The organism is Azospirillum sp. VT-I1, from assembly GCF_055698305.1.
In genome coordinates this window covers 2246798-2302558 of sequence record NZ_CP168800.1, presented here as the reverse complement: position 1 = coordinate 2302558, position 55761 = coordinate 2246798, and the positions used below count along the sequence as shown (strand labels likewise).

General features: G+C 68.4%; 50 protein-coding genes, 3 tRNA genes and 2 pseudogenes (2 of these 55 only partly in view). 29 read left to right on the top strand and 26 right to left on the bottom strand.

The window, feature by feature from the left end; translation table 11 throughout:
* Both AB8P05_RS11050 and tsaD read right to left on the bottom strand, forming a co-directional pair.
* A protein-coding gene (locus AB8P05_RS11050) for an NAD(P)H-dependent glycerol-3-phosphate dehydrogenase (RefSeq protein WP_472759339.1) crosses the window boundary here: on the bottom strand, window positions 1–802 show its 5' portion. The gene continues 185 nt to the left of window position 1, outside the view; the window shows 802 of its 987 coding nt (coding positions 1–802); the start codon lies at window positions 800–802; the stop codon falls past the left edge of the window.
* 217 nt (window positions 803–1019) lie between these two features.
* Window positions 1020–2092: pseudogene (gene tsaD / locus AB8P05_RS11045) on the bottom strand (tRNA (adenosine(37)-N6)-threonylcarbamoyltransferase complex transferase subunit TsaD).
* A gap of 158 nt (window positions 2093–2250) precedes the next feature.
* Here tsaD and hemC point away from each other — a divergent pair.
* The 4 genes from hemC to AB8P05_RS11025 all read left to right on the top strand — a co-directional run bounded on the left by hemC (window position 2251) and on the right by AB8P05_RS11025 (window position 7262).
* Window positions 2251–3189, top strand: a complete 939-nt coding sequence (gene hemC, locus AB8P05_RS11040; RefSeq protein WP_472757962.1) for a hydroxymethylbilane synthase — start codon at window positions 2251–2253, stop codon at window positions 3187–3189.
* Between the two features lie 26 nt (window positions 3190–3215).
* Window positions 3216–3986 carry a uroporphyrinogen-III synthase gene (locus AB8P05_RS11035; RefSeq protein WP_472757961.1) on the top strand — a complete coding sequence of 257 codons (771 nt, stop codon included), beginning with the start codon at window positions 3216–3218 and terminating at the stop codon, window positions 3984–3986.
* A 136-nt stretch (window positions 3987–4122) separates the two neighbouring features.
* Window positions 4123–5916 carry a mitofilin family membrane protein gene (locus AB8P05_RS11030; RefSeq protein WP_472757960.1) on the top strand — a complete coding sequence of 598 codons (1794 nt, stop codon included), beginning with the start codon at window positions 4123–4125 and terminating at the stop codon, window positions 5914–5916.
* Window positions 5913–7262: a heme biosynthesis HemY N-terminal domain-containing protein gene (locus tag AB8P05_RS11025; protein ID WP_472757959.1), complete on the top strand. Its 1350-nt coding sequence runs from the start codon at window positions 5913–5915 to the stop codon at window positions 7260–7262. Before AB8P05_RS11030 ends, AB8P05_RS11025 begins: the two co-directional genes overlap by 4 nt.
* A 172-nt stretch (window positions 7263–7434) precedes the next feature.
* Here AB8P05_RS11025 and AB8P05_RS11020 read toward each other — a convergent pair whose 3' ends face one another.
* Window positions 7435–9399, bottom strand: a complete 1965-nt coding sequence (locus AB8P05_RS11020) for a right-handed parallel beta-helix repeat-containing protein (RefSeq protein ID WP_472757958.1) — start codon at window positions 9397–9399, stop codon at window positions 7435–7437.
* 255 nt (window positions 9400–9654) lie between these two features.
* Here AB8P05_RS11020 and AB8P05_RS11015 point away from each other — a divergent pair, with 255 nt between their 5' ends.
* Window positions 9655–11103 carry an O-antigen polymerase gene (locus AB8P05_RS11015; protein ID WP_472757957.1) on the top strand — a complete coding sequence of 483 codons (1449 nt, stop codon included), beginning with the start codon at window positions 9655–9657 and terminating at the stop codon, window positions 11101–11103.
* Complete coding sequence (locus tag AB8P05_RS11010) at window positions 11100–12068, top strand: glycosyltransferase family 2 protein (RefSeq protein WP_472757956.1); 969 nt, start codon at window positions 11100–11102, stop codon at window positions 12066–12068. Before AB8P05_RS11015 ends, AB8P05_RS11010 begins: the two co-directional genes overlap by 4 nt.
* On the opposite strand, the gene AB8P05_RS11005 is transcribed toward AB8P05_RS11010, so the two are convergent.
* Complete coding sequence (locus AB8P05_RS11005; protein WP_455170844.1) at window positions 12004–12576, bottom strand: MAPEG family protein; 573 nt, start codon at window positions 12574–12576, stop codon at window positions 12004–12006. The genes AB8P05_RS11010 and AB8P05_RS11005 overlap by 65 nt on opposite strands.
* Window positions 12577–12843: 267 nt before the next feature.
* Between AB8P05_RS11005 and AB8P05_RS11000 the strand changes: the two genes are divergently transcribed.
* Window positions 12844–12972 carry a hypothetical protein gene (locus AB8P05_RS11000; RefSeq protein WP_256379242.1) on the top strand — a complete coding sequence of 43 codons (129 nt, stop codon included), beginning with the start codon at window positions 12844–12846 and terminating at the stop codon, window positions 12970–12972.
* Between the two features lie 116 nt (window positions 12973–13088).
* Here the strand turns inward: AB8P05_RS11000 and pspC are convergent, their stop codons facing one another.
* The 4 genes from pspC to AB8P05_RS10980 all read right to left on the bottom strand — a co-directional run bounded on the left by pspC (window position 13089) and on the right by AB8P05_RS10980 (window position 14867).
* A complete protein-coding gene (gene pspC / locus AB8P05_RS10995) occupies window positions 13089–13490 on the bottom strand; it encodes an envelope stress response membrane protein PspC (protein ID WP_472757955.1) in 402 nt (133 codons plus the stop codon).
* 209 nt (window positions 13491–13699) lie between these two features.
* Window positions 13700–13927 carry an envelope stress response membrane protein PspB gene (gene pspB, locus AB8P05_RS10990; RefSeq protein WP_455170842.1) on the bottom strand — a complete coding sequence of 76 codons (228 nt, stop codon included), beginning with the start codon at window positions 13925–13927 and terminating at the stop codon, window positions 13700–13702.
* Window positions 13928–14002: 75 nt separating this feature from the next.
* Window positions 14003–14674, bottom strand: a complete 672-nt coding sequence (pspA, locus tag AB8P05_RS10985; protein ID WP_472757954.1) for a phage shock protein PspA — start codon at window positions 14672–14674, stop codon at window positions 14003–14005.
* 28 nt (window positions 14675–14702) lie between these two features.
* Window positions 14703–14867: a hypothetical protein gene (locus AB8P05_RS10980; RefSeq protein ID WP_472757953.1), complete on the bottom strand. Its 165-nt coding sequence runs from the start codon at window positions 14865–14867 to the stop codon at window positions 14703–14705.
* A gap of 179 nt (window positions 14868–15046) precedes the next feature.
* On the opposite strand from AB8P05_RS10980, the gene aceB reads away from it, so the two are divergent.
* Window positions 15047–17809, top strand: coding sequence for a malate synthase A (gene aceB / locus AB8P05_RS10975; protein WP_472757952.1), 2763 nt, complete (start codon window positions 15047–15049; stop codon window positions 17807–17809).
* 49 nt (window positions 17810–17858) lie between these two features.
* Here aceB and AB8P05_RS10970 read toward each other — a convergent pair whose 3' ends face one another.
* Complete coding sequence (locus AB8P05_RS10970; RefSeq protein ID WP_455170837.1) at window positions 17859–18431, bottom strand: demethoxyubiquinone hydroxylase family protein; 573 nt, start codon at window positions 18429–18431, stop codon at window positions 17859–17861.
* Window positions 18428–18946, bottom strand: a complete 519-nt coding sequence (locus tag AB8P05_RS10965; RefSeq protein WP_472757951.1) for a disulfide bond formation protein B — start codon at window positions 18944–18946, stop codon at window positions 18428–18430. Before AB8P05_RS10965 ends, AB8P05_RS10970 begins: the two co-directional genes overlap by 4 nt.
* A gap of 207 nt (window positions 18947–19153) precedes the next feature.
* Here AB8P05_RS10965 and AB8P05_RS10960 point away from each other — a divergent pair.
* A tRNA-Leu gene (locus AB8P05_RS10960) sits at window positions 19154–19238 on the top strand.
* A gap of 2 nt (window positions 19239–19240) precedes the next feature.
* Here the strand turns inward: AB8P05_RS10960 and AB8P05_RS10955 are convergent.
* The gene (locus AB8P05_RS10955) at window positions 19241–19657 is read right to left on the bottom strand and encodes an ArsR/SmtB family transcription factor (protein WP_472757950.1); all 417 of its coding nucleotides are present in this window, start codon (window positions 19655–19657) and stop codon (window positions 19241–19243) included.
* A gap of 101 nt (window positions 19658–19758) precedes the next feature.
* On the opposite strand from AB8P05_RS10955, the gene AB8P05_RS10950 reads away from it, so the two are divergent.
* Window positions 19759–20142, top strand: a complete 384-nt coding sequence (locus AB8P05_RS10950) for a rhodanese-like domain-containing protein (protein WP_472757949.1) — start codon at window positions 19759–19761, stop codon at window positions 20140–20142.
* 20 nt (window positions 20143–20162) lie between these two features.
* Here AB8P05_RS10950 and AB8P05_RS10945 read toward each other — a convergent pair.
* Window positions 20163–20247, bottom strand: a tRNA-Leu gene (locus AB8P05_RS10945).
* A 231-nt stretch (window positions 20248–20478) separates the two neighbouring features.
* Here AB8P05_RS10945 and AB8P05_RS10940 point away from each other — a divergent pair.
* Window positions 20479–20658 carry a hypothetical protein gene (locus AB8P05_RS10940; protein ID WP_455170820.1) on the top strand — a complete coding sequence of 60 codons (180 nt, stop codon included), beginning with the start codon at window positions 20479–20481 and terminating at the stop codon, window positions 20656–20658.
* Between the two features lie 34 nt (window positions 20659–20692).
* On the opposite strand, the gene AB8P05_RS10935 is transcribed toward AB8P05_RS10940, so the two are convergent.
* Together AB8P05_RS10935 and AB8P05_RS10930 are read right to left on the bottom strand one after the other, a co-directional pair.
* Window positions 20693–20938 (bottom strand): hypothetical protein, encoded by a 246-nt coding sequence (locus AB8P05_RS10935; protein ID WP_455170819.1) that lies wholly within the window; start codon window positions 20936–20938, stop codon window positions 20693–20695.
* A 119-nt stretch (window positions 20939–21057) separates the two neighbouring features.
* Window positions 21058–21843: a competence/damage-inducible protein A gene (locus AB8P05_RS10930; RefSeq protein ID WP_472757948.1), complete on the bottom strand. Its 786-nt coding sequence runs from the start codon at window positions 21841–21843 to the stop codon at window positions 21058–21060.
* A gap of 98 nt (window positions 21844–21941) precedes the next feature.
* On the opposite strand from AB8P05_RS10930, the gene sfsA reads away from it, so the two are divergent.
* Window positions 21942–22646, top strand: a complete 705-nt coding sequence (sfsA, locus tag AB8P05_RS10925; RefSeq protein WP_472759338.1) for a DNA/RNA nuclease SfsA — start codon at window positions 21942–21944, stop codon at window positions 22644–22646.
* 56 nt (window positions 22647–22702) lie between these two features.
* A complete protein-coding gene (map, locus tag AB8P05_RS10920) occupies window positions 22703–23512 on the top strand; it encodes a type I methionyl aminopeptidase (protein WP_462620073.1) in 810 nt (269 codons plus the stop codon).
* Window positions 23513–23685: 173 nt separating this feature from the next.
* On the opposite strand, the gene AB8P05_RS10915 is transcribed toward map, so the two are convergent.
* The 6 genes from AB8P05_RS10915 to AB8P05_RS10890 all read right to left on the bottom strand — a co-directional run bounded on the left by AB8P05_RS10915 (window position 23686) and on the right by AB8P05_RS10890 (window position 29691).
* Window positions 23686–23760, bottom strand: a tRNA-Thr gene (locus tag AB8P05_RS10915).
* A 103-nt stretch (window positions 23761–23863) separates the two neighbouring features.
* Window positions 23864–25792 carry a DNA helicase RecQ gene (recQ, locus tag AB8P05_RS10910; protein ID WP_472757947.1) on the bottom strand — a complete coding sequence of 643 codons (1929 nt, stop codon included), beginning with the start codon at window positions 25790–25792 and terminating at the stop codon, window positions 23864–23866.
* Between the two features lie 410 nt (window positions 25793–26202).
* Window positions 26203–26646: a (deoxy)nucleoside triphosphate pyrophosphohydrolase gene (locus AB8P05_RS10905; protein WP_472757946.1), complete on the bottom strand. Its 444-nt coding sequence runs from the start codon at window positions 26644–26646 to the stop codon at window positions 26203–26205.
* On the bottom strand, window positions 26643–27191 hold the full coding sequence (locus AB8P05_RS10900) for a GNAT family N-acetyltransferase (protein ID WP_472757945.1): 549 nt from the start codon (window positions 27189–27191) through the stop codon (window positions 26643–26645). The genes AB8P05_RS10905 and AB8P05_RS10900 overlap by 4 nt, the downstream gene beginning before the upstream one ends.
* Before the next feature lie 43 nt (window positions 27192–27234).
* Window positions 27235–28473, bottom strand: a complete 1239-nt coding sequence (gene argJ, locus AB8P05_RS10895; protein WP_472757944.1) for a bifunctional glutamate N-acetyltransferase/amino-acid acetyltransferase ArgJ — start codon at window positions 28471–28473, stop codon at window positions 27235–27237.
* 249 nt (window positions 28474–28722) lie between these two features.
* Entirely contained in the window at window positions 28723–29691 is a 969-nt protein-coding gene (locus AB8P05_RS10890; protein WP_455170815.1) for a peptidylprolyl isomerase, read from the bottom strand.
* A gap of 435 nt (window positions 29692–30126) precedes the next feature.
* On the opposite strand from AB8P05_RS10890, the gene secA reads away from it, so the two are divergent.
* The 3 genes from secA to AB8P05_RS10875 all read left to right on the top strand — a co-directional run bounded on the left by secA (window position 30127) and on the right by AB8P05_RS10875 (window position 36452).
* Complete coding sequence (gene secA, locus AB8P05_RS10885; protein WP_472757943.1) at window positions 30127–32862, top strand: preprotein translocase subunit SecA; 2736 nt, start codon at window positions 30127–30129, stop codon at window positions 32860–32862.
* A gap of 213 nt (window positions 32863–33075) precedes the next feature.
* Complete coding sequence (gene mscL, locus AB8P05_RS10880; protein ID WP_472757942.1) at window positions 33076–33528, top strand: large conductance mechanosensitive channel protein MscL; 453 nt, start codon at window positions 33076–33078, stop codon at window positions 33526–33528.
* A 218-nt stretch (window positions 33529–33746) separates the two neighbouring features.
* Entirely contained in the window at window positions 33747–36452 is a 2706-nt protein-coding gene (locus AB8P05_RS10875) for an EAL domain-containing protein (protein WP_472757941.1), read from the top strand.
* A gap of 9 nt (window positions 36453–36461) precedes the next feature.
* Here the strand turns inward: AB8P05_RS10875 and AB8P05_RS10870 are convergent, their stop codons facing one another.
* Genes AB8P05_RS10870 through AB8P05_RS10860 form a run of 3 tightly spaced genes read right to left on the bottom strand, consistent with a single transcriptional unit; the run spans window position 36462 to window position 37654 of the window.
* Window positions 36462–36944 (bottom strand): SRPBCC family protein, encoded by a 483-nt coding sequence (locus AB8P05_RS10870; RefSeq protein WP_472757940.1) that lies wholly within the window; start codon window positions 36942–36944, stop codon window positions 36462–36464.
* Complete coding sequence (locus tag AB8P05_RS10865; protein WP_455170810.1) at window positions 36941–37279, bottom strand: ArsR/SmtB family transcription factor; 339 nt, start codon at window positions 37277–37279, stop codon at window positions 36941–36943. Before AB8P05_RS10865 ends, AB8P05_RS10870 begins: the two co-directional genes overlap by 4 nt.
* 51 nt (window positions 37280–37330) lie before the next feature.
* Window positions 37331–37654, bottom strand: a complete 324-nt coding sequence (locus AB8P05_RS10860) for a DMT family transporter (protein WP_472757939.1) — start codon at window positions 37652–37654, stop codon at window positions 37331–37333.
* Window positions 37655–38082: 428 nt separating this feature from the next.
* Here AB8P05_RS10860 and AB8P05_RS10855 point away from each other — a divergent pair, with 428 nt between their 5' ends.
* From AB8P05_RS10855 to AB8P05_RS10840, 4 genes are all read left to right on the top strand, one after another.
* Window positions 38083–39651: a lysine--tRNA ligase gene (locus tag AB8P05_RS10855; protein ID WP_472757938.1), complete on the top strand. Its 1569-nt coding sequence runs from the start codon at window positions 38083–38085 to the stop codon at window positions 39649–39651.
* Between the two features lie 456 nt (window positions 39652–40107).
* Window positions 40108–40362: a type II toxin-antitoxin system CcdA family antitoxin gene (locus AB8P05_RS10850; protein WP_472757937.1), complete on the top strand. Its 255-nt coding sequence runs from the start codon at window positions 40108–40110 to the stop codon at window positions 40360–40362.
* A gap of 103 nt (window positions 40363–40465) precedes the next feature.
* Window positions 40466–40672 (top strand): CcdB family protein, encoded by a 207-nt coding sequence (locus AB8P05_RS10845; RefSeq protein ID WP_472757936.1) that lies wholly within the window; start codon window positions 40466–40468, stop codon window positions 40670–40672.
* A gap of 358 nt (window positions 40673–41030) precedes the next feature.
* Window positions 41031–42077 (top strand): DUF2336 domain-containing protein, encoded by a 1047-nt coding sequence (locus AB8P05_RS10840; protein WP_472757935.1) that lies wholly within the window; start codon window positions 41031–41033, stop codon window positions 42075–42077.
* Window positions 42078–42166: 89 nt separating this feature from the next.
* Here the strand turns inward: AB8P05_RS10840 and AB8P05_RS10835 are convergent, their stop codons facing one another.
* The gene (locus AB8P05_RS10835; RefSeq protein ID WP_472757934.1) at window positions 42167–42661 is read right to left on the bottom strand and encodes a hypothetical protein; all 495 of its coding nucleotides are present in this window, start codon (window positions 42659–42661) and stop codon (window positions 42167–42169) included.
* A gap of 270 nt (window positions 42662–42931) precedes the next feature.
* Between AB8P05_RS10835 and mdh the strand changes: the two genes are divergently transcribed.
* The 8 genes and pseudogenes from mdh (at window position 42932) to frc (ending at window position 54017) form a co-directional block, all read left to right on the top strand.
* A complete protein-coding gene (mdh, locus tag AB8P05_RS10830; RefSeq protein ID WP_111065468.1) occupies window positions 42932–43900 on the top strand; it encodes a malate dehydrogenase in 969 nt (322 codons plus the stop codon).
* Between the two features lie 130 nt (window positions 43901–44030).
* Window positions 44031–45227: an ADP-forming succinate--CoA ligase subunit beta gene (gene sucC / locus AB8P05_RS10825; protein ID WP_472757933.1), complete on the top strand. Its 1197-nt coding sequence runs from the start codon at window positions 44031–44033 to the stop codon at window positions 45225–45227.
* A gap of 1 nt (window position 45228) precedes the next feature.
* The gene (sucD, locus tag AB8P05_RS10820) at window positions 45229–46104 is read left to right on the top strand and encodes a succinate--CoA ligase subunit alpha (protein ID WP_014246680.1); all 876 of its coding nucleotides are present in this window, start codon (window positions 45229–45231) and stop codon (window positions 46102–46104) included.
* 293 nt (window positions 46105–46397) lie between these two features.
* Window positions 46398–49348 (top strand): annotated as a pseudogene (locus tag AB8P05_RS10815) (2-oxoglutarate dehydrogenase E1 component).
* A 40-nt stretch (window positions 49349–49388) separates the two neighbouring features.
* Window positions 49389–50651: a 2-oxoglutarate dehydrogenase complex dihydrolipoyllysine-residue succinyltransferase gene (odhB, locus tag AB8P05_RS10810; RefSeq protein ID WP_472757932.1), complete on the top strand. Its 1263-nt coding sequence runs from the start codon at window positions 49389–49391 to the stop codon at window positions 50649–50651.
* Window positions 50652–50882: 231 nt separating this feature from the next.
* Window positions 50883–51608 (top strand): Tle-like phospholipase domain-containing protein, encoded by a 726-nt coding sequence (locus AB8P05_RS10805; protein ID WP_472757931.1) that lies wholly within the window; start codon window positions 50883–50885, stop codon window positions 51606–51608.
* Between the two features lie 254 nt (window positions 51609–51862).
* Window positions 51863–52570 carry a PAS domain-containing protein gene (locus tag AB8P05_RS10800; RefSeq protein ID WP_472757930.1) on the top strand — a complete coding sequence of 236 codons (708 nt, stop codon included), beginning with the start codon at window positions 51863–51865 and terminating at the stop codon, window positions 52568–52570.
* Between the two features lie 196 nt (window positions 52571–52766).
* Window positions 52767–54017, top strand: a complete 1251-nt coding sequence (gene frc, locus AB8P05_RS10795; protein WP_472757929.1) for a formyl-CoA transferase — start codon at window positions 52767–52769, stop codon at window positions 54015–54017.
* 167 nt (window positions 54018–54184) lie between these two features.
* Here frc and AB8P05_RS10790 read toward each other — a convergent pair whose 3' ends face one another.
* Together AB8P05_RS10790 and AB8P05_RS10785 are read right to left on the bottom strand one after the other, a co-directional pair.
* Entirely contained in the window at window positions 54185–54331 is a 147-nt protein-coding gene (locus tag AB8P05_RS10790; RefSeq protein WP_455170797.1) for a hypothetical protein, read from the bottom strand.
* A 221-nt stretch (window positions 54332–54552) separates the two neighbouring features.
* Window positions 54553–54972, bottom strand: a complete 420-nt coding sequence (locus AB8P05_RS10785) for an HRDC domain-containing protein (protein WP_455170796.1) — start codon at window positions 54970–54972, stop codon at window positions 54553–54555.
* Between the two features lie 329 nt (window positions 54973–55301).
* Here AB8P05_RS10785 and AB8P05_RS10780 point away from each other — a divergent pair, with 329 nt between their 5' ends.
* Window positions 55302–55761 carry the beginning of a hypothetical protein gene (locus AB8P05_RS10780; protein ID WP_472757928.1) on the top strand. 533 nt of this gene lie beyond the right edge of the window, so 460 of the gene's 993 nt are visible here — the first part of the coding sequence; its start codon is at window positions 55302–55304; its stop codon lies beyond the right edge, outside the window.

Genomic DNA, 55761 nt, shown 5'->3' with positions numbered 1-55761 from the left:
GGATCTCGGCCAGCGACTTGCCCTCGCCCAGCGCCGCGCCCAGCGACATGTTGCGCGACTGCAGGCTGGAGCAGGTCAGCGTCAGGTCGCCAAGGCCCGACAGCCCCATCAGCGTCTCCGCCCGGCCGCCGAGCGCCAGTGCCAGCCGGGTGATCTCCGCCAGCCCGCGGGTGATGAGCGCGGCCCGCGCATTGTCGCCCAGCCGCCGCCCCTCGACCACGCCGCAGGCGATGGCCAGCACATTCTTCACCGCCCCGCCGACCTGCGAGCCGATCACGTCGTCCGAGCGGTAGGGCCGGAAGGTGCGGCTGCCCAGGGCCCCGACCAGCGCCGTCCCCAGCGCCTCGTCGGCGCAGGCCAGCGTCACCGCCGTCGGCAGCCCGCGCGCCACCTCCGCCGCGAAGGTCGGGCCGGACAGGATCGCCACCGGATTGCCGCCCGGCAGGGAGGCCGCGACCGCCTCGCTCATCAGCGCGTGGCTGTCCAGCTCGATCCCCTTGGCGCAGACGACCACCGGCGCGCCCGGTTTCAGCAGCGGCGCCATCCGCGCGGTGACGCTGCGCGCATGCTGGGCCGGCGACACCAGCAGCACCGCGTCGCAATCGCCGAGGTCGGCCAGATCGCCGGTGACCCGCAGCGCGTCGGGCAGCGGCACGCCGGGCAGATAGTCGCGGTTCTCGCGGCGGATGCTCATCGCCTCCACCACCGCCGGCTCGCGCGCCCACAGCAGCGTCTCGCGCCCGGCCCGCAACGCCGCCAGCGCCAGCGCCGTACCCCAGGCGCCGCCGCCGACGACGCCGATGCGGTTGAGGGGGAGGTGGGCATCGAATTCATCTCACCACGTATCCATTCCGGTCAAAGCCCTCTCCCGCCCCGGGAGAGGGAGGGGACCCGCCGCAAAGCGGTGGGGAGGGTGAGGGGTGTTTCAAGAATCCAGAAGCGAATGGCTTCGTGCTTAACCCCTCACCCTTCCCGCTTCGCGGGCCCCTTCCCTCTCCCGGGGCGGGAGAGGGAGATTTTCACGCCTTCACCCCCGCGCCCACCCCCGCGCGCCCGATCACCGGCGCGGCGGTAGGATCCAGCGGCCAGCGCGGACGGGGGCGAAGTTCAGCGGGTCGCTCTCGCCCAGGCGGAAGCGCTCGATCCCGGCCCAAGCGATCATCGCCGCGTTGTCGGTGCACAGGCGTAGCGGCGGGGCGACGAATTGCATGCGCTGCTTCTCCGCCAGGGTCGACAGCCGGCTGCGGATCGCCTTGTTGGCGGCGACGCCGCCGGCCACCACCAGAGCGCCGCCCTGCGGATGGTCCTCCTTGAAGCGGCGGATGGCGCGGGCGCAGCGGTCGGCCAGCACCTCCGCCACCGTCGCTTGGAAGGCGGCGGCGAGGTCGTCGCGGTCGGCGTCCGACAGCACCCCGCCCAACTCCTCCACATGCCGCCGCACCGCGGTCTTCAGCCCGGAGAAGGAGAAATCGCAACCCGGACGCCCGATCATCGGCCGCGGCAGCTCGAAGCGCGCCGGGTTGGTGGCGCGCGCCGCCGCCTTCTCCACCAGCGGCCCGCCGGGATAGCCCAGCCCCAGCAGCTTGGCGGTCTTGTCGAACGCCTCGCCCACCGCGTCGTCGATGGTGGTGCCGAGCCGGCGGTAACGCCCCACCCCCTCCACCGCCAGCAGCTGGCAATGGCCGCCCGACACCAGCAGCAGCAGATAAGGAAAAGCGACGTCGTCGGTCAGCCGCGCGGTCAGCGCGTGGCCTTCCAGATGGTTGACGGCGACGAAGGGCAGCCCGCGCGCCGCGGCGATGGCCTTGGCGGTCATCACGCCGACGATCACACCGCCGATCAGACCCGGCCCGCCGGTGGCCGCCACCGCGTCGAGGTCGCCGAAGCCGACCCCGGCCTCCGCCATGGCGCGGCGGATCAGCCCGTCGAGATGTTCCAGATGGGCGCGGGCGGCGATTTCCGGGACGACGCCGCCATAGGGCGTGTGGTCGTCCAGCTGCGACAGCACGACGTCGGCGCGGATCTCGCGCGCGTCGGTGACGATTGCGGCGGCCGTCTCGTCGCAGCTCGTTTCGATTCCAAGAACGATCATGGCGCCAAACTAGCCGCCTTGGCCGTCCGGGTACAGGATGGAGTTGCGCGCAAGCGGGTGCGGGAATGCGGGGGCATGAAATTTGATCAGCCTCAATCTTATGTATGAGGGACCGACGAATCCTTGCAAAGCTGCGCGGATCCCCTAGAACACGCCCTATGACGACCCACCCGCTCCGTATCGGGACGCGCGGCAGCCCGCTGGCGCTGGCGCAGGCCCATGAAACCCGCGACCGCCTGATCGCCGCCCACCCGCATCTGGCCGCCCCCGGCGCCATCGAGATCGTCGTCTTCAAGACCACCGGCGACCGTATCCTCGACCGCACCCTGGCGGAAGCGGGCGGCAAGGGCCTGTTCACCAAGGAGCTGGAGGAGGCGCTGTTCGACGGCCGCGCCGACCTTGCCGTCCATTCGATGAAGGACGTGCCGACCCAGCTTCCCGACGGGCTGGAGATCGCCACCCTGCTGCCGCGCGAGGATCCGCGCGACGCCTTCTTCTCCCGCTCCGGCGGCGGTCTGGCCGATCTGCCGGCCGGGTCGGTGGTCGGCACCGCCGGCCTGCGCCGTCAGGCCCAGGTTCTGGAACTGCGCCCCGACCTGAAGATTTTCCCGCTGCGCGGCAACGTGCAGACCCGCCTGTCCAAGCTGGACGCCGGCGAGGTGGACGCCACCCTGCTGGCGCTGGCCGGCCTGCGCCGCCTTGGCCTGACCGACCGCATCACCGCGGTGCTGGAACCGGAAACCATGCTGCCGGCGGTCGCCCAGGGCGCCATCGGCATCGAGATCCGCAGCGACGACGACGCCACCCGCGCCCTGCTGGCCCCGCTGAACTGCGCCGAGACCATGGTCCGCGTCACCGCGGAACGCGCGCTGCTGGCCGCGCTCGACGGCTCCTGCCGCACCCCCATCGCGGCGCTGGCGCTGCTGGACGGCGAGGATCTGCATCTGCGGGCCAAGGTGCTGTCCCATGACGGCCGGACCATCTTCCGGGCCGAGCGCCGTGGCAAGGCGGTCGACGCCGAGTCGCTGGGCGCCGACGCCGGGGCCGAGATCCGGGCGCAGCTGCCGCCCGATTTCTTCGCCGCCGCGCCGCACTGATCCCTCCCTTCGGCCGAGTTTTCCGCATGACGGGAAAACAGCCCGACCCCACTTCCCCGCCCCGCCGTACGCGTCTTCTCGTGACGCGTCCGGCGGAGGATGCCGAGCCGCTGGTCCGCCGGCTGGAGGCGCTCGGCTTCGACACCGCGGTGGAGCCGATGCTGTCGATGGTCTGGCTCGACGGACCGGAACCCGACCTGTCCGACGTACAGGCCCTGCTGTTCACCAGCGCGAACGGCGTACGCGCCTATGCCAAACGTACGAGCCGGCGCGACCGTCCGGTGCACGCCGTCGGCGACGCCACCGCGCGGGCGGCGCGGGCGGCCGGCTTCGAAGAGGTCGACAGCGCCTCGGGCGACGTGTACACGCTGGCCGAGCGGGTCCGCGCTTTGCGTGATCCGTCCGCCGGTACGCTCCTTCATGTGGCGGGAAGCAAGGTGGCCGGCGACCTTTCCGGCATGCTGGCAAGCTCGGGATTCACGCTGCGGCGCAGCGTGATGTACGACGCCGTACCCGCGCTAACCCTGTCGGACGATACCGCGACATTTTTGCGTACGTCGGCGCTCGACGGCGTGTTGTTTTTCTCTCCCCGGACCGCGGTTTCCTTTGTTAGGCTGCTGGCCGAGGCGGGGCTGGTCGACTGTTGTCGTACGGTCGATGCGTTCTGCCTCAGCCCCGCGGTCGCGGAGGCTGCCCGTGCGTACGGCGACGAGGGAGTGACGCCGTGGCGAAGCGTACGGGTGGCGGCCAGACCGGAGCAGGACGCCCTGCTCGATCTGTTGCCGGTCGCCGGGTAACCCCGGCGCGGTCCGGCCGTACGGCTTACACCCCGGGGTGCTTCCGGGTGGGTACGTCAGCCGTACGGGGGACGAGGGGGACCGGTCAGGGGGCTGTGACGTTAAGACGAACAACAGCGAACCGAAGGTACAGCCCATGACCTCTCGTCCAGGCTCCGAACGCCCCGGCACCGACCGTGACGGCGACGGCGCCAGCACCGGCAATGCGGCGGTCGACCGCATCGTCGAACGTTTCGGCGGCATCCGCCCCATGGCCCACAAGCTGGACACCCCGGTGACGACGGTGCAGGGCTGGAAGAAGCGCGGCGCGATCCCGCTGGCCCGCCATGCCGACCTGCGCACCGCCGCCGCCAAGCACCGCATCAAGCTGGACGACGCCGACCTGGACGCCGCCACCCCCAGCGAAGACCGGCCGACCGACGCGGCAGCCGCCGTCATCGTTCCTTCCGCCCCGGCCGATACGGTTCCGGCGGTGGAGCCGGTGATTGATCCGGTGCCGACCGCCTCCCCCGCCGACACCATCCCCGGCGCCGACACGCCGTCTGCCGGGACCATTGCCGGCCCGGTGAGCGAGCTGCAGTCCTCCGACGCCCTGATCCCGCCGGCCACGCCGGTCGGCGCCACGGACAGCCTGTCCGACACGCCGAAGACCGAGGCGGAGAAGGCCGAAGACGCGAAGTCCGATCCGTTCAAGACGGATACGGCCAAGTCTGACACCGCCAAGCCGGACACCGTCACCGCCTCCGACGAGCCGAAGACGACGGCCTCCTCCTGGACGCCGTCCGGCACCAGCGGCAGCGCCGGCTACGGCCGCGCCGACTCCGAGCCGGCCCGGCCTACCATCGCCCCGACGCCGTCCTATATCGACGAGCCGCGCTCCGGCAGCGGCTTCGCCACCGCCCTGTCGGTGGTCGCCCTGCTGGTCGGCGCCGCCGCCCTGTCAGCGCCCTGGTGGGGTCCGGCCCTGCCCGGCTGGCCGTCGCCGGCCGCCCCCGCTCCCACCGCTTCTTCCGCCGCTGCCCCGGCCGATCCGGCGCTCCGCGCCCAGATCCAGCAGCTCGTCGACCGCGTGGGCAAGCTGGAGCAACGCCCGGCCGCAGCCCCCGCCAACGGCGGCAACGGCGACGCCGCCGCCGGCCTTGCCGCGCTGACCCAGCGGATCGACGCGCTGGAGAAGCGCCCGGCCGCCGCAGCGCCCGACACCGGCGTCGCCGACGCCCAGAAGGCGCTGGCCGACCGGCTGGCCGCGCTGGAGCAGAAGGTCACCGCTGCCGCCGGCAACGCCCAGGCTGCGCAGGAGCTGCGCGGCGAGGTCGACTCGCTGAAGCAGCAGGTCACCAGCGTCAACCAGACGGTGGCGCAGCGCCAGGACGCCGCCACCGCCGCCCAGGCGCTGGTGCTCGCCGCCGGCCAGCTGCGCTCCTCGCTGTCGGGCGGCCAGCCGTTCCAGCAAGACCTGCAGGCGGTCCGCGCGCTCAACATCGCCGATGCCGGCGTGACCCAGCCGCTCGATGCCGTGGCGCCCTATGCCGCCAAGGGCATTCCGACCCGCGCCCAGCTGACCGACCGGTTCGAGCCGCTGGCCGGCGAGATCGTCCGCGCCGACATCCGCGGCGAGGGCAACAGCTGGATCGATTCGGCGGTGGGCAAGCTGTCCACCCTGGTCACCGTGCGCCGTGAGGGCGGCGGGGTCGTCGGCACCACCGCCGACGCCGTCGTCGCCCGCGCCGAAGCCGCGCTGGGCGCCGGCAACCTCGCCAAGGCGGTGGAGGAGCTGTCGACCCTGCAGGGTCCGGCCGCGCAGACCGCCGGCCCGTGGCTGACCGACGCCAAGGCACGTCTGGCCGCCGATCAGGCCGCCCGCCAGCTGAACGACCGCGCCATCGCCCTGATGACCACCGCCGCCGGCGGTAAGGGGACGGCCCAATGATCCGCGCCCTCTGGTTCCTTCTGAAGGTCGCGGTCGTCATCGCGATTGCGATCTGGCTCGCCGACCGTCCCGGCACCGTCAGCGTCCATTGGCTGGGCTACGCCGTCGAGGCGCCCTTCTGGGTCGCCCTGCTGGTCACGCTGGCGGCGCTGGGCATCGCGGCGCTGGGCTACCGCCTGATCCGCGGGCTGATCCGCACGCCGCAGCGCATCCGCCGCCACAGCCGTGCCCGCCGCCGCGAACGCGGCTATCGCGCCCTGACCCAGGGCATGGTGGCCATCGCCGCCGGCGACGCGCCGACCGCGCGCAAGATGGCGCGCAAGGCCGACGGGCTGCTGAACGAGCCGCCGCTGACCATGCTGCTGTCGGCCCAGGCCGCCCAGCTGCAGGGCGACGAGCGCGCCGCCCGCCAGTATTTCGAAGCGATGCTGGAGCGGCCGGAGACCGCCTTCCTCGGCATGCGCGGGCTGCTGACCCAGGCGATCAAGTCGGGCGACCGGGTGGAGGCGCTGAACCTCGCCCGCAAGGCGCGCGGGCTGCAGCCCAACACGCCCTGGCTGCTCGGCACGCTCTATGACCTGGAGGCGCGGGCCGGTGACTGGGCCGCCGCCGAAGGCACGCTTCAGCAGGCGATCCAGGCCGGGGCCATCCCGACCGAGGAGGGCCGCCGCCACCGCGCCGTCCTGCTGCTGGAGCGCAGCTTCGAGGCGGAGCGCCGCGGCCGTGCCGACGCCGCCCTGTCGCACGCCCAGGCGGCGCACGACATGATGCCGGGCTTCGTCCCCGCCGCGGTGCGTCTCGCCCGCCTGCAGCTCGCCGCCGACCGTCCGAAGCCGGCCGCCAAGGTGGTGGAGCGGGCGTGGCGCCAGTCGCCGCATCCGGAACTGGCGGAGATCTACCGCGGTCTGGTTTCCGGCTACGACCCGCTGGCCCGCGTCCGCCTGTTCCAGAAGCTGGTGCGTCAGGCCCCGGATTCGGCCGAATCGCATCTCGTCGTCGCCCAGGCCGCCATCGAGGCCCAGCTGTGGGGCGAGGCGCGCCAGCACCTGAACCGCGCCATGGAGATCGGCCCGACCCGCCGCACCTACCGCCTGATGGCCGAGCTGGACCGCGGCGAGCGCCATGACGAGGAGGCGGCGAAGGACTGGCTGGCCAAGGCCGCCGACGCGCCGGAGGATCCGGTGTGGACCTGCAATTCCTGCGGGGCGGTCAGCCACAACTGGGGCGGGCTGTGCGGCCATTGCGGCGCCTTCGACAGCCTGACCTGGAAGACCCCGACGGTCGCCGTCCCGGTGATGGAACCGACCGACATCCCCCCGGCGCTGGCCCGTCCGGCCACGGCGTAGGGAAGAAGCGCTCAAGATCCCCTCTCCCGCCCCGGGAGAGGGAGGGGCCCGCCGAAGGCGGGAGGGTGAGGGGCAATGCGGACATGGATTTCCGATCCTTGTCCCACCCCTCACCCCTCCCAAGCTACGCTTGGGTCCCTCCCCTCTCCCGGGGCGGGAGAGGGTGTTTTTACTACCGCATTCCCTCCGGCCCGACGCGGTCCAGCGGCAGTTCCTTCATCGCCACCAACCGGTCCAGCAGGCGCCCGCCGGCCGGCGGAGCCGCCGCCCTGGCCGCACTGGCGATACCCGCAACCTCCGCGACGGGGGCCGCATTCTCCAGCTGCGTGTTCGCGATGCGGTATTCGCCGCCGGTCAGGCTGACGACGACCTGATCCTTCGGCGACGGGCCGGCCACCACGTTGCCGTCGGCGACGTTGCCGTGCATCAGGCCGTTCCTGCCGGCGCTGGGCACCCATTCCAGCCGCAGGAAGCGATCCTTCATGTCGTTCATCACCGTGATGTTGTCGGACACCCGGTTGTTGTCGCCGCCATGCAGGAAGATCGCCGCGGCGCCGGTGTTCTCCAGCAGGTTGCCCTGCACCGTCACGCCGCTGGTCATGTCGTCCAGATAGATGCCGAAACCCTTGTAGCGGACCAGCCAGCGCCCCTGCGCGTCGGTGGCGAGGCCGCCGGTGTCGCGGATGTCGTTGAAGCGAATGGTGCTGCGGGTGTCGTTGCCGCTGCGGCCCAGCATCTCGATAGCGCCGGCGTCGGCGGTCTGGCGGGCGGTGTCGCGGATGCGGTTGAACTCGATGACGTTGTCGCTGTTCACCGTCTGCGGGTTCCAGTTCTTCACCGAGATGCCGTAGCGCGCCGCCCGCCGGATGTCGTTGTGGGCGATCAGCGTGTTGCGGATGCCCGCCGCCATCACCCCGCCGCCGAAGAAGCGCACCTCGCCCACGTCGCTGATGCGGTTGGCGAGGACGCGGTTGTCGCTGCTGCCCGGCGCCAGGAAGATGCCGGAGCGGCCGAGATGCTCCATCCGGTTGCGCGACACCTCGCTGCGCGCAGCACCATCCAGCGTCACCGCGGTGCCGACCAGGGCGAAGCGGTTGCCGGCGATGCGCAGGCCGCTGCCGCCCTTCGCCAGAACGGCGCTGCCGTCCCACGGCACGTCGGTGAAGGTCAGCCCCTCCACCGTCACGTTGCGGGCGTTGTCCAGCCGCAGCAGAGTGGCGGTCCTCGCCACCACCAGCTCCGCCCGCCCGCCGTCGAGCCCGGTCGGCGGCTTCACCAGCAGCCGCTTCGCCCTGGCGTCCCAGGCGAACTCGCCCGGCCGCGTCAGGAAATCGGGATGGCCGAGCAGCCGCACGGTGGAACCGTCGCGGTACGGATACTGCCCGTCGGCGCCGAAGCTCAGCAGCCCGTTCGGGTCGGCGGAGACGACGCCCAGCAGATCGTCGGACAGGCGCTCGCGGTCGAATGCCTGCGCCCGCACCCCCGCCCCGGCCCAGCCGGCCTTCAGCACGCCCGGCGGCAACTGCATCTGCCGCTTGCTCCCCGGGCTCTTGGAGTTGGAGTTCTTCGCGTTGGACTGCACCGCCTTGGCCGGGAACCAGCCGCTGCGCGGGTCGCCGGGGATGAAATCGCCGCTGCGCGCGGCGTCCAGGCGCTGCCCGCCGCCGGAGTCGCCGCCGGAACCGACAATGGAGACGTCCAATCCGGGATCGCGCGCCAGCGGCGCCGACAGCACGCCGTTCGCCATCTGCGCGCCGCCCACGACCTCGCCGCCCGACAGCACCGGCTGTTCGCCCTCCACCGCCGTCAGCCGCAGCCCGGACAGCGAGCCGTCCACCACCAGCGGCGCCGTCAACCGATAGGTGCCGCCATGCAGCCGCACCGTCGCCGGGCCGCTTCCCTTGGCGGCGGCCAGTGCGCGGGCCGGGGTGGCGAAGGGGCCGTCGCGCCCGTCCGCCGACGGCTGGGGCAGGCGGCCGGACCAGCGGTCGTTGCCGGCGGGCGACACGTAGAAGGTCGTCTCCGCGGCGGCAGCCGGTCCCGCCGCCGGTCCCCATGCGGCGGCGGGCAGCAGACATGCGCACAGTGCCAGGATGCGGGCCGCGCGGCTCCAGGGGCCGGGGTGGGAACGGGGCATGATGAAAGCTCCTCCGTTGCGACAGACCTTCCGCCGAAGGGGGAGACTGACCCAGGCCCGCCGGACCGGCAAAAGCGCGAAGGGGGTGTGCGGGTGCGAAGGGGCCACGCCCTCTGCACCCCTGCCGGGACGGGACGGGGCGTATAGGCTGGCTTTTCATCCTAGCCCGGCCGGCCGGTCGTACCCGCTTGCCCGCGCAAGCCCCCGGCCAGGCAGGGACTGGAAGCGAAGCCTACAACCGGGGACTGTTTGCCGATGATCGAAATGGCGCTGATCGCGCAGGTCCTGGTGCTGGTGCTGGTGACCGTGGTGTTCCTCAGCACCGGCAGCGCATCCATGTTCCATCCGCTGACGCTGTACCTGATCTTCCATGGCCTGGTCTTCGTCATGCGGCCGATCCTGGTCCACACGCAGAATTTCGACGATGTCTGGCTGTTCATGGGCTTCTGGCCCAGCGAGCAGCAGTTCGTCATGACGCTGGTGGTCAGTTCGCTCGGGCTGGTCGCCTTCGCCGCAGCCTGCGGCTGGGCCGGGATGATCCGTCCCGACTGGACCCCGAACGGGGAGCCGGCGCCGTCCTTCGCCTTCGACCGCGTCGACGTGGTGGCCTTCCTGACCACCGCGGCGCTGCTGGGCCCGCTCGCCATCTATTCGGCGATCCAGCGCCAGGGCGGCGCCAGCTTCGACGGCACCGGCGACGTGCAGATGGAGCGCGATCCGCTGACCGGACAGCCGATCTACACCAACACCACCGGCTACATCGCCGAAGCCCATTCGATGGGCCTGCCGCTGACCTTGGGGTTGATCTGGATCTGCCGCTTCCACCCGCTGTCCTTCATCCCCTTCGGCGCCTTCGTCGCCTACCGCGCCTATCTGGGCTGGGGGCGCTGGGCGATCATCATGGGCATCCTCGGTCTGGTGCTGCTGCTGCTGTACCACACGCGCACCCGGTGGTTCCGGCTGTGGCATGTGCTGGCCGCGGTCCCGGTGATGGGGCTGTTCACGCTGCTGGGCAACAACCGCGCAGCCTTCCGCGACGTGCTGGCCGGCGACGCGCCGGCGTCGGTCCTGCTGCGCTTCAACGGCGGCAGCGGCGGCGGCCGGGCCATCGACGCGCTGGCCGGCCAGGATCTGGCCAATTTCGACTTCCTCGCCTATATCCTGTGGGTGGTGCCGAAACAGTCCGCCACCTACACCTGGTTCACCCAGTATCTGCAGCTGTTCACCGAGCCGATCCCGCGCCTGATATGGCCGGGCAAGCCGGTCGGTGCGCCGGTGAAGTGGGTGGACCTGAACGACTACGGCGTCTTCTACAACCTGACCACCTCGCTGCCGGGCGACGGCTGGATGAGCGCCGGATGGATCGGCATGATCGTCACCATGGTGGTGGTCGGCCTGATCCTGGGGCGGCTGCACCGCTGGTTCTGGACCGACGGGTTCCGCAACCGCTACGCCGTGCTGTTCTATTGCGCCTTCCTGCCGTTGTGCCTGCAATGGTTCCGCGACGGCAACATCACCATCGTGAAGTTCGGCTTCTTCTCGCTGCTGCCGATCCTGCTGTGGATCGGGTTGACCCGCGCGCTGCGCGCCTGGGGGATCCTGGAGGACGACCCGCTGCGCCCGGTGGTGGCGCAGCCCAATCTCGGAACACGCTTTGCCGGCGGCCTGCAGCGGCCGCCCTTGGCCGGAAGGGAGCCGTCATGACGCTGACCGTCAGCGCCGTCATCGCCACCTACAACCGCGGGCCGGAGCTGCGCATCGCGCTGACCCGGCTGATGACCCAGACCACCCCGCCGATGGAGATCATCGTCATCGACGACGGCTCCACCGACGGCACCGGCGCCATGATGCGGGCGGAGTTTCCCACCGTCCGCTACGTCCGCCAGCCGCACAATGCCGGGCTGATCCTGGCCCGCAACTTCGGCTTCGTGAACACCAGCGGCGATTGCATCCTGTCGGTGGACGACGACAGCTGGTTCGAGGAGCCGGACGGGCTGGCCCGCTGCGTCGCCTATCTCCAGGAGAATCCGGAGGTCGCCGCCGTCGCCTGCAACATCGAGACACGCGACGGGCTGGTCTATTTCCCCAAGGGCGCCGCGCCCTTCGATGTGCCCTGGTATGTCGGCTGCGGCCATCTGCTGAGGCGCAGCGCGGTCGAGCGGGTCGGCCTCTACATGCCCGAACTCTACCGCCAGGGGGAGGAGAAGGACCGCTGCCTGCGGCTGGTCGGCGCCGGCTATCGCGTGGTGGCCCTGCCCGAGGTCATGGTCTACCACGACAAGAGCGAGAAGGGCCGCAAGCCGGGGATGGAGCGCTTCTACAACCACCGCAACGACCTGATCCGCGAGGTGGCGCGCTGCCCGTCCCCGCTGATGGCGTGGCGGCTGGCGCGGTCCTGGGCCGGCAACAGCTGGAAGAACCTGCGCAACGGCCCGCGCCTGACCGACCTGAAGGTGCTGATGGCGCTGCCGGAGATCGTCCGCATCGGGCTGAAGCACCGCGCCCCGGTGAGCGTGGAGGCATACCGCCGCTGGCTGCATCTGGCGAAGACGGCGGCCCCGGCCAGCGCGCCCCCGCCTGAAAGAAGGCCGCCCGAGAAAACCGTCAGCCGCCCGGCTGCACCCCGCCCAGTTGCAACAGAACAGCCCAGCCCAGCACGATCAGATTGACGGTCAGCGTCATCGCCATGCCCGGCGCCCGCGCGAAGGGATGCACCAGATAGCCCGCCCAGAACAGCAGCCGCCCCAGCACGAACAGCCCGGTCGCCACGACCGCCGCCCCCAGCGAGGGCTGCGGCAGGGTGGCGACCAGGGCGGCCAACGCCGGCACGAAGATGGCGGACTGCTCCACGCTGTTGGCAAGCACCCGCTGGGCGACGCGCTGGCCGCGCGATTCGGGATCCTCAATGGGATTGAAGGCCTGGGTGCGCCCGCGCATCGCCATCACCCCGACGACCATGCCGAACAGCAGCAGCGCCGGCCATACGGCCAGCCGCGCCCACAGCGCCATCCGCGCGCCGGGCGCATTGATGCCCATCGGCGGCGCCACCAGCGACAGCAGCAGGACGAACAGCAGCACCGTCACCACCATCGACGCCCCGTTCAGCAGCATGGCGCCGCGGATCAGGGATTTGCGCCGGCGGGGGTGGTTATCCTGGCGAAGGGTGCTGTCGGACATCTGGGCGGGGCTCCGTCGAAGGGCGGGGATCGACAAAGGTCCGGCCCTATCCCATCTGGAAAGGAGCGGACCCTGTTCCTTGGTCCAATAACGGCCCAGCCCGTGATTTGGATCAAGGCCCGGCGGGCGCGGCGGGTGTCCCATGTCGATATGTACTGGGGTCTTCCCCAATGGGAGAGATGTTGTCAGCCTCTCTTTTCGCTACCATGTTCTAACCATCTGCTTCACCATGTGGGTGAATGCGGGGATCTCGATGGTGGAGGGCCTATGATGGATCTCGTTCTGCTCGGTGGTGCGGTGGCGACGGCTGCGGCGTTGGCCGGTCTGATCGCCACGATGCCCACCCCCAAACCGATTCCGATCCGCGTCCGCGACCGGCGCCGTCAGCGTCGCTGACGTCACGCTGACGTCATCGCGTCGGCGTCACCGGTTCAGGCAATTTCCGAACGGGCCGTTTCCCGATGGGATGTTTCCTATCGGGAAGACAGCACCGGAATCGAGCGATTCAGAATTCAGCGATCCAGGTCGCGGATCGCGCGGTTCAGTTCGAACTCCTTGGAGGCGACGTAGGCCTCCATCCCGACGATCCGCTTGTCCATGTCGCGGAAGCGCTGGGTCAGGCCGGCGAGCGTCCGGTCGGGCTTGGTCGACACCGTCCGCCAGAATGCTTCCTCCTCGGCATCGCGATAGATCTGCGCCGGACGCACCGGCAGGACGATCAGCGCGATCACATAGGCGATCACCAACGGCACCGAAAAGAAGAACAGGGCGAACAGCATCGCCAACCGGACGACCATCGGCTGCACGCCGAAATAATCGGCGACGCCCGTGCACACCCCGCCCAGCACCCCGCGCTGCGGATCGCGATACAGCCGATGCGGATTCGGCGAGTCGTAGAAGGACTTGCGGTCCATGGCGGCCTCGTTCCTTTCGTTGAGTTTCGGGTTGGGAAGTGTCGGCTGGCGATTGCCCCCTCCCCATCCCTCCCCGCTTCGCGGTGGAGGGGGTAGGATGCTTGGCGGCGGACCGTAGCTGCCGAAGCGGCGGCAGTCCCCTCTCCCTCGAAGAGGGGGAGGGTTAGGGAGGGGGCAATCGCCAGCCGACACCTAACCCACTCACCTCCTCACACCTTGTTGCGCCAGTTCGGCGCCTCGGCATCCAGCACGCGTTCCAGCGTGTGGACGCGGGCCTCCAGCCGGTTGGAGATCTCCCACAGCTCGGCCAGCAGCCGTTCGTCCTGCGCGGAGAGCCCGCGCTGCGCCCGCCATTTGGTGATGTAGTGGAAGACGATCCAGACCGGCGCCACCACCACCATGAACAGCACCGCAAGGACGAAACCCAGGAACCCCATGGTCGTCAGGCCTTCTTATTGTCGTGGGGGGAGTGGGTGGGGCGTCACCGCCCCACCCCCGGCACCAAGGCGGGATCAGTCGTTGCGCCGCGCCGCGATGCGGGCCTTCAGCGCGGCCAGATCCTCTTCGACCTTGTGGGCGGCCTCGAGTTCCGCGATCTCCTCGGTCAGGCTCTTGGTGCGGCCGACGTCGTAGGCCTCGACCCGGCCTTCCATCTCGTCCAGGTTGCGCTCGACCTGCTCGAAGCGCGACAGGGCGTCGTTGATGCGCTCGTCATGCAGGGCGCCGCGGACCTTCACGCGGTTGGCCGCGGTCTGGGTGCGGGCGACCAGCGCCTTCTCGCGGGTCTTGGCGTCGGTCAGCTTGGCCTGCAGGCGGGCGATGTCCTCGTTGGCCTTGGACAGCGCGGCTTCGACCTGCACCAGCTGTTCGGCCAGCGCGTCGGCCTGCTCGGCGACCTTGGCCTTGGCCAGCAGGGCGCCCTTGGCCAGATCCTCGCGGTCGCGGGTCAGCGCCACCTCGGCCTTGCGGTCCCACTCGTCGCGCTCGCGGTGGAGGTCGGCGACGCGGCGTTCGATCTCCTTCTTCTCCGCGATGATCTTGACGGTGGAGGAGCGCACCTCGACCAGCGTGTCTTCCATTTCCTGGATGATGAGGCGGATCAGCTTCTCCGGCTCCTCGGCGCGGTCGAGCAGGGAATTCAGGTTCGACTGCACGATGTCGGTCAGGCGCGAAAAGATGCTCATGGTCGGTGTCCCGTTTATCTGACGTGTATCAGCCGAGGATGGCGCCGGCGACGATGCCGGCGAAGAAGAACAGCCAGCTTTCGACCGGCCGGGTGGCGAGATAGCTGCGCACGCGCCGCAGCGTCGGGCGGCTCTGCGTGGTGTTGAAGCGGTCACCGCCATAGCGGCGGCGGAAATCGCTGAAGTCGCTCATGCTTGACCTCCTTGCCATGCCGTCACTATCGCAACCGGCGTGCCAATTCGGCCGAGAGGCTCTTAAACCATTGCACCGATTTGGTTTTCTGCCCTACGCAGGCTGACGCCGCCCGGCTTGCCGCGTCGTCTATCCAGCGATATCATCGCCATTTAAGCGAATGTATGAAGAAAGACGCGATGCAAGCCGCTCCCCCGTCCCTGCTTGGCGAATCGCCGGTCTTCCTGGCGACGCTGACCCATGTCTCGCGGGTGGCGCCGCTGGAGCGGCCGGTGCTGGTGATCGGGGAGCGCGGGACCGGCAAGGAGCTGATCGCCGCCCGCCTGCATTACCTGTCGCAGCGGTGGGACCGCCCCTTCGTCAAGGTGAACTGCGCGGCCCTGCCCGAATCGCTGCTCGATTCGGAGCTGTTCGGGCATGAGGCCGGGGCCTTCACCGGTGCCACCCGCCGGCAGATCGGCCGGATCGAGCAGGCCGACGGCGGCACCCTGTTCCTGGACGAGATCGCCACCGCCTCCCCCGCCGTTCAGGAGAAGCTTCTGCGCGCCGTCGAGTATGGCGAGATCGAGCGGGTCGGCGGCCGCACCGCCACCGTCGACGTGCGGGTGGTGGGCGCCACCAACGCCGACCTGCCGGCGCTGGCCGCGGCCGGCCGCTTCCGCGCCGACCTGCTCGACCGGCTGGCCTTCGACGTGGTGACCCTGCCGCCCTTGCGCGCCCGGCCCGACGACATCCCGCCACTGGCAGAGCATTTCGCCCTAGGCATGGTGCGCGAGCTGCAGCGCCCGCTGTTCCCCGGCTTCACCGCGGCGGCGCTCGACCAACTGCGCGCCCATGACTGGCCCGGCAACGTGCGCGAGCTGCGCAACGCGGTGGAGCGCTCGGTGGCCGCCGCCGACCCCGACGAGTTGCTCGACCACATCATCCTCGACCCCTTCGACTCGCCCTGGCGCCCGGCCGCGGCGCCGACCGCCCGCACCGGTCACGCACCGGCCCCGGCGCCCGTTCCGAACAAGCCCCCGCCAGTCATGCCCACGCCAGTCATGCCCACGCCGGCCATGCCCAGCTTCGACGGCGGCATCCTCGATCAGGTCCGCGCCTTCGAGGCGGCGAAGCTGCGCGAGGCGCTGGAGCGGAACCGCTTCAACCAGCGCCAGACCGCCGAGGCGCTGGGGCTGGGCTACCACCAGCTTCGCGGCATGCTGAAGAAGCACGGGCTGCTGCCGTCCCCCCTCTGCGACCATAGGCCGTCCCCGGCTTGCGCCCTTACCGTGCTATACCGGTCGCTCAACCGTCGAGAGAGCGGTTCGTCACGATACGGGAAGGGGAGCAGCACGATGGCCACCAGCATGCCCAGCCTTGAAATTCGCGGTCCGATGAAGCCCGGTTTCGAGGAGATCCTGACGCCGGAGGCGATGGCCTTCCTGGCGGAGCTGGAGGGTCGCTTCGGGCCGGAACGGCTGCGGCTGCTGGACGTGCGGACCAAGCGGCAGGCGCTGCTCGACCAGGGCCACAAGCCCGACTTCCTGCCGGAAACCCGCGCCATCCGCGAGGCCGACTGGACCATCAGCCCGCTGCCCGTCGACCTGCTCGACCGCCGGGTGGAGATCACCGGGCCGGTCGACCGCAAGATGGTCATCAACGCGCTGAACAGCGGCGCCAAGGTCTTCATGGCCGATTACGAGGATGCGACCTGCCCGACCTGGACCAATCTGGTCGAGGGGCAGATCAACATCCGCGACGCCGTGCGCCGGACCATCGCCCACGAGGACCCGGCCAGCGGCAAGAAATACCGCCTGAGCGACAAGACCGCGGTGCTGAAGGTCCGTCCGCGCGGCTGGCACCTGGACGAGAGCCATGTGCTGATGGAAGGAGAGCCGATGTCGGGCGCGCTGTTCGACTTCGGCCTGCATGTCTTCCACAACGCCAAGGAGCTGCTGGCCCGCGGCAGCGGCCCCTATTTCTACCTGCCCAAGCTGGAAAGCCATTTCGAGGCGCGGCTGTGGCGCGAGGTCTTCCTGGTGGCGGAGGAGTATCTCCACCTGCCCCACGGCTCGATCAAGGCGACGGTGCTGATCGAGACCATCCTCGCCGCCTTCGAGATGGACGAGATCCTCTATGAGCTGCGCGAGCATTCCGCCGGCCTCAACTGCGGGCGCTGGGACTACATTTTCAGCTTCATCAAGAAGTTCCGGAAGGACCCCGCCGCCGTCATGCCCGACCGGGCGGAGGTGACGATGGCCACCCCCTTCCTGTCCGCCTACAGCCAGTTGGCGATCAAGACCTGCCACCGCCGCGGCGCCCCGGCCATCGGCGGCATGGCCGCCTTCATCCCGGTCAAGGACAACCATGAGGCCAACGAGGTCGCCTTCTCCCGCGTGCGCGCCGACAAGGAGCGCGAGGCGTCCAACGGCCATGACGGCACCTGGGTCGCCCATCCCGGTCTGGTGCCGGTGGCGCGCGAAGTGTTCGACGCCTACATGACCACGCCGAACCAGATCGCCCGCAAGCGCGCCGACGTGACCGTCACCGCGGCCGACCTGCTGGCGGTACCCGCCGGGCCGAAGACCGAGGCTGGCCTTCGCAACAACGTTGCGGTCGGCATCGGCTATATCGAGGCGTGGCTGCGCGGCCAGGGCTGCGTCCCGCTGTTCAACCTGATGGAGGACGCCGCCACCGCGGAGATCAGCCGCACCCAGGTCTGGCAGTGGGTCCACACCGGCACGGCGCTGGACGACGGCCAGCCCGTCACTCTCGACCTCGTCGACCGCATCATCGCGGAGGAGCTGTCCGCCTGGAAGGAGCGCGTTGGCGCCGAGGCCTACGCCGGGGGCCGTTATGCCGACGCCGCCGCCCTGTTCCGCGATCTGGTCGCGCGCGAGGATTTCACGGAGTTCCTGACCCTGCCGGCCTATGCGCGGGTGGTGGCGGAAGGGGCGTAAACCCCATATGACGGCGGGGGCGCAAAGCCCCCGCCCCCGGATCCGCTCCTCAGACCCGTTCCGCCACCCAGATCACCGCGCGGGTGCCGGCCTTGATCGCCGCCGTCAGCACCGGATAGCCGGCCGCAAGCTCCGCCTCGTTGACGAGGCCGATGTCGCGGTGCTCGACCTCTTCCGCCTGGAACTTGCGGATGCTGTCGGCAAGCTCCTGCTCGTCGGGGCCGAGGTGCTTCAGCTGCGCCTCGTAATGCTCCTCGATCACCTCTTCGACGGCAACGGTGCAGGCCATCGCCGCGCGTTCGCCGAGGATCGCGGTGCCGGCGCCCAGCAGGAAGCCGGTGACGTGCCACAGCGGCTGCAGCAGGGTCGGCCGCACGCGGCGCCGGTTCAGCTGCTTTTCGAAATAGCGCAGATGGACCAGCTCCTGCTCCGCCATGTGGCGCAGGGTCTTGCCGTGCCGGCCCTTGCCGATGACGGCGATCTGGCCCTCATAGATGCGCTTGGCGCCATATTCGCCGGCATGGTCGACGCGGACGATGCGGGCCAGCCGCTCGCGCCGCGGCAGGTCGCCGGGCAGCGCGCCGCGGCGCGGAATGGCGGTCGGAGTGGTGGTTTCGCTCACAGTGCAGTCCTCGACACCGGGGTGCGGATGTAGGCGGCGCGCGCCGCGACGAAGGCGTAGGCCGCCAGCGCCAGCGAGATCGCCACGTTGTAGCCCGCCATGGAAATGCCGAACAGCGACCAGGCCACTTCGTCACAGCGGGTGACGGGCGCCCCCATCACCTGGGCCCGCAGCGCCTCCAGCGAATTGGCCGGGGCCGAACCGCCGCAGGACGAGGTGCCGGCCCACCAATGCTGCTCCACCCCGACATGATAGGCGGCGATGCCGGCGCCGGCCAGCAGGGCCAGCCCGCTCGCCACCAGCAGCGCGTCGCCCATCCCCTTCCAGCGGCGGAACAGCCAGGTCACCAGCCCGAACACCATCACCGCCACATAGGGCCAGCGCTGCATGATGCAGAGGACGCAGGGTTGGTAATCCAGCACGAACTGGAAGAACAGGGCCGACAGCAGCACGCCGGCGCTGGCCAGCGCCAGCAGCAGCGCGGCGATGCGGGGATCGTCGAAGATGCGGGACATGAGGGGCTTGGTCGTCATGGCCGACAAGGTAGCGCGTGCGCGACCGTTCGACCAGCCGTCCGCGACGCCCGCACCGCCCCTGCGACGGCATGGCAGGGACGGCGGCACCGCCGGGGAATAAGCGCAGCCGCGGCGGCGTCGCCGGAGGGAAAGGCCGTTCTTTTGCACTTTCCGTTTCCGGACTGTTGCGTTAGAAGAGGCGTCGCTGCGGGCGTGGTGAAATTGGTAGACGCGCCGGACTCAAAATCCGGTTCCGCAAGGAGTGTCGGTTCGAGTCCGACCGCCCGCACCACCTTACTCCGACCGGCTTCCCGGTCCCGACCGGCAGGTCCCGGTCCCCTCTTCCGACATCGAATCCGGCATCGAATCTGTCACGGCCGCGCCGCAGGACGGGGGTCGCCCGCCGGGTGTTTCCGGCGCATGGCAGAACAGGTCGGCCAGCACCTCGATGACGGCCGTCACCTCCCGGCTGGCCAGCGAATAGAAGATCGTCTGCGACCGCCGCCGCGTGCGGACCAGCCCGTCGGCGCGCAGGCGCGCCAGATGCTGCGACAGGGCCGACTGGCTGAGCCCGACGATTTCGCCCAGCTGGCCGACGCTGCGCTCCCCCTGCCCCAGCTCGCACAGGATCAGCAGGCGCGCCTCGTTGGACAGCGCCTTCATCAGCTTGGCGGCGGGCCGCAGCCCGGGGGTGAGGATCGAAGCGCTCATTGACACTAAATTAGAAATTACTAATTTTACGGTCAAGGGCTTTCCCGGCCTCCGCGCCGCCCTGTCCTGCCGTCCGTCATTTTCTCCGAGGCATTTCGACCATGTCCCTGTGCACGCTTCTCCGCCGCCTGATCCCGGCCGCGCCGTCGGACGACCGCAGCGGCACCGGCCCCATCCGCCAGATCGACCCTGCGACCGCCATCGGGTGGCAGGCCGCGGGCACGGCGGTGATCGTCGACGTCCGCGAACCGCATGAACATGCCGCCGGCCATATTCCCGGCGCCATCCTGAACCCGCTGTCCTCCTTCGACCCGTCACGGGTGCCGGCCGACCCGGCCAGACATCTGGTGTTCCATTGCCAGGGCGGCATGCGTTGCGGCCCTGCCGCCGAACGCATGATGGCCGCCGGCCACACCGGCACCATCAACCGCCTGCGCGGCGGCTTCGCCGCCTGGGTCAATGCCGGCGGCCCGGTGGAGCGCTGATCGTCAGAATGAAAGAGAGATGGTGCGGGCGGCGGGACTCGAACCCGCATACCTTAGGGTGAGGGATTTTAAGTCCCTTGCGTCTACCGGTTTCGCCACGCCCGCGCCCCCGAACTCCGCCATCATAAGCCGGTCAGGCGACCGGATCGTGACGGCAAAGCTCATGTCGACGAAGCGGTGCCGCGCTGCGCGGGAAAATTGCATACCGCGATATGCTTCGCACCGTTCCGTCGTCATGACTTAGACAATCGGAGGGCTGTGGGTCAAGGGGGCTTCGCAAAGCCGCAGGCGTTCCCATATCGAAGGGAACGCAACCCCAGGGTCGGAGAATGCGGCGTGAGCGAGACGAACTGGCTGTCGCTGGTGGCTCTACTGATGGTGGCAGTTCTGGTGGTCCCGGCGGCCCTGCGCCGAAACCGCGGGGTCGCGCTGCGCAACGCCGCCATCTGGCTGGCCGTGATCGTCGCGCTGGTGTGGATCTACGACTGGTTCGGACCGTTCGGAAACCGCTTCTGAACGCCTATCCCGACAGGCCCGTCCCCTTCGGAATTCAGGGACGGGTGTCCTCGTTCAGCGTCATGATGCCGATCCCCATCGACACGCTGCCGAAGGTCAGCATCAGGCCGGCATAGAGCATGACGGTCGCGGTGATGCCGTATTCGCTGCTGCCGATCAGCGTTGCCAGCCGGGCGACATCGAACCACAGCAGACCGCTCGCCAGCACCACCGCGCCGGCGACCCCGGCCATCAGGTGGCGCAGAAGGAACAGCAACGCCGCTTTCTCAAAGCTCTTCATGGCGGAGCCTCCCGGCAAGCTCGGTCCGGATGATCGGTGTGGATGATGGGAGGCTAATGTAGGACCGAATCGGTCCGGGACAATCGATCCGCCGACATAGCTCCGGTTATAGCGCCGCATTACCCTTTCGTACCAACCGTGATGGTCGGCGTGCCGCCCAGACGGCCGATGATGCCCGCAAGCTCCTCGGCCGCCGCCTCCACCTCCGCCTCGCCAGTGCCGCGCAGGACCAGGCTGACGCCGAAGAAACCGTTGCGGAAGTAAGGATAGCTGCCGATCTCCAAGGCCGGATGACGGTCCTGCAGCGCCGACAGCTCGGCGGCGATCACCCCCTCCCCCAGCTCGCAGGCCACGGTGCGGGCATGCAGCGCCGGTCCGCCGGCCAGCCGCGGCAGGATGCCGTCCAGCATCGCCCGCATGATGTTGGGCACGCCGGCCATGACGAAGACGTTGCCGATCTGGAATCCCGGCGCCTGGCTGATCGGGTTGTCGATCAGGATGCCGCCGGCCGGGACGTTGGCCATGCGCAGCCGCGCCTCGTTCAGCTGGCCGGCGGCGTAATGGCGCTCCAGCCGGGCGACCGCTTCCGGATTGCGCTCCAGCGCCACGCCGAAGGCCTTGGCGACGCAGGCGGCGGTGATGTCGTCGTGGGTCGGGCCGATGCCGCCGGTGGTGAAGACGTAGGTGTAGCGGGCGCGCAGCGCGTTGACCGCGGCGACGACCTCCTCCTCCACGTCCGGCACCACGCGGGCCTCGCGCAGCCGCACGCCGATCTCCGTCAGCTTCTCGGCGATGTGGCCCAGGTTGGCGTCCTTGGTGCGGCCCGACAGGATCTCGTTGCCGATCACCAGCACGGCGGCGGTCGGATTGGTTCCGGTCGGGTTGGCGGCGGTTTCGGACGTCATGGCGGTGCGGGTCTCCGTGGAACGCTCTTGTCGAGCGGAAAGGCCAAGGGTAGCGTCGCCGCCAAGATGCGCTTTCCCACCCCCTTCTTCAAGGCCGCCTGATCCGCCGCTACAAGCGGTTTCTTGCCGATGTCCTGTTGGACGGGGTGGAGGTGACGGCGCATGTCCCCAATTCCGGCAGCATGATCGGGCTGGACATCCCCGGCTCCGCCGTCTGGCTGTCGCGCTCCGCCAACCCCAACCGCAAGCTGGCCTACACGCTGGAACTGGTGGAGGCCGCCGCCCCCTGGGGCGAGGGGCTGGTCGGCGTCAACACCGGCCATCCCAACGCACTGGTCGCCGCCGCGATAGCCGCCGGCACCATCCCGGAGCTGGCCGGCTACGACCGGCTGCGGCGCGAAGTGAAATACGGCCGCAACAGCCGCATCGACGTGCTGCTGGAAGACGACCCGGCAAAGCCCGATGCCCGTCCTGCCGCCTATGTCGAGGTCAAGAACGTCCATCTGCGCCGCCCCGACGGCCCTTATGGTGACGCCGCCGAATTCCCCGACTGCGTCACCGCCCGCGGCGCCAAGCATCTGGAGGAGATGGCGGCGATGGTGGCGCAGGGCTGCAGGGCGGTCATGCTCTACCTTGTCCAGCGCGGCGATTGTTCCCATTTCCGCACGGCGGCCGATCTCGACCCGGCCTATCATGACGGCCTGCGCCGCGCGCTGGATTCGGGGGTGGAGGCGCTGTGTTGGTCTTGCGCGATCACGCCCGAATCGATTGAATTGGACCGGCCGCTGCCGATTCGGCTTTAACGCCGCGGCAGGCTTCATCATCGGGCTTTCGGTTACTTGGCATAGGGGCTTTCGTCTTGGAACAGGATCACATCGAATCCAACCGCGTCCGTCTTCATGGTCCGGAGGGGTTCGAAGGCATGCGCAAGGCCGGCCGGCTGGCTGCGCTGGCTCTGGACTACATCGTCCCCTATGTGCAGCCGGGCGTCACCACCGGCGAGCTGGACCGCCTGCTGGAGCAGTTCATCCGCGACCATGGCGGCATCCCCGCCCCGCTGGGCTATCGCGGCTTCCCGCGCGCCAACTGCATCTCGGTCAACCATGTCGTCTGCCACGGCATCCCCGGCGACAAGCGGCTGGTCGACGGCGACATCCTGAACATCGACGTCACGCCGATCGTCGACGGCTGGTACGGCGACAGCAGCCGCATGTATCTGTGCGGCGAGGTGGGCGTGAAGGCGCGCAAGCTGGTGGACGTCACCTATGACGCGCTGATGATCGGCATCGCCGCGGTAAAGCCCGGCGCCACGCTGGGCGACATCGGCCACGCCATCCAGACCTTCGCCGAGTCCCACCGTTTCTCGGTGGTCCGCGATTTCTGCGGCCACGGCGTCGGCCGCGTCTTCCACGAGCCGCCCTCTGTCCTGCATTACGGCAAGCCGGGCGAGGGTCTGGTCCTGAAGGAAGGCATGATCTTCACCATCGAGCCGATGATCAACACCGGCCGCCCCGACGTGAAGATCCTGGGCGACGGCTGGACCGCAGTGACCAAGGACAAGTCGCTGTCCGCCCAGTTCGAGCATTCCATCGGCGTGACCGCCGACGGCGCGGAGATCTTCACCCTTTCGCCGGCGGGGTATACGAAGCCGCCTTATGCGGTGGAGTGAGGCCGGCGGGTTATTGCGGAGTGAGGGGCGGGCGCCGTGTCGGGGGATGCGGCGCCCGAATTGTTTTCGGCAACTGCCAAGCACTCGATTGACCAGCGCCGCAACGGACAACATCGCAGCAGCCCTGAAACGATCAAGGGCCCGGCAATTGCTTGCCGAGCCCTTGAAGAAACTGGTGCCGCAACAGGGATTTGAACCCCGGACCTACTGATTACGAATCAGTTGCTCTACCCCTGAGCTACTGCGGCGTCGTTGTGGCGCGGAACATAGCGAGGTGCTTCACGGGATGCAAGCGGTGAATTTCGGAAAAATCGACCGCCCGCTCTCAAGCCTGCCATGCACCCGAAAGCCTCACCCGTGCTGCCGGATCACCTCCAGGAAGGCATCGGCGTAGCGCTCCAGCTTGCGGCCGCCGACCCCCGGCAGGTGGGCGAAGGCGGCATGGTCTTGCGGGCGCTGGGCCACCATCTCCAGCAGCGTGCTGTCGTGGAAGATCACATAGGGCGGCACGCTCTGCGCCTTCGCCAGCGCCGTCCGGCAGTCCTTCAGCGCATGCCACAGCGCGTCGTCGGCGGCAGACAGCGCGCCGCGGGCGCCGGAGCGCGATACGCCCTCCCCGCTCGCACCACCGCCGACGGAGCCGCCCCGCGCGGTGTGGCGGCGCAGGGCGTCGTGGACGCCGCGGCGGCGCTCCAGCACCGGGTCCTTGCGCAGCTTCACCACCCGCTGGCCCTTGATGACGGCAACCCCGGCATCGGTCAGGCGGAAGCCGCCATAGCCCTCGAGATCGACGGTCAGCATGCCGGTCGCCACCAGTTGGCGGTAGACCGACTGCCATTCGACCTTCGACAGGTCGGTGCCGACGCCAAAGGTCTTCAGCCGGTCATGCTGCTGCTGCACCACCTTCTCGGTAGCGTTGCCGACCAGCACGTCGATCAGGTGGCCGGCGCCATAGCGCTGGCCGGTGCGGTAGACCGCCGACAGCGCCTTCTGTGCCGCGATGGTGCCGTCCCAGGTCTCGACCGGGTCCAGGCAGGTGTCGCAGTTGCCGCAGGGCTCCGGCAGCGTCTCGTTGAAATAGTTCAGCAGCACCTGACGGCGGCAGTCCGGCGTCTCGCAGAAGCCCAGCAGGGCCTCCAGCTTGCCGCGCTCCACCCGGCGGTGGCTGTCGCCGGCCTCCGACTGCTCCAGCATCTGGCGCAGCATCACCACGTCGGCCATGCCATAGGCCATCCAGGCGTTGGCGGGCAGCCCGTCGCGGCCGGCGCGGCCGGTTTCCTGGTAATAGGCTTCCAGGCTCTTGGGCGGGTCGAGGTGGCAGACGAAGCGGACGTTGGGCTTGTCGATGCCCATGCCGAAGGCCACCGTGGCGACCATCACCAGACCCTCGCTCTTGATGAAGCGGTCCTGGTTGGCCTCGCGCACGTCGGCCGGCAGCCCGGCATGGTAGGGCAGAGCCTCGCGTCCCTGTTGGTTCAGCCAGGCGGCGACCTCCTCCACCTTGTTGCGCGACATGCAATAGACGATGCCGGCGTCTTCCGGGTGGTTCTCGCGCAGGAAGGCCAGCATCTGCTGGCGCTCGCTCTTCTTCGGCACCACGCGGTAGGTGATGTTGGGCCGGTCGAAGCTGGACAGGAAGACGCGAGCCTCTGACAGCCCCAGCTTGTCCTTGATCTCGGCGCGGGTCTGAACGTCGGCGGTGGCGGTCAGCGCGATGCGCGGCACCATCGGATGGCGTTCGTGCAGGATCGACAGCTGCAGATATTCGGGGCGAAAGTCATGCCCCCACTGCGACACGCAATGCGCCTCGTCCAGCGCGAACAGCGCCAGCTTCGTCCGGTCGAGCAGGTCGAGGAAGCGCGGCGTCACCAGCCGTTCGGGCGCGACATAGACGAGGTCGATCTCGCCCTGCACCATCGCCCGCTCCACCTCCCGCGCCTCCGCCGGCCCGAGGGAGGAGTTGAGGAAGGCGGCGCGCACGCCAAGCTCCCGCAACGCCGTCACCTGGTCGCGCATCAGGGCGATCAGGGGCGAGACCACCACCGTCACGCCGTCGCGCACCAGGGCCGGGATCTGGTAGCACAGCGACTTGCCGCCGCCGGTCGGCATCAGCACCAGCGCGTCGCCGCCGCGCACCACATGGTCGATGATGTCGGCCTGCTGGCCGCGGAAGGAGTCGTAGCCGAACACCGTCCGCAGCGCCTCGAGCGCCGTGGCCGGCCGTTGACCGGGGGCATCGTCCGACGCATCCCGGTTGCTGTAGGAAAACAACGAATCCACGCCGATGCGGTTCAGGAAAGTGGTGCCGGAGATCCGGCTTGTCGTCTCAACGCCCCATCATGTGGCACAGATCGCCCCCGGGGCAAAGCCGCAAAGGGCCACACCCGGGAACAAAGGTCGGACCCTCGCCGGCTCCACCACACATTGGTGTGAAAAGGTGGCATCCGCTCATCGTCCGCGTGTAAACTGAAAACGGCGGATGGAATAGGCCATCCGCCGTTTCAGAGAGGAAGCTGGCATGAAGAAGATGCCCTTCTTCCTGGTGCTCCAGTGGCGGCGATGGCGGATCGAAATCCGCCTGATCCGTCGCTAAGCACCGGGAGCATGCCGGCGGGTGCGGGAACACCCGCCGGCCACCTCCGAAAAATATACAGCCGCGCGGCCCGATTTTCAACGCGCGGTATTGGCCCCTACAGCAGATCCCGCAGCATCGCCACCAGCGGCACGTCGGCCGGCGGCATCGGGTAGTCGCCCATCCGGTTCGGGTAGACCCAGGCGAGTTTCTGCCCTTCCTGCGGCCTCACGTCGCCCTCCCACACCCGGCAGACATAGAGCGGCATCAGCAGATGGAAGCTCTCGTAGCTGTGGGACGCGAAGGTGAAGGGGGCGAGGCAGCTGGCCGCCGTGTCGATGCCCAGCTCCTCCTTCAGTTCGCGCACCAGGGCGGCTTCCGGGGTCTCGTCGGCATGCACCTTGCCGCCGGGGAACTCCCACAGGCCGGCCAGCGACTTGCCGGGCGGACGCTGGGCCAGCAGCACGCGCCCGTCGGCATCGACGAGCGCCACCGCAACGACCAGCAGCACCGGCAGCGAACCGGGGGCGGGGGTGGAGCTGGGATCGAAACAGGCGGTCATGCGGAACCTTCTCGGCGGGCCAGCCAGTCGGCGGCGGTGATTTCGAAGTATGGCGCCAGCACGCTTCGCCCCTGGGCGGGAAAGTCACACCTGCGCTGGCCCTGCTGCCGGAAACCGGCCTTGAGCAGCAGGGACTGGGACGGCCGGTTGTCGGGATCGGCCGTCGCCCAGACCAGGGACAGGCCAAGCAGATCGAAGCCGGCTCCCAGCATGGCGGTCACCATTTCCAGCCCGTAGCCGGCGCGCCGATACGGCGTACCGACCCAATAGCCGATCTCTGCACTGTCAGGCCGGTCCCGATCCAGCTGCAACCCGATGCCGCCGAGCGGAGGGCCGTCTTCGGTCCGCACCGCCAGCAGGTTGAAGGCGGCACGGTCGTTCCGTCCTTGCGCAGCCAGCTCCACCCACCCATGGCCATCGGCAGCCGTGTAAGGGTGCGGGACCCGGGCAAGCCAGCGCGCGACCTCCCAATCGCCGATCAGCGGCACGAAATCCGGCACGTCCTCATGCCGGAAGGCGCGGAGCAGCAGTCGCGGCGTCGCCACGCAGTCGGGCCAGGACTCCGCTCCTCCGCTGCCTGTCAAATCGTCAGCTCCGATAGCTGCCGTTGATGTCGATGTAGCCGTGCGTCAGGTCGCAGGTCCACACCTTCGCCGTGCCCTTGCCCAGGCCCAGGTCGATGTCGATGTCGATCTCCTTGCCCTTCATGTGATTGGCGACCGGCGTCTCGTCATAGCCGGGGACTTCCATCCCGTCGGCGCAGATCAGGGTGCCGCCCACGGTGATCTTGATCAGATCGCGGTCGGCGCGCTCACCGGCGCGGCCAATGGCGGCGACGATGCGGCCCCAGTTGGCGTCCTCGCCGGCCACCGCGGTCTTGACCAGCGGCGAGTTCGCCACAGTCATGCCGATGCGCTTGGCGGCGGCGTCGCTGTCGGCGCCGCGCACGGTGATGGCGATGAACTTGGTCGCCCCTTCGCCGTCGCGCACCACCTGCAGCGCCAGATCGAGCAGCAGATCCTCCAGAGCGGCGCGGAATTCCGCCAGTTCGGCGGCGTCAGCGCTCGACACCGGGGCGTTGCCGGCCTTGCCGGTGGCGAACAGCAGCAGCGTGTCGCTGGTCGAGGTGTCGCCGTCCACCGTGATGGCGTTGAAGGTGCGCTCGGTGAATTCCGACAGCATGTCCTGCAGCGCGGTGGCGGCGATGGCGGCGTCGGTGAAGACGAAGCCCAGCATCGTCGCCATGTCCGGCGCGATCATGCCGGAACCCTTGGCGAAGCCGGCGATGGTCACCGTCGTGCCGCCGATGGTCGCGGTGCGAACGGCGCCCTTCGGGAAGGTGTCGGTGGTCATGATGGCGCGGGCGGCCTTCTCCCACGCGGCGGAGTCGGCGGCGAGGGTCGGCGCCATCGGCGCCAGGCACTTGCCGATGGCGTCGGCGGCCAACGGGATGCCGATCACGCCGGTGGACGCGATGTAGACCTCGTCAGGGGCGCAGCCCGCCAGTTCGGCGGCGGCGCTGACGGTCGCCTGAACGGTGGCGTCGCCCGCCTTGCCGGTGAAGGCGTTGGCATTGCCGGCATTCACCACCACGGCGCGGGCCGAGCCCTTGGGCAGGCTGTCGCGGCACCAGATCACCGGGGCCGAGCAGGTCAGCGACCGGGTCAGCACGCCCGCCACGCTGGTGCCGGGATCCAGCACGGCCAGCAGCAGATCGTCGCGGCCCTTGTATCGGATGCCGCTGTTCGCCGTGGCGATGCGCACGCCCGCGATGGGCGGCAACGTCGGGAAGCTGGCGGGAGCCAAGGGGGAGAGGGTCGTGGCCATGGAGGGGATTCCCGTGGTGGGGAGTGGTGGTGTGGTGATTGTTGCTTGTCGGAGCGCGGACTCTTGCCCCCACCCCGACCCTCCCCGCTCTCAGCGGACCTCCGGTCCGCCTGCCGCGTCAGCACAAAGCGGAGCTTTGTGCGAGAGCTGGGCGGGGGAGGGAGTAGGCGCTGATGCGGAAGAGCGGCGGCAGTCCCCTCCCCGCCCAGCGGGGGAGGGTTAGGGTGGGGGCAATACGCCCCCGTCCGCTTACTTCTTCGCCGGCTCCGCCGGAGCGGCGGGAGCGGCCGGGGCCGGGGCGGCGGCCGGCTCTTCCTTCGGCATCGGCGAGCCGTCGAGCTGGAAGGTCTCGATCTTCGCCTTGCCGCGCAGTTCCTCGACCAGCGCGGTGACGATGTCCTTCGACAGCGTCTGCTCCAGCTGCGGCTTCACCTCGTCGAGCGTCGGCTGCGGCTGGGTGCGCTTATCCTCGACCTTGATGATGTGGTAGCCGAACTGGGTCTTGACCGGCTCCTTGCTGATCTCGCCCGGCTTCATGGCGAAGGCGGCGTTGGCGAAGGGCTCGACCATCGCGTCCTTGGTGAAGTAGCCAAGGTCGCCGCCCTGAGCCGCCGCGGCGGCGTCCTTGGACTTCTCCTTGGCCAGCTTGGCGAAATCGCCGCCCTTCTTCAGCTGGGCGATGATGGCCTTGGCCTCGTCTTCCTTCTCGACCAGGATGTGGGCGGCCTTGACCTCCTCCTGCGCCGGGTTCTCCTTCAGGAAGTCCTGATAGGCCTTCTGCATCGCGTCGGGGGTGATGCGGGCCTTGATCTCCTTCTGGATGTAGGCGCGCTGCACCGCGCGCTCCTCGGCGCGCTTGATCTCGTCCTTGACCTCGGCCGAATCGGCCAGACCGGCCTTGTAGCCGGCCGAGGCGACCAGCTTGCCGCTGACCAGCTGGTCGATGACCGCCGGATAGATCATCTCGATCGGCATCTGCTGCACCTGCGGCGGCAGCTGCGAGACCATGCGGGTGACGTCCGACTTGTGCAGCTCCTCGCCGTTGACGCGGGCGACCACCGGATCGGCCGGAGCGGCAGGCGTGGCCGGAGCGGAGGCCGCCGGGGCCGGGGCAGCCGGCGCGGGGGTGGCGGGAGCCGGCGTCTGGGCATTGGCGGCCAGCGCGATGCCACAGGCGGCAACCGACAGGAGCGCGGTGCGGAACACTCGTTGAACCATGGCGTGTCTGTTTCCTTCCGGCGGATGCTTCGCAACAAGAGGGCGGCCGATGGGTCGGAGCCCGGGTTCGCATGGCCTGCGGCATCGGAGCCATCCGCCGCTCCGCGCCCGATTCCGCAGGGGATTAAGCATGGCTAGCCCGCGCGGGGCAAGGGGCCCGCTGGGGATTGCGCCGGGGATTCGGCGGCCATGCCCCCTCCAACCACCTGTGCCCCGCCACCGGCAATACCAGCCCCGCCCCCTTCCGTCAGCAGCCGTCCCGCATTCTGGATGCGATTTCATCGTTCCGTCATGGCAGCGATGGGCCGGGCGGGGGCATCGATGATGCCGCAGGGGTGCTCCGCCTGCCCGGTCTCGTTGACAGGGCCTTGCCATAGTCCTATGTGAGACCCGTCGATAGACTGGCCCGCATTCCGCTTTACTCCCGAGGTTTTCATGTTCGGCGCTCTCGCCCGCAAGATTTTCGGCACCGCCAACACGCGCGCGGTCAAGGCGCTGCACAAGACCGTGGCTCAGATCAACGCGCTGGAGCCGTCGGTCGCGGCGCTGTCCGACGACCAGCTGAAGGGTCGCACCGACTGGCTGCGCGACCGGCTGGCCAAGGGCGAGACGCTGGACGACATCCTGCCCGACGCCTTCGCCACCGTGCGCGAGGCGGCCAAGCGCGTGCTGGGCCAGCGCCATTTCGACGTCCAGCTGATGGGCGGCATGGTGCTGCACAGCGGCAAGATCGCGGAAATGCGCACCGGCGAAGGCAAGACCCTGGTCGCCACGCTGGCCGTCTACCTGAACGCGCTGGAAGGCAAGGGCGTCCACGTCGTCACCGTGAACGACTATCTCGCCTCGCGCGACAGCGGCTGGATGGCCCGGGTCTACGGCTTCCTCGGCCTGACCACCGGCTGCATCGTCCACGGGCTGGACGACGACGAGCGCCGCGCCGCCTATGCCGCCGACATCACCTACGGCACGAACAACGAGTTCGGCTTCGACTATCTGCGCGACAACATGAAGTTCCGGCTGGAGGAACTGGTCCAGCGGCCCTTCAACTACGCCATCGTCGACGAGGTCGACTCGATCCTGATCGACGAGGCGCGCACGCCGCTCATCATCTCCGGCCCCTCCACCGATTCGTCTGAGATGTATGTCCAGGTCGACCGGCTGATCCCGATGCTGGTGCCCGAGGATTACGAGAAGGACGAGAAGCACCGCACCGTCAGCTTCACCGAAGCCGGCCAGGAGCATATGGAGCAGCTGCTGGGCGAGGCCGGGCTGCTGAAGTCGGGCGGGCTCTACGACATCCAGAACGTGGCGCTGGTCCACCATTCGCAGCAGGCGCTGCGCGCCCACATGCTGTTCCAGCGCGACAAGGACTACATCGTCAAGGACGACAAGGTCGTCATCATCGACGAGTTCACCGGCCGCATGATGGAAGGCCGCCGCTTCTCCGAGGGCCTGCACCAGGCGCTGGAAGCCAAGGAGAAGGTGACGATCCAGCGCGAGAACCAGACGCTGGCCTCCATCACCTTCCAGAACTATTTCCGCATCTACCCGAAGCTGGCCGGCATGACCGGCACCGCCCTGACCGAGGCGGCGGAGTTCGGCGAGATCTACGGGCTGGAAGTGGTCGACATCCCGACCAACGTCCCGGTCAAGCGCATCGACCATGACGACGAGGTCTATCGCACCGCGACCGAGAAATACCACGCGATGATCGACCTGATCGAGGACGCGCGCAAGCGCGGCCAGCCGGTGCTGGTCGGCACCACCTCGATCGAGAAGTCGGAGCTGTTGGCGGATCTGCTGACCAAGCGCGGCATCCCGCACAACGTCCTGAACGCCCGCCACCACGAGCAGGAAGCCTACATCGTGGCCCAGGCCGGCCGCGCCGGGGCGGTGACCGTCGCCACCAACATGGCCGGCCGCGGCACCGACATCCAGCTGGGCGGCAACGTCCAGATGCGCGTCGCGGTCGAGCTGGCCGACGTTCCGGAAGGGCCGGAGCGCGAGGCCCGCATCAAGCAGATCGAGGCCGAGGTGGCCGAGGCGCGCGAGAAGGTGAAGGAGGCCGGCGGCCTCTATGTCGTCGGCACCGAGCGCCATGAAAGCCGCCGCATCGACAACCAGCTGCGCGGCCGTTCCGGCCGTCAGGGCGACCCCGGCACCTCCAAGTTCTTCCTGTCGCTGGAAGACGACCTGATGCGCATCTTCGGGTCGGAGCGGATGGACAGCATGCTGCAGCGTCTCGGCCTGAAGGAGGGCGAGGCGATCATCCATCCCTGGATCAACAAGGCTCTGGAAAAGGCGCAGCAGAAGGTCGAGGCGCATCACTTCGAGGTCCGCAAGAACCTGCTGAAGTTCGACAACGTCATGAACGACCAGCGCAAGGTCGTCTACGAGCAGCGCCACGAGGTGATGGAGAGCGCCGACATCGCGGAGGAAATCCGCGAGATGCGCCACCAGATCATCGCCAACATGGTGTCGACCGCCATTCCGGCCAACAGCTACTCCGAGCAGTGGGACATCGACGGCCTGCACGAGGGGGTGAACCGCGTGCTGGGCATGGACCTGCCGGTCCACGAGTGGGCCAAGGAAGAGGGCATCGCCGAGCCGGAGATCGAGGAGCGCGTGCGCGAGGCCGCCGACCGCAAATATGCGGAGAAGGAGGAGGCCTACGGCGCCGAGACGATGCGGCATGTGGAGAAGAGCATCCTGCTCCAGATCCTGGACCAGGAATGGAAGGATCACCTGCTCCAGCTCGACCATCTCCGCCAGGGCATCAACCTGCGCGCCTATGCCCAGAAGGACCCGCTGAACGAGTACAAGCGCGAGGCCTTCGAGCTGTTCGACACGATGCTGATGACCCTGCGCGAGCAGGTCACCACCATCCTGATGCATGTCGAAATCCGCATGGCCCCGTCGCAGGAGGAGCTGTTCGCCCGCCAGATGCAGGAGATGCACGAGGGTCGCACCGACCCGGCGCTGGCGATGGCCGCCATGGGGGCGGGTGACGGTGAAGCCCTGCCCGACGGCATGGTCCGCGCCTCCTCGCTCGCCGGCACGCCGGAAGACCAGCCGCTGCCGCCCGAGGTGATGGAAAACACCCCGCGCAACGCCGCCTGCCCCTGCGGGTCGGGCAAGAAGTTCAAGCACTGCCACGGTCGCATGGCGTAAGGGGTGATATCATCCCCTCTCCCCCCGGGGAGAGGGTTAGGGTGAGGGGGATGCGCGAGAAGGATCTTCAAGCATCGCGCACTCCCCGCTCCCTAGCGAATCCACTCTGTGCCCCCCTCACCCCGGCCCTCTCCCCGGGGGGAGAGGGGGCTTTTTGAAACCAACCCCTCCCTACCCCGTTTCCCCTCGGTGACCACGGAGAAACGGGACGCCATGTTCGAAGAATTCAAGAAATTCATCAGCCGCGGCAATGTCGTGGAGCTGGCGGTCGGCATCATCATCGGTGCGGCCTTCACCGGGATCGTCAATTCCCTGGTCAAGGACATCCTGATGCCGCCGATCGGCTGGATCATGGGTGGCATCGATTTCTCCAACTACTTCTTCAGCCTGTCGGGGGGCCATTACGACTCCCTGCAGGCCGCCGAGGCGTCGGGTGCGGCCACCATCAATTACGGCCGCTTCATCAACGCCTGCATCAATTTCCTGATCGTCTCCGGCGCCCTGTTCATGATCGTCCGGCAGGTCAACCGGCTGCACATCCTGCACAAGGAAACGCCGAAGACCCCGCCGCGGCAGGAACAGCTGCTGGAGGAGATCCGCGACGCCCTGCGCGCCCAGTCCAAGGGCGCCTCTTCCGCCGATCCCTCGCCCGACCGCTCCCCCTGACGTCGCCCTCCCTCAAAACGGGTGTTTGTCACGGCGTGGAAAGAACCCCCGTTGCCGATGCTGGGCGAACGGGCTACCCTCTCTGGCGAGATGACGGTGGCGGGACGGTGGCGGCCGGATGAGGGCGCGCGGTTCCGCCATCGCCACGATGCCCCGGCCAGAGCGATGTCAATGCCCGTCCACCGCTTCCCGCCCTCCATCCGAGCCGGTATCCGAGGATGAGCCTCGTTCCGCGGACCGCCCGTCATGGACGATCTGCGGGCCGGCCCTTCGGGGACCGGTGTCTTGCCGGCGGCCGTGCCGCCCTGCGGCTGCTTGCCGTCCTGCTGCTGCCCATCCTGGCCGGCGGCCCGGTGGCGGCGATCACCTTGCCGCCGCCCGCCACCACCGTGCCGGCGCCCGATGCGGAATCGCGCCCGGCGGAGGTCCGGGTGACGCTGGACGACAATTACCCGCCCTACAGCTTCCGCAACGCCGACGGCACCCATGTCGGCATCGTGAAGGACCTGTGGGCGCTGTGGTCGCAGAAGACCGGCATCGCGGTGCGCATGATGCCCCGCGACTGGAATCTGGCACGGCAGGCGATCGACACCGGTGCGGCCGACGTCATCGAGACCATCTTCCGCAACGATGCGCGCGACGCGCTCTACGACTTCTCCACCCCCTACGCCCGCGTCGATGTGCCGATCTGGTTCAGCAGCGACCTCAGCGGGATCACCGGGGTCGAGTCGCTGCGCGCCTTCACCGTCGGGGTCAAGGACGGCGATTTCTGCGTCGAATGGCTGACCGACCAGGGCATCACCGCCTTCCAGCGCTATCCCGGCTTCGAGGTGATGGTGGACGCCGCCGCCCGGCAGGAGACGCGGGTCTTCTGCATGGACGACCCATCCGCCAACTATTACATGACCAAGCGCGGGGTTCAGGGGCGCTTCCGCTACACCGACCCGCTCTACACCGGCGAGTTGCACTGGGCGGTCCGCAAGGGCGAGACGGCGCTCCACCGCATGATCTCCGACGGCTTCGCCCGCATCACCCCGGAGGAGCGCAAGGCGATCGAGCAGCGCTGGGTCGGCCGCAGCCTCGGCGGGGTCAGCCCCGGGATGATCGACCTGCTGCTCAAGCTGCTGGCGGGCCTCGTCGTGCTGGGCATCGGCGCGCTGGTCTGGGGGCTGCTGCTGCGCCGGCAGGTGGAAAGCAAGACGGAAAGCCTGCGCACCGCGGTCGCCGCCCTGACCGCCAGCGAGGAGCGCGTCCGCACCATCTTCGACAGCGTCACCGACGCCATCTTCATCCTCGACCTCGACAGCGGCGCCATCCTGGAGATCAACCGCCGCATGGCGGAGATGTACCAGATCGGCGACATGCCGCTCTCGACCGTCACCGTGGGGATGATCAGCTCGGGCCTGCCGCCCTACACGCGCGCCGAGGCGGCGGCCTGGATCCGCAAGGCGGCCGGCGGCGAGCCGCAGTTGTTCGAATGGCATGCCCGCCGGCTGGACGGCACCCTGTTCTGGGTGGAGGTCAGCATGCGGCGCGCCACGGTGGACGGCAACGACCGCCGCCTGCTGGTCGTCGCCCGCGATATCACCGAGCGCAAGGCCGCGCAGGAGCGGGTGGAGTATCTGGCGCGCCACGACGTGCTGACCCTGCTGCCCAACCGGCTGCTGCTGCAGGACCGCACCGAACAGGCGCTGGCGCGGGCGGAGCGCAACGGCCGGCTGGTGGCGCTGGTCGCCTGCGGGCTCGACCGCTTCAAGACGGTGAACGACAGCCTGGGCCACGCCGTGGGCGACGCCCTGCTGCGCGCCACGGCGGAGCGGCTGAAGGCCGCGGTGCGCGAGACCGACACGGTCAGCCGCAGCGGCGGCGACGAGTTCATCCTGCTGCTGTCCGGCCTGCCCGACGCCGACGCGGTGGTGGAGACGGTCGCCTCCCTGCACGAGACCATGGCGCCCCCCTTCCAGATCGACGGGCACGAGCTGACCGTCACCCTGTCCTCCGGCGTGGCGCTGGCGCCGGCCGACGGCAAGGATTTCGCCACGCTCCTGAAGAACGCCGACACCGCCCTGCACCACGCCAAGGCCGCCGGCCGCGACACCCACCGCTTCTATGCCGAGGACATGAACGCCGAGGCGGTGGCCCATCTGTCCACCCGAAGCGGCCTGCGCCGCGCGCTGGAGCGGGGCGAGTTCCTGGTCCATTACCAGCCGCAGGTCAGCCTGGAGACCGGCGCCGTCATCGGCGCGGAGGCCCTGCTGCGCTGGAACCACCCCGAAAAGGGCATGGTCCCGCCCGGCGCCTTCATCCCCATCGCCGAGGACAGCGGCCTGATCGTGCCGATCGGCGCCTGGGTGCTGGCGGAAGCCTGCCGGCAGGCGGCGGCATGGCAGGCCCGCGGCCTGTCGCTGTCGGTGGCGGTCAACCTGTCGGCCCTGCAGCTCCAGCGCAGCGACCTTGTCGGCACGGTGACCGGGGCGCTGGCCGACAGCGGGCTGGACCCGCTGCTGCTGGAGCTGGAGCTGACCGAATCGATGCTGATCCAGAACACCGATCTGGTGATGGACAATTTGCGCCGGATCAAGGCGATGGGCGTGCAGGTGTCGATCGACGATTTCGGCACCGGCTATTCCAACCTGTCCTATATCGGCCGCCTGGCGGTGGACAAGCTGAAGATCGACCGCAGCTTCGTCGCCGACCTCACCAGCAACCACGACAGCGCCAAGATCACCGCCGCCGTCATCCAGTTGGCTCACGGCCTGAACCTGACCGCCGTGGCGGAAGGCGTGGAGGATGCCGAAACGCTGGCGGCGCTGCGTCAGATGGACTGCGACGTCGCCCAGGGCTATTTCCTCGGCCGCCCCGGCCCCGCCGAGGCGGTGGAGCGCGCCGCCCGGCAGGTGAACCCGTTCAAGGTCGGGGTCTGAACCGGCCCTTTACAGGCTCTTCGCCAGCACGACGAGCTGGTCGAGCGCGGCACCCCACCCGTGGTGGAATCCCATCTCCTCATGCTGCGTCTTCGCCGCTTCGTCCTTGTGGAAGGCGACGGCGGTGTAGAGCGTGCCGCCGGCCGTCGGCTCGATGGTGACCGACGCCGTCATGAAACCGCCGCCGGTGGGGCGGAACCCCGGACCCAGCGCGTCGGTGAAGACCAGCAGCCGTTCGGGCTCCACGGCAAGGAAGCAGCCGGTGCTGTCGTTCCTCTCGCCGTTCGGCCCCTCCATCACCGTGCGGAACTTGCCGCCGGGCCGCAGGTCGATCTCGCAGGCCGTGGTCCGCCACGGCGCCGGCGTGAACCACTTCATCAGAAGCTCCGGTTCGGTCCAGGCTCGCCAGACCAGGGCCGGCGGAACCGCGACCTCGCGCTTCAGCTCAAGGTCGAGTTGCGGATCGAAAGCCGCTGGGGTGTAAGCGGTCATGGTGTCCCGTCCTCCCGTTTGTTCAGGTCCAGCACCAGGCTGTCCAGTTGGTCGAGCCGCTTGGTCCACAGGCTCCGCTGGGCGTCCAGCCAGCTTTCCGCGGCCGCCAGCGCCTCCGGCTTCAGCGTGCAGGTGCGCACCCGTCCGACCTTCCGCGTCTCGACCAGTCCGCTGTCCTCCAGCATCCTCAGGTGCTGGAGAAAGCTCGGCAGAGCCATGTCGAAGGGTTTCGCAAGATCGCCGACCGACGCCGGTCCGCGCCCAAGCGCCTGAATAACCGCCCTGCGCGTCGGGTCCGCCAGCGCGCGGAACGTCATGTCGAGTGCCGCATCCATGACGGCACCCTACCGGCGGACAAAACTTAGGTCAACGCCTAACTATTCGCGTCAAGCCGTGCCGCTCGCCATGTGCAGGCTGACGACCCCGGCGACGATCAGGGCGATGCCGACCACCTTCATCACGGTCAGCGATTCGCCGAACACGAAGACGCCGATGGCGGCGATGGCAGCCGTGCCCGCCGCCGACCAGATGGCATAGGCGATGCCGACCTCGATGGTGCGCAGCGCCTTGGCCAGCAGGACGAAGGCGACGCCGTAGCACAGCACCACCACCGCGGCGGGGCCGAGCCGCGTCATCCCGTCCGACATCTTCATCGCAGAGGTGCCGACGATCTCGAACAGGATCGCCACCGCCAGATACAGCCAACTCATCGACGTGCAACGCCCCGACAGCTCCCGCAAAGCCGATCCCGCGGGCGGCGCAGGATGGACCGGGCGACGGGGCGCCGCAAGAGGGCGCCAATCGCGCCATGGCAATCGCTTGAACGCGACTAGCGGCCGGAGCTGGCAAGAATCGACACGGATTTCACGGATTGTACCCGGATTTCGCGGAGCTACCCGGTTCAGCCCGCTCAATACGGATGGGCCGCGTCTCCGGCACAGTCGATTTGTGAAATCCGTGTCCAAATCCGTGAAATCCGTGTTCACCGGTGCCTGCGATGAACCGACTTGGCCTTCAGGCAATCGCCCGCCGAACCTGCCCCACGCGAGACACCCACGGTTGACGCCACGCCCGGCGGGCCCTAGGGTCTTTGCCCTCATTCCCAACTCTATCTATGTGGTTTCGAAAGGGTCCGACGATGACCGGCGAACGGGATCTGGCGTTGCAGGCGAAGGCATGGCCGTTCGAGGAGGCGCGCAAACTGGTCGCGCGCTTCGCGAAAGCGCCGCCCGCCAAAGGCTATGTCCTGTTCGAGACCGGCTATGGCCCGTCGGGCCTGCCGCATCTCGGCACCTTCGGCGAGGTGGCGCGTACCAGCATGGTGCGCCACGCCTTCCAGACCATGAGCGACATTCCGACCAAGCTGTTCTGCTTCTCGGACGACATGGACGGGCTGCGCAAGGTCCCCGACAACATCCCCAACAAGGAGATGGTGGCGGCCAATCTCGGCAAGCCGCTGACCCAGGTGCCCGATCCCTTCGGCACCCATGACAGCTTCGGCGCCCACAACAACGCCCGGCTGCGCGCCTTCCTCGACAGCTTCGGCTTCGAGTACGAGTTCCAGTCCTCCACCGACTGGTACAAGTCGGGCCGCTTCGATCAGGCGCTGCTCGGCATCCTGCGCCATTACGACGAGGTGATGGCGGTGATGCTGCCCACCCTGGGTGCGGAGCGTCAGGCGACCTACAGCCCCTTCCTGCCGGTCTCCCCCTCCACCGGCCGGGTCCTCCAGGTGCCGATGCTGGAGCGCAACGTCGATGCCGGCACCATCGTCTTCGAGGACGAGGACGGGAAGAAGGTCGAACTCCCGGTCACCGGCGGCCATGTGAAGCTGCAGTGGAAGCCCGACTGGGGCATGCGCTGGTTCGGACTGGGCGTCGATTACGAGATGTACGGCAAGGACCTGATCCCGTCGGCCGATCTCGCCGGCAAGATCTGCAAGATCCTCGGCGGCACCCCGCCGGAAGGCTTCAATTACGAGCTGTTCCTGGACGACAAGGGCCAGAAGATCTCCAAGTCGAAGGGCAACGGCCTGACCATGGAGGAATGGCTGGCCTACGCCCCGCAGGAGAGCCTCGCCCTCTACATGTTCCAGAAGCCGAAGTCGGCCAAGCGCCTGTATTTCGACGTCATCCCGCGCGCTGTCGACGAATATCTGACCTTCGTCGACAAGGTCCATGGCGAGGAGCCGGCGAAGAAGCTGGAGAACCCGGCCTGGCACATCCACAACGGCAAGCCGCCGGCGGTGCGGTCCGACGTGTCGTTCAACCTGCTGCTCAATCTGGCCGGCGCCGCCAACGCCGAGACCAAGGACGCCATGTGGGGCTTCATCCGCCGCTACGCGCCCGACGCCACGCCGGAGAACAGCCCCTTCCTGGACAGCCTCGTCGGCTATGCCGTGCGCTACTACCAGGATCAGGTGAAGCCGACCAAGCAGTTCCGCGCCCCCACCGACGCGGAGCGCGCCGCCCTGCAGGACCTGCTGGCCAAGCTCGACACCCTGCCGGCCGACGCCCGCGCCGACGCCATCCAGAACGAGGTGTTCGCCGTCGGCAAGGAGCACGGCTTCACCGAACTGCGGGCCTGGTTCCAGGCGCTGTACGAGGTGCTGCTGGGCCAGACCACCGGCCCGCGCATGGGCTCCTTCATCCAGCTCTACGGCATCGACGAGACCAAGGCGCTGATCCGCGAGAAGCTGGCGGCCTGATCCGGCCGGTTTTCCATAGCGATGGAAAGGGAGCGTCGAAGGGCGCTCCCTTTTTCGTTTGCGAACCGTTGCGAAAGTTATCGTTTTCGAAATCGATCGTTCGTCTGCCCCGCGACATGGGCTCTGCTCACAGAATGAGCAGAAGCTTGCCTTTCCGCCCATCCGCTGTGCGAACCAAGCCTTATTCCATACCGCGCTATGCGGATGTCGCACCGCACCAATTCGAAAACCGTGGTACCGCTAACACGGCCATAGCCGTACACTCCGTCTCGTTACTGCATTTTGCAGTGCGTTTCCTCCCTAGACTAAAGGCCGCGCCCGCATGGGCTGCGGCCCTTTTTTTGTGTTTCGCCGGGAGGACGACCGCCGCGGACCGCCAATCTTCCTGAAGCCGGCCTTGCTTGAAGAATACGTGGATCGGCGCATACTGCCTGCGCATCTTCGACGGAGCTTCCGATGCCAACGGCACGTCCGCACATGGTGACCGGCATCACCAAGCGCCCGACGAACCTGTCCCTGCGGGCCGATCTGCTCGACCGGGCCGAAGCACTGGGCGTCGATGTCTCCAGTGCCTGCGAGCGGGGGCTGGAATTGCAGATTTCGGACATCGAGGCCCAGCGATGGCTCGAAGAAAGCCGCGCGGCGATCCAGTCGTCGAACGCCTATGTCGAAGCCCACGGACTTCCATTGTCCAAGCACCGCCCCTACTGATCGCCCGGCCGATGGCAAAGTTCGATGTCCACCGGCGGCAGGACGGCCCCGGCTACCTGTTGGAACTGCAGCCGACATCCTGAGCGGCCTGAACACGCGATTCGTGGCGCCGCTGCTCCCCCAGTCCGCCGCTCCGCAGCCGGCGCGCAGGCTGAACCCGATATTCGACATCGGGGGCGAGACCGTTGTGATGGTGACCCAGTTTTCCGGCGTCGTTCCCTTGTCCGAACTCGGGCAGCCGGTCTGCTCGCTGATCGCCCACGACACCGCCATCACGGCTGCCCTGGACATGCTGATCTGCGGTTGCTGACGACCGCCGCAGGGGCTGTCCACTCCCCGGAGCGCCTTGTCGGGATGATTGCGCAGGATGTCACGGGCTCGGCCGTAGCCATATTAGGAACCCGTTAACCGGGGCCGCGCTTCGATAGCGTGGATGCTCCCCTCTCCGCCCTCGCGTCCTCCGAGCGGCGGCCCAACCCGAAGGTTCCCAGTCCGGTGACAGCCCGGCGCTCCCCATCCCGCCCGTCCGCCGATCTCCCGCCGGAGACGGACGGCGGCGTCGCGCCCGAGCTGATGGACTATCTGTTCGCCGATTCGCCGGACGACACGCCGCCCCCCGCCCCCTTCCCGCCCGGCCCGGCCGCAGCGTCGCCCGCCGGGTGGGCGACGTGCTGGTCGAGTCGCGGCTGGCGGGCATGGGCGATGCCGACGTGCGCTCCACGCTGGCGCACAAGCTCTGCCGCCTGCTGCCCGACCTGCCGCCGGGCGGGGCCGACACCGTCAGCACCGTGGCGATCCGCGCCCTGGAACAGCTGGCCCGCGACCACATCGTCCGCGTCCGCGAAGCTCTGGCGACCGCGATCAAGGACATCGCCTGCGCGCCCCCGTCGGTGGTGGCGACGCTGGCCCGCGACGTCGAGCAATCGGTGGCCGAGCCGGTGCTGCGCTGCTGCGCCGCCCTCAGCGACGAGGATCTGCTGGACATCGTCGCGGCGGCCCCTGCCGGCTGGGCGCTGTCGGCCATCGCGCGGCGCCACAGCATCGGTGCCGCCCTGTCCGACGCCATCGCCGGCAGCGGCCATGCCGAGGCGACCGGCATCCTGCTGGACAACAGCGGGGCGGTGATCGCCGAACCGACGCTCGAATCGCTGGTGGAACAGTCCGCCCATCATCCCTACTGGCGGGAGAAGCTGGCCCGCCGCCCCGCCCTGCCCCGCCGGCTGGCTCTGCGGCTGGCCGATTTCGTCGATCTGGCGGTGGTGGAGCATCTGCGCCGACGCCCCGATTTCGACGACGCCACGGTGGCGGAGATCGCCGCCGCCACCCGCCGCCGCATCGACTGGGCCGAAGCCCCCGAATCGGCCGAGCCGCCGGAACGCCGCGCCGTCCGCCTGCACCGGCTGGGCAAGCTGGACGAGACCGCGCTGGGCGACGCGATGTCGTGGAACGAGACCGGATTCGTGAAGGCGGCGCTGACCTTGCGCGCCCGCGTGGCGCCGGAGGTGGTGGACCTGATCCTGGACGCCCACGATCCGCAGGCGGTGACGGCGCTGGTCTGGCGCGCCGGCCTGTCGATGCGTTGCGCCATGCAGATCCAGGCGCGTGCGGCCGGCATCCACCCGCGCGCCATGCTGAACGCCCGGCAGGGCAGCGGCTTCCCGCTCTCCCCCGCCGAGATGGCCCGGCATCTGGAACGCTACGGCATCGGGCCGTAAGCTTGATCGTGCCGGTGAGCGTTGATTCCCTCCCCGCCCAGCGGGGGAGGGTTAGGGTGGGGGCAAGTGCATCAAGCCCCTCGGCAACCTTACTGCACGCCCCCGCGCGGCATCGGCTGGCGCGGCGTGGCGCGGCCGGTCTGCGGGATCGGGGTGTCGGGCGAGACCTCCTTGTAATAGGGGCCGCGGTCGGTCGGGCCTTCCATCGCCTCGGCCGGGGTGACGATCTGCTCGCCGGTGCCGGCGTCGAAGGCGATCAGCGCCTGCTGGCGGACCTTCAGGCAGGCCTCGCGCTTGGCCACCATCTCCGCCGACTGCGACCCTTCGAGCGTCACCAGCGGCAGCACCCAGTTCGACCGCTGGTCGGCGGGGATCGAGGTGTAGACGTAGTTGGTCAGCGGCTGGCAATAGGCGACGCTGGCCTCGGCCGCCGCGTCGGTGATCGGGGCGGCGGCGATGGCGGCGCCGTAATCGCCGACCGTCTGGGCCTGGGCGCCACCGGCAGCCGAGATACCGGCGATGCCGGCGACCAGCGCCAGCGACAGGGCCGGACCGGGAATGAAACGGGCCACGAGCTTGGCCATCAGCGCTCTCCTTCGACCATCTTCGAACAAGGTAAGGACCGGACGCGAACCATACGTATAAAGCCGAACGGACCAGTCTTTGGAAAGGATCATCGGGGGTGCGACGCAAAGCTGCAATGCCCCGCTTGCGGTCGGGCTTGCCCTCCGCGACAAAACGCGCTACCTACGCTTCCGAAATCTCGGGGCGCTGGATCCCTAAGACGTTAGAATGACCAACGGTTCTAGTCTCCCGCTGAATGGGGGACGCTCAAACGTTTTAGGGAACGCTCCATGGCTCGCAAGAAGATTGCGCTCGTCGGTGCCGGCCAAATCGGCGGCACGCTGGCTCTGCTCGCTGCTCAGAAGGAACTGGGCGACGTCGTCCTGTTCGACATCGCCGAAGGCATGCCGGCCGGCAAGGCGCTGGATCTCGCCGAAACCTCCCCGGTCGAGGGCTTCAACGCCAGCCTGACCGGCGGCAACGACTACTCGATCATCGAGGGCGCCGACGTCGTGATCGTCACCGCCGGCATCCCGCGCAAGCCGGGCATGAGCCGCGACGACCTGATCGGCATCAACAGCGGCGTCTGCAAGACCGTCGGCGAGGCCATCGGCAAGTACGCCCCCAACGCCTTCGTCATCGTCATCACCAACCCGCTCGACGTGATGGTGTGGGTGCTGCAGCAGGCCTCCGGCCTGCCGCCGGAGCGCGTGGTCGGCATGGCCGGCGTGCTCGACTCGGCCCGCTTCCGCTACTTCCTGGCCGAGGAGTTCAACGTCTCGGTCGAGGACGTCACCGCCTTCGTGCTGGGCGGCCACGGCGACACGATGGTCCCGCTGGTGCGCTACTCCACCGTCGCCGGCATCCCGCTGCCCGATCTGGTCAAGATGGGCTGGACCACGCAGGAGAAGCTGGACGCCATCGTTCAGCGCACCCGTGACGGCGGTGCCGAGATCGTCAAGCTGCTGAAGACCGGTTCGGCCTTCTACGCCCCGGCCGCTTCCGCCATCCAGATGGCCGAGTCCTACCTGAAGGACCAGAAGCGCGTCCTCCCGGTCGCCGCCCACCTGAGCGGCCAGTATGGCCAGGACGACCTCTACGTCGGCGTTCCCGTGATCATCGGCGCCGGCGGCGTCGAGAAGATCATCGAGATCGAGCTGAACGACGAAGAGAAGGCGATGTTCCAGAACTCCGTCGACGCGGTGAAGACGCTGGTCGACGTCGTGAAGAAGCTGGACGCCGAGAAGTCCGCTTCCTAAGGAACGGACTGCGCGGTCTCCGGCGCCCTCCCGGTCCATAGTCGGGTCGGGAGGGCGCCGGTGGTGCGCCCGTCTTGTCCTTCAGTCGACCCGTTCTCGTCAGCCGAACCAAAAAACAGATGGACGCCCGATGAACATCCATGAGTACCAGGCGAAAAGCCTGCTGAAGAAGTACGGCGTCGCGGTTCCCCGCGGCGGCGTTGCCTACACCCCGCAGGAGGCCGAGACGGTCGCCCGCGAGCTGGGCGGTCCGGTCTGGGTCGTGAAGTCCCAGATCCACGCCGGCGGCCGCGGCGCCGGCCGCTTCAAGGACAACCCCGAGGGCAAGGGCGGCGTCCGCGTCGTCAAGTCCATCGAGGAAGTCGGCAAGAACGCCGCCGAGATGCTGAACCACGTCCTCGTGACGAAGCAGACCGGCGCGGAAGGCCGCGAGGTCAAGCGCCTCTACATCGAGGAAGGCGCCGACATCAAGCGCGAGCTGTATCTCGGCATGCTGACCGACCGCGCCACCGGCCGCGTCACGATCATGGCCTCGACCGAAGGCGGCATGGAGATCGAGGAAGTCGCCCACAACACGCCGGAGAAGATCGTCAAGGTCGCCATCGACCCGGCCACCGGCATCCAGGGCTACCACACCCGCAAGGTCGCCTTCGCGCTGGGCCTGGAAGGCAAGCAGGTCGGCGCCGCCGCCAAGTTCATCCAGGCCGCCTATCAGGCCTTCGTGGACCTGGACTGCGCCATCGTCGAGATCAACCCGCTGATCGTCACCGGTTCGGGCGACATCCTGGCGCTCGACGCCAAGATGAACTTCGACGACAACGCGCTGTTCCGCCACAAGGACGTGGAAGAGCTGCGCGACGAGGCCGAGGAGGATCCGGCGGAGATCGAGGCGGCCAAGCACAGCCTCAACTACGTCAAGCTCGACGGCAACATCGGCTGCATGGTGAACGGCGCCGGTCTGGCGATGGCCACCATGGACATCATCAAGCTGTATGGCGGCGAGCCGGCCAACTTCCTCGACGTCGGCGGCGGCGCCACGAAGGAGCGCGTCACCGCGGCCTTCAAGCTGATCCTGTCCGACAGCAACGTCGAAGGCATCCTGGTCAACATCTTCGGCGGCATCATGCGCTGCGACGTGATCGCCGAGGGCGTCGTCGCCGCGGCGCGCGAAGTGCACCTGCACGTTCCGCTGGTGGTCCGCCTGGAAGGCACCAACGTCGATCTGGGCAAGAAGATCCTGGCCGAATCCGGCCTGCCGATCCTCTCGGCCGACAACCTCGCCGATGCCGCCGAGAAGGTGGTCAAGGCCGTGAAGGAGGCCGCGTAACATGGCTGTTCTCGTCGATAAGAACACGAAGGTGATCTGCCAGGGCTTCACCGGAGCCCAGGGCACCTTCCACTCCGAGCAGGCCATCGCCTACGGCACCAAGATGGTCGGCGGCGTCACGCCGGGTAAGGGCGGCGCCAAGCACCTCGACCTGCCGATCTTCGACACCGTCTCCGAGGCGGTCGAGAAGACCGGCGCCAACGCCTCCGTGATCTACGTGCCGCCGCCCTTCGCCGCGGACGCGATCCTGGAAGCGATCGACGCCGAGATCCCGCTGGTGGTCTGCATCACCGAAGGCATCCCGGTGCTGGACATGGTCCGCGTCAAGCGCGCGCTCGACGGCTCCAAGACCCGCCTGATCGGCCCGAACTGCCCCGGCATCATCACGCCGGACGAGTGCAAGATCGGCATCATGCCGGGCCACATCCACAAGCGCGGCAAGATCGGCATCGTCTCGCGCTCCGGCACGCTGACCTATGAAGCTGTCGCGCAGACCACGGCGGCCGGCCTCGGCCAGACCACCTGCATCGGCATCGGCGGCGACCCGGTCAACGGCACCAACTTCGTCGACAGCCTTGAGCTGTTCGTGAAGGACCCGGAGACCGAGGGCATCATCATGATCGGCGAGATCGGCGGCGACGCCGAAGTCCGCGGCGCCGAGTTCATCAAGGCGTCGGGCACGAAGAAGCCGGTCGTCGGCTTCATCGCCGGCCGCACGGCTCCTCCGGGCCGCCGCATGGGCCATGCCGGTGCGGTGATCTCCGGTGGCAACGACACCGCCGACTTCAAGATCGACTTCATGAAGTCGGTCGGCATCGCCGTCGCCGACAGCCCCGCCAGCCTGGGCTCCACCATGCTGAAGGTGTTCAAGGGCTGATCGCCTGCGGACGCCGCCTCACCGTGGCGTCCGCGGCCTCGCGCCTTTGAAGGAGAGGATGACGGGCGGGACGCCGCGGTGCCCCGCCCGCTGCCCCTCGCACCTCCGGGCGGCCCTCTTGGACGGACGGTCCTGGGGACCCATATGCAAGCGTCGACGGCGCGTTTCCCGTGCCGCCGGCCTTCGTCGTCGGCGCTCACCCGTCGGCGTTTGCACATGGGGATCCAACCCCGTCCCCTTCATCCACACGAAATTCTCCCACAGGGACCCGGGTCCACGCCCGAGGTGAAACCATGTCGGCAAATCTGGAACAGACCTCGTTCCTCTTCGGCTCGAACGCCGGTTACGTCGCCGAGCTCTACGCCAGCTATCTGTCCAACCCGGCCGCCGTCGATCCCAGCTGGAACAGCTTCTTCCAGGATCTGGACGAGGATTCGCGCGCCGTCCTGGACGAGCTGCGCGGCGCGTCCTGGACCGTATCCGATCTGGAGGACCCCAAGGCCAAGCGCGACCCGGTCGCCGAGAGCTTCATCGTCTCCGCCCCCAACGGTGCCGCCAACGGCGCCGCCGCCGCGATGAACGGCCCGGCCAACGGCGCCATGCTGGCCCACAGCCAGCAGGTCTATGGCGGCATCAGCCCGCAGCAGCTGCGCGCCGCCACGCTGGACAGCATCCGCGCCCTGATGCTGATCCGCGTCTTCCGCGTCCGCGGCCACATGAACGCGCATTTCGACCCGCTGGGCCTGGAAAAGCGCGAGCCGCACCCGGAACTGGATCCGGCGACCTACGGCTTCGGCCCGGGCGACCTCGACCGTCCGATCTTCCTGAACTACTCGCTCGGCCTGGAAACGGCGACGCTCCGCCAGATCCTCGACATCCTGCACAAGACCTATTGCGGGACGATCGGCGTCGAGTTCATGCACATCCAGGACCCGGAAGAGAAGGCCTGGATCCAGGAGCGCATCGAGGGTGGCCGCAACCACACCGACTTCACGGTGAACGGCAAGCGCGCCATCCTGGAGCGTCTCACCGCGGCCGAAGGCTTCGAGAAGTTCCTGCAGCTGAAATACACCGGCACCAAGCGCTTCGGCCTTGAGGGCGGCGAGTCGATGATCCCCGCGCTGGAGCAGATCCTGAAGCGCGGCGGCCAGCTCGGCCTGAAGGAGGTCGTCGTCGGCATGGCCCACCGCGGCCGTCTGAACGTGCTGACCAACTTCATGGGCAAGCCCTTCTCCGCCGTCTTCTCGGAGTTCCAGGGCAACCCGTCGAGCCCCGAGGACGTCCAGGGCTCCGGCGACGTGAAGTACCACCTGGGCACCTCGTCGGACCGCGACTTCAACGGCAACATCGTCCACCTGTCGCTGACCGCCAACCCGTCCCACCTGGAATGGGTCAACCCGGTCGTGCTGGGCAAGGTGCGCGCCAAGCAGCAGCAGCGCCGCGACCTGGAGCGCGAGCAGGTGATGGGCGTGCTGATCCACGGCGACGCCGCCTTCGCCGGCCAGGGCATCGTGGCCGAGACGCTGGGCCTGTCGGAGCTGCGCGGTTACCGCACCGGCGGCACCATGCACTTCATCATCAACAACCAGATCGGCTTCACCACCAACCCGACCTATTCGCGGTCGGGCGTGTACTGCTCCGACATGGCCAAGATGGTGCAGGCGCCGATCTTCCACGTGAACGGCGACGATCCCGAAGCCGTCGTGCATGTCAGCCGCATCGCCATCGAGTTCCGCCAGAAGTTCAAGCGGGACGTCGTGATCGACATGGTCTGCTACCGCCGCCACGGCCACAACGAGGGCGACGAGCCGGGCTTCACCCAGCCGATCATGTACAAGAACATCCGCGCCCACGCGACCACGCGCGAGCTGTACGCCAAGCAGCTGGTGAGCGAGAACGTCATCACCCAGGCCGAGGGCGACCAGATCACCCAGGACTTCATGAAGAAGCTGGAGGGTGAGTTCGAGGCGTCCAGCACCTACAAGCCGAACAAGGCCGACTGGCTGGAAGGCAAGTGGGCCGGCCTGCAGGCGCAAGGCGCCGATCGCCCCACCGCGGCGAGACCGGCGTGGACATCGACACGCTGAAGCAGATCGGCTTCAAGCTCTGCGAGTACCCGAAGGACTTCGCGATCAACTCCAAGATCGCGCGCCAGCTGGAAGCCAAGAAGAAGACGCTGGAGACCGGCGAAGGCATCGACTGGGCGACCGCCGAGGCGCTGGCCTACGGCACGCTGGTCGCCGAGGGCACCGGTGTCCGCCTGTCGGGCCAGGATTCCGGCCGCGGCACCTTCTCGCACCGCCATGCGGTGATGTACGACCAGAACACCGAAGAGAAGTACATCCCGCTCTGCCACGTCAGCCCGGACCAGGCGACCTTCGAGGTCCATGACAGCCCGCTGTCGGAAGCCGCGGTCGTCGGCTACGAATACGGCTATTCGCTGGCCGAGCCGCACAATCTGGTCCTGTGGGAAGCGCAGTTCGGCGATTTCGCCAACACCGCGCAGACCATCATCGACCAGTTCATCTCGTCGGGCGAGTCCAAGTGGCTGCGCATGTCCGGTCTGGTGATGCTGCTGCCGCACGGCTACGAGGGCCAGGGGCCGGAGCACTCGTCGGCCCGTCCGGAACGCTTCCTGCAGATGTGCGCCGAGGACAACTGGCAGATCTGCAATGTGACGACGCCGGCCAACCTGTTCCACGTCTTCCGCCGCCAGATCCGCCGCAGCTTCCGCAAGCCGCTGGTCCTGTTCACGCCGAAGTCGCTGCTGCGCCACAAGCTGTGCATCTCCGACCTGTCGGAGATGGGCCCGGGCACCAGCTTCCACCGCGTGCTGGGCGAGACCGCGAACGATCTGGCCGCCAACGACAAGATCCGCCGCATCGTGGTCTGCTCCGGCAAGGTCTATTACGACCTGCTGCAGGAGCGCATGAGCCGCGGCATCAAGGACGTGGTCCTCATCCGCCTGGAGCAGCTCTATCCGTTCCCGAAGGATGCGCTGGCGGCCGAGTTCGCCAAGTATCCGAACGCCGAGCTGGTCTGGTGCCAGGAAGAGCCGGAGAACCAGGGCGCCTGGCTGTTCGCCGACCGCCGCCTGGAAGCCGTGCTGAAGGATGTCGGCCACAAGGCCGGCCGCCCCACCTACGTCGGCCGCCCGGCCACCGCCTCGCCGGCCACCGGCCTGCTGAAGCGTCACAACCAGGAGCAGGCCAAGCTTCTGGATCAGGCCCTGACGGTCCGCTGACCATCACCCAAGCGAACAAGAAGACGAACGAGGATAAGAAATGGCTACCGACATCAAGGTCCCCACGCTGGGTGAGTCCGTCTCCGAGGCGACGGTCGCCCGCTGGCTGAAGAAGGCCGGCGAGGCCGTCGCCATGGACGAGGCGCTGGTCGAGCTGGAGACCGACAAGGTCACGCTTGAGGTGAATGCGTCGGCCGCCGGCGTGCTGGCCGAGATCGTCGCTCCGGAAGGGGCGAACGTCGAGGTCGGCGCCCTGCTGGGCGTCATCAACGAGGGCGCCAGCGCCGGTGCCGCTCCGGCGGCCGCCGCTGCCCCGGCCGCCGCTCCGGCTCCCGCCGCCGCTGCCCCGGCTCCGGCCGCCGCCCCGGCCGCCGCTCCCGGCAACATCGCCGCTTCCGGCCCGGCCGCCCGCAAGCTGGCCGACGAGAAGGGCGTGGACACCGCCTCCATCGCCGGTTCGGGCAAGGACGGCCGCATCACCAAGGGCGACGTGCTCGCCGCCCCGGCGGCCCCGGCCGCCAAGCCGGCCGCTCCGGCCCCGGCTCCGGCTCCGGCGCCGAAGATGGTGTGGGCCGCCGGCACCCAGGGCGACCGTCCGCGGGCCGCGCAGGAAGAGCGCGTCCGCATGACCCGCCTGCGCCAGCGCATCGCCGAGCGCCTGAAGGAGGCGCAGAACACCGCCGCCATGCTGACCACCTTCAACGAGGTGGACATGTCGGCGGCCATCGCCCTGCGCGCCGAGTACAAGGACTACTTCGAGAAGCGCCACAAGGTGCGGCTCGGCTTCATGTCCTTCTTCGTCAAGGCCGCCGTCCAGGCCCTGAAGGAGATCCCGGCCGTCAACGCCGAGATCGACGGCACCGACATCGTCTACAAGAACTACTATGACATCGGCGTCGCCGTCGGCACGCCGCAGGGTCTGGTGGTTCCGGTCGTCCGCGACGCCGACAAGCTGGACTTCGCCGGCGTCGAGGGCACCATCGCCGCCCTCGGCAAGAAGGGCCGCGACGGCAAGCTGTCGATGGACGAGCTGACCGGCGGCACCTTCACCATCTCCAACGGTGGTGTCTACGGCTCGCTGATGTCGACCCCGATCATCAACCCGCCGCAGTCCGCCATCCTCGGCATGCACAAGACGATGGACCGCGCGGTCGTCATCGGCGGCAAGATCGAGGTCCGCCCGATGATGTATCTGGCGCTGTCCTACGACCACCGCATCATCGACGGCAAGGAAGCGGTGACCTTCCTGGTCCGCATCAAGGAGCTGATCGAGGATCCGCGCCGCCTGCTGCTGGACGTCTGATCCGAGAGACCGGGCTTAACGAGGCAAGGGAGGGCTCCGGCCCTCCCTTGCCCCACCCGCCAAGGGCCGTTGCCCTTGGAACCCTGGAGGGGCGCCGCAAGGCGCCCTTTTCTTTTCAGTGATACAACCGGAACAGAATAACTTTCGCCGATAACAATCGTGCCGGTCTGTTGACAGTCCTTGCGTGCCGGTATTGTCTCAGGAACCCGATTACCACTTAAGAGCGCCGCCATGCCGGTCAACATCCTCGATCTGGCCGTTGCCTCGAACACCGTCTATAACTTCCAGAAGGGGCGCGGCAACGACGCGGCTGCCTTCAACAAGGCGGAAGGGGCGCGGCGCTCCCCGCCCGGTTTCCAGGTGATCTTCACCCATGAGGACACCGACGTCGGCTTCTTCGGCGCCGTCTATCAGGAAAAGCATTCCGATCAGTACATCATCGCCTATCGCGGCACGGCGGTCGGCAGCAGCACGTCGGGCCAGATGGCCGGCGGCAAGAACCTGAAGACCGACATCGCCCTCTACACCATCGAAAGCCTGCCCGCCGGCATCCGCGCCGCCAAGCTTTTGCTGGAACAGGCGAAGGTCCTGCTGAAGAAGGCGAACCCCATCCTCTGCGGCCATTCGCTGGGCGGCGCCATCGCCACCATCGTCGCGGTGGAGGAAGGGCTGCCCTGCTGCGCCTTCAATGCGCCGACCGTGTCGAAGATGGTCCGCGGCGGCATCATCCACGGCCCCTATGTCCGCGTGCATCAGGACAATCTGCCGGCCGTCGAGAAGCAGATCATCAACTTCAACCTGCAATGGGATCCGATCAGCAAGTCGTCCAAGGCGGTCGGCAAGGTGATCAAGCTGCCGGCGACCCTGGCCGGCGGCGGCCATTCGCAGGACAAGGTCGTCGCCAACATCAAGACCAGCAAATACGCCTCGATGCCCTTCTTCGATCTGGTCGGCTGATCCGCCGACCTTCCCCGTCTTGCACGTGCCTGACCGCGGCGTCATGCAGAGCATTCCGGCCCCCTCGGTCGTGGGAAATGCTCGGCGCCGCTAAGTCCTGACCCGGCCATCGATGGTCGATCCGTCCCGCTTCCCGATATAGCGGCACCGGTCGACCGGCCCTGCCGGTTCCTTTCCAGTTCACCGCGGCGGAACGGCGATCTTCGCCGCCGCGATCCCCCGCCCGTAACCGCATTCGCACGAACGATCGTGCGATGACGGCCGCGCTGCCGATTCCCTCCCCGCACCTCCCTGCGCGAAACGGTTATCTGTTCGCCACAAGGACAGTTTGCGGCGCGCTCAAATCCGCTTGCAAGGGCGGTGGCATCTGGTATACCGTATCGATAATGTCAGTGCGGCGCGGCTTTCGGGCCATGGCGCACCGGCTCCCCCGGCGCCCAATCCAAGAGGGGGCGAGCGCCAAGGAGATCGACATGGAACAGACGGCAGCAGCGGGTTCGCCCGCGGTTGTTGCAGCGGCGGGTTCGCCCGCGGCTGTCGATTGCGAGCAATTGGTGGCGGTGATCGGGGATGCGGTCATCGTGTCCGATCCGAACGGTGCCATCACCCTGTGGAACGCGGCGGCGGAGCGGATGTTCGGCTTCACCCCCGCCGAGGCGATGGGCAAGTCGCTCGACATCATCATTCCGGAACGCCAGCGGCAGCGCCACTGGGACGGCTACGAAAAGACGATGGCCACGGGCGAGACCCGCTACGGCCACGATCTTCTGCGCGTCCCGGCGGTCCACAAGGACGGGCACAGCCTGTCGATCGCCTTCACCGTCGCGCTGCTTCGCGGGACCGGCGGTGCGGTGAGCGGAATCGTCGCCGTGGTGCGGGACGAAACCGCGCGCTGGGCCGAAGACCGGAAACTGCGCCGCCGCCTCGCCGAACTCGAGGCGTCCGCAACCGCGGCCGGCTGATCCGGTCCTCCGTTCCAGCCCCCAACAAGACCCGCCGATTTTCGGCTTATCGGATTTCGGCGGACATCGAACACCGGCCGGCCACCGGCCTTGGCGCCTCCATTTCTTCGGGCGTCGGCCGGCCGGACAGCAGAGCAAGCAGAAACACGTCCACGGGACAAACGTAAACAACGCGAATAAAGGGAGTGTTGCAGTCATGACCAAGCCGCTCGAAGGCATCAAGATCATCGACTTCACCCATGTGCAGGCCGGCCCCGCCTGCACTCAGCTTCTGGCCTGGTACGGCGCGGACGTGATCAAGGTCGAACGTCCGGGCGCCGGCGACGTCACCCGCAGCCAGCTGCGCGACATCCCGGATGCCGACGCGCTCTATTTCACCATGCTGAACAGCAACAAGCGCTCCCTGACGCTGGACACCAAGACGGCCGAAGGCAAGGAAGTCCTGACCCGGCTCATCAAGGAATCCGACGTGCTGGTCGAGAATTTCGGTCCCGGCGCGCTCGACCGCATGGGCTTCAGCTGGGACAAGATCCGCGAGCTGAACCCCGGCATGATCGTCGCCTCGGTCAAGGGCTTCAGCGACGGCCACCACTACCAGGACCTGAAGGTCTATGAGAACGTCGCCCAGTGCGCCGGCGGTGCGGCCTCCACCACCGGTTTCTGGGACGGCCCGCCGACCGTGTCCGCCGCCGCGCTCGGCGACAGCAACACCGGCATGCATCTGGCCATCGGCATCCTGACCGCCCTGATGGCCCGCACCAAGACCGGCAAGGGCCAGAAGGTCGCCGTGTCGATGCAGGACAGCGTGCTGAACCTCTGCCGCGTCAAGCTGCGCGACCAGCAGCGCCTCGACCGCGTCGGCTATCTGGAGGAATACCCGCAGTACCCGCATGGCAAGTTTACTGACGTGGTTCCGCGCGGCGGCAATGCCGGCGGCGGCGGCCAGCCGGGCTGGGTGCTGAAGTGCAAGGGCTGGGAGACCGATCCCAACGCCTACATCTACTTCACCATCCAGGGCCATGCCTGGGCGCCGATCTGCAAGGCTCTCGGCCGCGAGGAGTGGATCGACGATCCGGCCTACAACACGGCGCTGGCCCGTCAGGACAAGATCTTCGACATCTTCGCGATCATCGAGGATTGGCTGAAGGACAAGACCAAGTTCGAGGCCGTCGACATCCTGCGAAAGTACGACATCCCGTGCGCGCCGGTGCTGTCGATGAAGGAGATCGCCAACGACCCGTCGCTGCGCGCCAGCGGCACGGTGGTTGAGGTCGACCACAAGCAGCGCGGCAAGTACCTGACGGTCGGCAGCCCGATCAAGTTCTCCGACATGACGGTGGAGGTCACCGGTTCCCCGCTGCTCGGCGAGCACACCGACGAGGTCCTGGCCCAGCTCGGCTACAGCAAGGACCAGATCGCCGCCATGCACGACGCCAAGGTGGTGTGATCTCCTCCCCACCCTTGCGCTTAATCCCCCTCCCCTCGCTTCGGACGGACCTTCGGTCCGCCGAGAGCGGGGGAGGGTCGGGGTGGGGTCAAGTCAGTAACCACTCCGCACAAACGACAACGGCGCCCCACCCGGGCGCCGTTTTCTTTTCCTAAACTTCCAGACCCCTACACCTTACCGCCGCGCTCCAGATCGTCGAGGATCTCCCCAGCCCGGCTGGTCAGGGTGCGGGCCAGCCTTGCGTAATGGCCGTTGCCGGTCATGCGGGCGCGCCGGGCTGCTTCCGCCCCCAACTGGGCCAGTTCCTGCGCCATCTTCCGGTAGTCCGGAACCGCGGTCCAAACTGCATCCGCCGCGACGCGGGTCTTCGGATGATCTTTCGAAGCCACAAACCACCCCATCCGTCGATGCCGGTGAAGGGCGCAATCCTGGCACGGCAGGGCTCTGGAACCAACTGACGCTTACGGCAGGGCAGGCACAGCCTTTGGGTTTGGCCCGCCCGACCGAAGCGGATAGGACGCCGCCGGTCCGCCGATCAATCGTCGATCAGCAGGTCCAGCGTGGAGCGCACCACCTGCACGATCTCGCCGCCATGGGGTGCGGCGCCCAGGCCGCGAGCGTTCATGATGATCGACAGCTCATGCTCGGTCGTCGGGGCGAAGCGGGCGATTTCCTGCACCAGATCGTCCGGCAGCACGGCGTCGCGCGTCACCCCGGCCTGGGCCGCGGCCTTGTCGCGCCAGCCGTTCAGCGCGGCGGCGATGGCCGCCTCGATCTGCTGCGATTCCTCCTTGCGGCGGAGGTCGGTGAACAGCACCAGCACGCGCCACGCGCCATCGGCGTAGGCGGTTTCGATGCGCTGGACCTCCACCGTCCGCAGGAAGGCGGAGAGATGCGTCTGCGCCTCCTCGGCGGTGGCGTCGGGAATGGTGAAGGTGCGGATTTCGGTGCTCATCGCCAATCCTGCTGTGGGGGCCAATCCTGCTGTGGGGGCCAATCCTGCTGTGGGGGCCAATCCTGCTGTGGGGGCCAATCCTGCCGTGAGGCCATCCTGTCGGGCCGGGATCCTACACAGGATCGGTGCGTTCGGCAAACGGCGACCCTGCCGCAGGGGTGTTCCGGCCCCTTGGGGATACCCCCAATTTCCGCAGGACGATTTCCCTCCTCCGCGCGTTGTGGGAGAAGCCGGCCGCTCACCCGGCGCGCCAAGCGCCCGATGCGACCGCCCGCCGCATGATTTCCGAGACCCGAACACCCGTGTCATCACCGCCGTGGAGCCCACCGATGGCCGATCCGGAACCGCAAGCCCCCGAAATCAACGCCGAACACCCCACCACGGAACCGCAACGCGGCCGCAGCCGCTGGTGGACGCTGGGGGCCGGGTTGCTGCTGGCGCCGCTGGCCTTGGGGGGATTGGCGGTGCTGGCGGTTCTGTGGACCGGCTCCCTGCTCTACGACCAGCCCTTCGCCTGGTACAACCTGAACCGCATCGATGCGCTGGCCGACCGGGCGGCGCGGAACCCCGATTCGGTGTCGGTGGTGGCGCTGGGCGACACAGCACTCCGCGACGCCACCCTGGACGAGCGCGGCATGGCGGAGATCGCCGCCAAGCGCGGCGTGCCGAACCTGGAATTCCTGCGCATCGTCCACCGACAGGCCCAGTTCGCCGATTTCGAGCCGCTGCTCGACCGGCTGATCGCGGTGAAGCCGACGCTGATCCTGATCGACCGCAGCCTGCTGACCG

Coding starts and splice junctions, on each gene's coding strand:
- mdh (WP_111065468.1), top strand. CDS start 42,932: ATGGCTCGCAAGAAGATTGCGCTCGTCGGTGCCGGCCAAATCGGCGGC.
- AB8P05_RS10930 (WP_472757948.1), bottom strand. CDS start 21,843: ATGACGTCCGAAACCGCCGCCAACCCGACCGGAACCAATCCGACCGCC.
- AB8P05_RS10955 (WP_472757950.1), bottom strand. CDS start 19,657: ATGAGCGCTTCGATCCTCACCCCCGGGCTGCGGCCCGCCGCCAAGCTG.
- AB8P05_RS10790 (WP_455170797.1), bottom strand. CDS start 54,331: ATGGCGCAGGAACTGGCCCAGTTGGGGGCGGAAGCAGCCCGGCGCGCC.
- AB8P05_RS10865 (WP_455170810.1), bottom strand. CDS start 37,279: ATGGATGCGGCACTCGACATGACGTTCCGCGCGCTGGCGGACCCGACG.
- AB8P05_RS10785 (WP_455170796.1), bottom strand. CDS start 54,972: ATGAGCACCGAAATCCGCACCTTCACCATTCCCGACGCCACCGCCGAG.
- odhB (WP_472757932.1), top strand. CDS start 49,389: ATGGCTACCGACATCAAGGTCCCCACGCTGGGTGAGTCCGTCTCCGAG.
- pspB (WP_455170842.1), bottom strand. CDS start 13,927: ATGGGGTTCCTGGGTTTCGTCCTTGCGGTGCTGTTCATGGTGGTGGTG.
- AB8P05_RS10870 (WP_472757940.1), bottom strand. CDS start 36,944: ATGACCGCTTACACCCCAGCGGCTTTCGATCCGCAACTCGACCTTGAG.
- argJ (WP_472757944.1), bottom strand. CDS start 28,473: ATGGCCACGACCCTCTCCCCCTTGGCTCCCGCCAGCTTCCCGACGTTG.
- AB8P05_RS10950 (WP_472757949.1), top strand. CDS start 19,759: ATGTCCCTGTGCACGCTTCTCCGCCGCCTGATCCCGGCCGCGCCGTCG.
- AB8P05_RS10850 (WP_472757937.1), top strand. CDS start 40,108: ATGCCAACGGCACGTCCGCACATGGTGACCGGCATCACCAAGCGCCCG.
- AB8P05_RS10905 (WP_472757946.1), bottom strand. CDS start 26,646: ATGACCGCCTGTTTCGATCCCAGCTCCACCCCCGCCCCCGGTTCGCTG.
- AB8P05_RS11000 (WP_256379242.1), top strand. CDS start 12,844: ATGATGGATCTCGTTCTGCTCGGTGGTGCGGTGGCGACGGCTGCGGCG.
- mscL (WP_472757942.1), top strand. CDS start 33,076: ATGTTCGAAGAATTCAAGAAATTCATCAGCCGCGGCAATGTCGTGGAG.
- AB8P05_RS11020 (WP_472757958.1), bottom strand. CDS start 9,399: ATGCCCCGTTCCCACCCCGGCCCCTGGAGCCGCGCGGCCCGCATCCTG.
- AB8P05_RS10860 (WP_472757939.1), bottom strand. CDS start 37,654: ATGAGTTGGCTGTATCTGGCGGTGGCGATCCTGTTCGAGATCGTCGGC.
- hemC (WP_472757962.1), top strand. CDS start 2,251: ATGACGACCCACCCGCTCCGTATCGGGACGCGCGGCAGCCCGCTGGCG.
- AB8P05_RS10980 (WP_472757953.1), bottom strand. CDS start 14,867: ATGAGCGACTTCAGCGATTTCCGCCGCCGCTATGGCGGTGACCGCTTC.
- frc (WP_472757929.1), top strand. CDS start 52,767: ATGACCAAGCCGCTCGAAGGCATCAAGATCATCGACTTCACCCATGTG.
- AB8P05_RS10800 (WP_472757930.1), top strand. CDS start 51,863: ATGACGGCCGCGCTGCCGATTCCCTCCCCGCACCTCCCTGCGCGAAAC.
- secA (WP_472757943.1), top strand. CDS start 30,127: ATGTTCGGCGCTCTCGCCCGCAAGATTTTCGGCACCGCCAACACGCGC.
- AB8P05_RS10805 (WP_472757931.1), top strand. CDS start 50,883: ATGCCGGTCAACATCCTCGATCTGGCCGTTGCCTCGAACACCGTCTAT.
- AB8P05_RS10835 (WP_472757934.1), bottom strand. CDS start 42,661: ATGGCCAAGCTCGTGGCCCGTTTCATTCCCGGTCCGGCCCTGTCGCTG.
- AB8P05_RS11010 (WP_472757956.1), top strand. CDS start 11,100: ATGACGCTGACCGTCAGCGCCGTCATCGCCACCTACAACCGCGGGCCG.
- AB8P05_RS10935 (WP_455170819.1), bottom strand. CDS start 20,938: ATGAAGAGCTTTGAGAAAGCGGCGTTGCTGTTCCTTCTGCGCCACCTG.
- sucC (WP_472757933.1), top strand. CDS start 44,031: ATGAACATCCATGAGTACCAGGCGAAAAGCCTGCTGAAGAAGTACGGC.
- AB8P05_RS11025 (WP_472757959.1), top strand. CDS start 5,913: ATGATCCGCGCCCTCTGGTTCCTTCTGAAGGTCGCGGTCGTCATCGCG.
- sucD (WP_014246680.1), top strand. CDS start 45,229: ATGGCTGTTCTCGTCGATAAGAACACGAAGGTGATCTGCCAGGGCTTC.
- AB8P05_RS11005 (WP_455170844.1), bottom strand. CDS start 12,576: ATGTCCGACAGCACCCTTCGCCAGGATAACCACCCCCGCCGGCGCAAA.
- AB8P05_RS10875 (WP_472757941.1), top strand. CDS start 33,747: ATGAGCCTCGTTCCGCGGACCGCCCGTCATGGACGATCTGCGGGCCGG.
- AB8P05_RS10855 (WP_472757938.1), top strand. CDS start 38,083: ATGACCGGCGAACGGGATCTGGCGTTGCAGGCGAAGGCATGGCCGTTC.
- pspA (WP_472757954.1), bottom strand. CDS start 14,674: ATGAGCATCTTTTCGCGCCTGACCGACATCGTGCAGTCGAACCTGAAT.
- pspC (WP_472757955.1), bottom strand. CDS start 13,490: ATGGACCGCAAGTCCTTCTACGACTCGCCGAATCCGCATCGGCTGTAT.
- AB8P05_RS10965 (WP_472757951.1), bottom strand. CDS start 18,946: ATGTCCCGCATCTTCGACGATCCCCGCATCGCCGCGCTGCTGCTGGCG.
- AB8P05_RS11030 (WP_472757960.1), top strand. CDS start 4,123: ATGACCTCTCGTCCAGGCTCCGAACGCCCCGGCACCGACCGTGACGGC.
- AB8P05_RS11035 (WP_472757961.1), top strand. CDS start 3,216: ATGACGGGAAAACAGCCCGACCCCACTTCCCCGCCCCGCCGTACGCGT.
- aceB (WP_472757952.1), top strand. CDS start 15,047: ATGCAAGCCGCTCCCCCGTCCCTGCTTGGCGAATCGCCGGTCTTCCTG.
- AB8P05_RS10890 (WP_455170815.1), bottom strand. CDS start 29,691: ATGGTTCAACGAGTGTTCCGCACCGCGCTCCTGTCGGTTGCCGCCTGT.
- AB8P05_RS11015 (WP_472757957.1), top strand. CDS start 9,655: ATGATCGAAATGGCGCTGATCGCGCAGGTCCTGGTGCTGGTGCTGGTG.